The sequence below is a fragment of the Streptomyces sp. NPDC088147 genome (assembly GCF_044741565.1).
Classification (GTDB): Bacteria; Actinomycetota; Actinomycetes; order Streptomycetales; family Streptomycetaceae; genus Streptomyces.
This window is the reverse complement of sequence record NZ_JBIUSY010000011.1, coordinates 286751-342668: the sequence shown is the minus strand read 5'-3', so window position 1 is coordinate 342668 and position 55918 is coordinate 286751. Positions and strand designations below refer to the sequence as shown.

Below are 55918 nucleotides of genomic sequence, written 5' to 3'. Positions count from 1 at the left end.
CTCAAGCGCATCGTCGCCGCCAGCCTCATCGGCACGACCATCGAGTGGTACGACTTCTTCCTCTACGGATCCGCCGCCGCGCTGGTGTTCAACAAGCTCTTCTTTCCCGACTCCGATCCGCTCGTCGGGACGCTGCTGTCCTTTCTCACCTACGCCGTGGGGTTCGCCGCGCGGCCGCTCGGCGCGTTGGTGTTCGGGCATTACGGCGACCGGATCGGGCGCAAGAAGCTGCTGGTGCTGAGTCTGCTGATGATGGGCGGGGCGACGTTCGCCATTGGGCTGATGCCCACGCACGCCACCATCGGTACGGCGGCGCCCGTGCTGTTGACCGTGTTGCGGCTGATTCAGGGGTTCGCGCTCGGTGGGGAGTGGGGCGGGGCCGTGCTGCTGGTGTCCGAGCACGGGGACGCCGAGCGGCGCGGGTTCTGGGCCTCGTGGCCGCAGACCGGGGCGCCGGCCGGGCAGTTGCTCGCCACCGGGGTGCTGTCGGCGCTCACCGCGCTGCTCTCGGACGCGGCCTTCGGCTCGTGGGGATGGCGCATTCCCTTCCTGCTCTCCGGGGTGCTGGTGATCGTCGGCCTGTGGATCCGGCTCTCCGTCGATGAATCACCGGTCTTCAAGGAGGCGTTGGCCAAGGCCGAGGAGCGGAAGGCGGCGGCTGCCGGGGCCGGTACGGAGAAGATGCCGCTCGTCGCCGTCATGCGGCACCACTGGCGGGATGTGCTGGTCGCGATGGGCGCGCGGATGGCCGAGAACATCAGCTACTACGTGATCACCGCCTTCATCCTGGTGTACGCCACGACCTCGGCGGGGCTGAGCAAGCAGACGGCCCTCAACGCCGTACTCATCGCCTCCGCCGTCCACTTCGCGGTGATCCCCGCCTGGGGCGCGCTGTCGGACCGGATCGGGCGCCGGCCCGTCTATCTGATCGGCGCCATCGGCGTCGGTGCCTGGATGTTCCCGTTCTTCGCGCTGATCGACAGCGCGAGCTTCGTCAATCTGCTCGTGGCCGTCACGGTCGGGCTGGTGCTGCACGGTGCGATGTACGCGCCGCAGGCGGCCTTCTTCTCGGAGATGTTCGCGACCCGGATGCGCTACTCCGGTGCCTCGATCGGCGCGCAGTTCTCCTCGGTCGCGGCCGGTGCGCCGGCGCCGCTCATCGCCACCGCGCTGCTCGCCGACTACGACAGCTCGACGCCGATCGCCCTGTACGTCATCGCCGCCGCGCTGATCACCGTCGTCGCCATCGTGTGCGCCCGCGAGACCCGGCATCGCGATCTGGCCGATGTCGAGGCGGAGCCGGCCCGGCAGGGGGTGCCCGCGCCGCGCCGGGCCGATGACGCCGGTTCCCGTATCAGCGGAGTCTGAGGGGCGCTGTCGGAGGCCGTCGTACGGTGGAACTCCCCGTTCACCGTACGACGGCCTCCGACATGGCGTGCAGCCGCAGCGCCAGCTGGATCTCCAGGGCCCGCGCCGGTGACTGCCAGTCGGGGCCGAGCAGCCGGCCGACGCGTTCGAGACGCTGGGCCACGGTGTTGACGTGGACGTGCAGTTCGTCCTTCGTACGGACCGGGCTCATCCCGGACGCGAAGTAGGCGCCCAGGGTCCGCACGAGATCCGTGCCCCGGCGCAGGTCGTACGCGACGACCTCGCCGATGGTGCGGTGCACGAAGCCCTCGATGTCACGGGTGTCGGCGAGCAGCAGACCGAGGAAGCCGAGGTCCTGGGCGGCCGCGCCGTCGCCCGAGCGGCCGAGCAGCCGCAGGGCGTCGAGGCAGCGTCTGGCTTCCGCGTAGGCCTCGGCTATCGCGCCCGGACGCGCGGCGGGTGCCTCGATGACCGAGGACGCGCCTATGGTGACGGGCTCACGCAGGGCGCCGCCGAGCTGCCCGGCCGTACGTCGCGCCAGCTCGGCCGCGGTGTCGCCGGGGGCGAGCGGCAGCAGCAGGACCGTGCCGCCGTCGCGGGTGGCGGCCAGGCCCTGTCCTGTCGCCGCGAGATGGGACGCGGCGGACCACAGACGGCGCCGGTCGGCGGTCTCGCGTTCGGTGGCTCCCGAGGCGCCGGCCGTACCGGGGGCGGGACCGTCGATCCGGGCGGCCAGCACCACATGCGGGGCGGCGAGGTCGGCGCGCAGCCGCACGGCCCGTTCGCGCAGCAGGCGCGGATCGCGGTCGGGAGCGTCGAGGAGGTCGTCCAGCAGTTCGCCCCGTACCCGCTGTTCGGCCTCACCGGCGGAGCGCCGGGCGAGCAGCAGCAGGGAGGTGACCATGGCGGCCCGCTCCAGGGTGCGCTGGTCGACGGGGTCGAGGCCGGGGTGCCCGCGCAGGACGAGCGCGCCGAGCAGTTCGCCGCCGGCCGATACGGCCGCGCCCCAGACCTCGCCGTGGCGCTTGGCGCGGCCCGCGGTGCCGGTCAGTTCCAGCGCCGTCACCGAGGGGGAATCGGGGTGCGCGAACTCCACTGTGCCGTCGAGCACTTCGGAGAGCGCGCTCGCGACGTCGTGGACACCCCCGCCGCGCAGCACCAGTTCGGTCAGCCGGTCGTGCACGTCCGAGGCGCGTTCGATGACCGCGCTGTGCTCCTTGATGATCCCGTTGGCCTTCTCCAGCTCGGCGAGCGCCGTCCGGGTCTCCCCCAGCAGATTCGCGGTGTCGATCGCGACCGCCGCGTGCGCGGCGAACGAGCCGAGCAGGGCGATCTGTTCGCGCTCGAAGACCCGGGCATGGCGGTCCGCGGCGAAGAGCACACCGATGACCTGGCTGCCGAGCATCAGCGGCACGCCGAGGATGGCGACCAGCCCCTCGTCCCGTACACCGGAGTCGATGGTCGTGGTGTGCTCGAAGCGCGGGTCGTCGAAATAGCTGTCGGTGACGTAGGGGCGCGCGGTCTGCGCGACGAGTCCGCCGAGCCCCTCCCCCATGCCGAGGCGGAGCTGCTGGAAGCGTGCCGATACCGAGCCCTCGGTGACCCGCATGTACGTGTCGCCCGCCGCCGGGTCGTTGAGGCAGAGGTAGGCGACCTCCGTGCCGAGCAGCGAACGCGCGCGCTGGACGATCGCGCGGAGCACGGCGTCCAGATCGCGCAGCCCCGCCAGGTCGTGCGCGGTCTCGAAGAGCGCCGACAGCTCGGCCTCGCGGCGCCGCCGCTCCGCGAGCTCGGCCCGTACCCGCAGGGCGAGCCGTTTGGCGTGCTCCAGCGCGGCGAGCGCCTCCGGCCCGGCGCCCTCGGCACGGGCGAGCAGCGCGGGGCGGTCGTACGCCTCCGGCGCGGCGCCGCGTGCGAGGAGCTCCAGGTAGGAAGCCTGGTCGTGGGACATGGCATCGGACATGGACACAGGATTACCCGCCCTACGGCCGGCCGCGCCAGCCCTGTGGACAACGGATGCGATGTGGACAACTCGGCCCCCCTCCCGGGCCACCGCCAACCCCCGTCCGGGCCACCGCCAGCCACCTCCCGGGCGACCGCCAACCCCCGTCCGGGCCACGGCCAGCCATCTCCCGGGCGACCGCCAAGCCCCGTCCGGGCCACGGCCGATGCCCCCCGCCGGGACCCTACGGCAGCGCCCCGCCCGAGGTCAGTGCGCGGTCCAGCCGCCGTCGAGCGCGAGCGAGGTGCCCGTGATGAACGACGCCTGGGGAGTGCAGAGATAGGCCACCGCCTCGGCCACCTCGTCCGGTTCCAGCAGCCGCTTGAGCGCGGAGTCCTGCAGCAGGACATCGGCCACCACCCGCTCCCGGGGAATGCCATGTGTCTCCGCCTGGTCGGCGATCTGCTTCTCGACCAGTGGTGTGCGCACATACGCGGGATTGACGCAGTTGGAGGTGACCCCGTGCGAAGCACCTTCCAGAGCGGCGGTCTTGGAGAGCCCTTCGAGGCCGTGTTTGGCCGCCACATAAGCCGACTTGTAGGGGGAGGCGCGCAGCCCATGTACGGAGGAGATATTGACGATCCGGCCCCAGCCCTGGCCATACATATGCGGGAGCGCGCCCCTGATCAGCCGGAAGGGCGCCTCCAGCATGACCGTCAGGACGGTGTGGAACACGTCCGGCGGGAAGTCCTCGATCGGGCGGACCAGTTGCAGTCCCGCGTTGTTGACCAGGATGTCGGTCCCCCGCGCCACGCGCTCCGCCGCGTCGAGATCGGTCAGATCGAGGACCCGCGGTTCGACCGTCCCGGGCAGCCCGCCCGCCTCCCCGGCCAGCGAGTCGAGACCGTGAGCGTCCCGGTCCACGGCTCTGACCAGGGCTCCCGCCGCCGCGAGTCGCAGCGCGCAGGCCCGGCCGATACCGCTCGCGGCGCCGGTGACCAGCGCGGTGCGGCCCGTCAGATCAAGAAGGAGAGGGGCGGGGACAACGGCATCGGAGGCCACTGCGGGATGGTCGGCGGTGCGGGACCCCGGTGTGAGGGGGCCCGGACCCGGTACGGATTCGGGTGTGGTGGGCGCGGTCATGTTCCGCACCTTAAGGAGCGGCGTCGGCCCCGACCGATATGGTCAGCGCCCACACTTCACTCCGAAGTGGTGGGTTCGAACCATGTGGGTGCATCGGTGAGCGCCTGCTTGATCCGGAAGAGCGCGAACTCCTCCAGCGCCGGCAGCGCGTCCACGGCGAACCACGCCACGTCCAGCGACTCGTCGTCGTTGACCCGCGCCTCCCCGCCGACGGCGCGGCAGCGGATGGTGATGTCCATGTACTGGCACTGGTCACCATTGGGGTAGGTGACCGGCTTCAGCGCCTGGACGAGCACGACCCGTTCCGCCACACACCGCACGGCGGTCTCCTCGTACACCTCGCGCTCCGCCGTGACCGCGGGCTGCTCCCCCGGCTCCGGGATCCCGCCGATGATCGACCAGCGCCCGGTGTCGACGCGCCGGCCGAGCAGCACACGCCCCTCGTCGTCGAAGACGATCGCGCTGACGCCCGGCAGCAGAAGAAGCTGGTGTCCGGCGGTGGCCCGGATCTCTCGGATGAAGTCAGGTGTTGCCATGCTCCGACCCTAACCGCCCGGCGTATGAGGCCGGTTGCGTACGAAACCGCCCGCCGTGTGACGCCGGTCGCGCACGGAACGGACCGCCACCCATCCGAGCCCGGCCACCGCGACCGCCACCAGCACACCTTCCGGCAGGGTGCCCAGCCGGGTGGCGGGGGTGAGCGAGGAGCGCAGCGGCACCTCGGCGACCAGGGCGTCCGGGGTGAACATCCCGGTCTGCTGGGTGATCGTCCCGTCCGGCTGGATGATCGCGCTGACGCCGCTGGTGACCGGGACGATCACGGTCCTGCTGTGCTCGACCGCCCGTACCCGCGACATCGCCAGCTGCTGGTACGTCATCTCGCTGCGGTCGAAGGTGGCGTTGTTGCTGGGTACGGAGATCAGCTGGGCGCCGTGCGTGACGGTGTCCCGTACGGCCCAGTCGAAGGCCGCCTCGTAACAGGTCGCGAGCCCCACCTCGGTGCCCGCGAGGTCGAAGACCCCGGGCTTCGTGCCGCGGCCGAAGTCCCGGCGCACCATCTCGGCGTATCCGGGGCTGATCTTCTTCACCAGCGAGCGCATCGGCAGGAACTCGCCGAAGGGCTGGATCTGCCGCTTGTCGTACGTCTCGGTCGGGCCGCGCTCCGGGTCCCAGAGGATCTGGGTGTTGCGCAGCGGTCCGGTGTCGGGGGTGACGACGGCGCCGACGGAGATGGGAACCCCGATCGCCTCGGCGGCCCGGTCGATCACCTCGCGCGCGTCGGCGTTGCGGTACGGGTCGATGTCGGAGGAGTTCTCCGGCCACAGCACGAAGTCGGGCCGCGGCACCTTGCCGGCCTTCACATCGGCGGCGAGCTGGAGGGTCCTGCGTACGTGGTTGTCGAGGACCGCGCGGCGCTGGGCGTTGAACTCCAGACCGGCTCGCGGCACGTTGCCCTGTACGGCGGCGACGGTCGCGGTGCCGTCCTCGGCGGAGTCGTCGACCAGCGGCAGGGCGGCGAGCGCCGCGGCGACCGGGACGAACACGGTGGCCGCGGCGGCGGCCATGGCCCGGCGCGGGAGCGTTCCGGTCCGGCGGTACGCGAGGAGTCGGCGCAGCGTCTCGTACAGTCCGAAGCCGCACAGCACGACGGCGAAGCCGAGCACCGGCGTACCACCGAGCGCGGCGAGGGGAAGGAAGACGCTGTCGGCCTGACCGAAGGCGATCTTGCCCCAGGGGAATCCGCCGAACGGCACCCGGGCGCGGACCGCCTCACCGAGGATCCAGACGGCCGCGGCCCAGACCGGCCAGAGGGGCAGCCGGCTGACGACCGCGATCCCGAGTCCGGTGAGGCCGATGAAGAGGGCCTCGACCGCGACGAGCGCGAGCCAGGGCCCGGGGCCGACCTCGGCGCCCGTCCAGAACAGCAGCGGCAGCAGGAAGCCGAGGCCCGCGAGGTAGCCGAGGCCGAACCCGGCGCGCGCCCGCCGCCCGTACAGGCTCCAGGCGAGCAGGGCGAAGCCGGGCAGTACCAGCCACCACAGCGTGCGGGGCGGGAAGCTCGCGTAGAGCAGTACGCCGGACACCAGAGCGGCGCCGGGCCTGGCGAGCCCTCGCAGCAGGCGCTGCCCGCCGCCGGGCGCGGGGGCGGGAGAAGGGGGCTCAACGGTGGTCATGGTGGCGCTCACCCGGCGGAGTCTACGGTGATCCGCTGTGCGCCGGGGAGCACGGTGATCCGCGGGCCGGTCCGCCGGGCGCTCCGCCGGGCGGACCGTCGATCCGTCCGCCGAGCGCCCGCCGATCCGTCGGTGTCGAGTAGTCCGATCGAGTGATCCGGTCGGGAGATCGCCGGGTGACCCCGGCGGGTCGCCCGTCATCTGTGCGCAGTAACGTTCCTCCGCAAGGTCTCCACATATCCCCACGATTGCGGTTACCGTGTGCGCCAGCCCTGACCACCACCTGACGGCCGGATCCGGCCGTCATCGGACAGGGCCCGTCACAGCTCAGGGGGTCGACGGGATGACTGCGCCGGCGGAACACTCCCCGGTACGGGAAGCCGTACGGGAACACCTCCGCGCCCCCGGGGGAGAACGAGGCCGCGGACCCGATGTGCTGGGCGCCCTGGTCCTCGGCGGCTGCGCCGTATGGCCGCTGATCAGTGCGCCGGGGGGCGACGGCAGACCCGAGGGCGCCCTGCTCGCGGTGCTCGCCGTCACCGCGGGCTATGTGTTCGGCCGGATCAGCGGGTCGCTGGTGCCGGTCGCCACCGCGGCCGTCGTGTCGGCCGGCGCGCTCGTGGCGGCGCTCGTATCGAGCCGGAGGACGTTCGGCACGACGGTGGCCGTCGTCACGCAGTCGGGCGGCACCGGCGCGGTCACCGCGCTGCTCGTCCTGGCGGCGGGCGCGGCCTGCTGCGCGGCCACGGCGGCCCGGCGGCCGGCCGCGCGCACGGCACTGCGGCTACAGGCGCTGGCGGTCGCGGGCACCGCCCTGCTGCTCGGTTCCTTCGTCGGGTTCGTCGCGGCGCTCGGGGTACTGCTCTGCTCGCTGGCGGCGGCCAGGATGCGACGACGCCTGTTCGCCCTCGCCGGCCTCGGGCTGGCGACGGCCCTGGTCGTCGGCACGTCCTGGGCGGTGGCGGAGCGGGCGCTGCCCGAGGGGCTCTCGGTCTCGCTGGAGGGACAGCTCACCCAGTACCGGGTGGCGCTGTGGCACGACGCGGCCGAGCTGGCGAAGGCGCATCCGGTGCTCGGCGTGGGGCCGGACCGCTTCGGCGATCTCAGCCCGACCGTCTCGCAGTCACTGGACACCGACGGCACGCCGCACTCGGCACCGCTCCAGCAGGCCGCGGAACAGGGCGTGGTGGGCGTACTGCTGCTGGGAGCGGTCTTCGGCTGGCTGCTGTACGGACTGGGGCGCTCGCCCTGCTCCACCCCGGTGGTGCTGACGGCGGGCGCCACCCTGACGGCACTGGCCGTGCTGGCGAGCGTCGGCAACGCGCTGAGCTTCACACCGGTGACGGCGGGCGCGAGCCTGCTCGCGGGCCTCGCGACGGCGCGCAGGGCGGCCGGCCCGGCGTAGCCTCCACGGAACGGTCCCGGACGGTCTCCACGGAACGGGCCCGGACACCGGCGGGTGCGGCCCGGCCATCGACGGGTGCGGCCCGGACACCGGCGGAACGACGGCTCGGACCCCGGCTCAGACGCCTGCCGCGTTGGGCCTGGGAAGCAGCAGCAGCCGGCTGCGGATGATCCTCACCGCCGACTCGGCGTCGTCCACCGTCACCGTGAAGGTCCTGCCGTCGCCCAACTTGAGGACGAGTGCCTCTCCTCGGCGCACCACCACGGCGGTGCCCATCTCGGGGCGCCAGCGGTATCCCCAGCCGCCCCACTGGCGCGGGGTGACCCGGGGGACGAAGTCGGCGTCGACGACATGCGCCAGCTCGATACGCCGACGGGGCAGTCCCATGTGGCCGCAGCGCACTTCCAGGCAGTCGCCGTCGACTCTGACCGCCACATGGACGAAGGCCAGAGTGCCGAAGAGGATCAGCAGGCCCGCAGCCACACAGCCGATGACGGACATCAGCAGGGCGGTGACACCGGACGCCCAGTTGGAGTCCACGGCCAGCTGCACCCCGAGCGCGACGCACCCGGCGCCCGCGGCGGCGAGGAGCCACTGCACACGGTTGGTGGCGCGCCCGGTCCAGGTCTCGGGCAGGGGCTCGGCGCCTTGGCCCTCCTGCCGGGGGTACTCCCTCATGGCAAGCAGCGTACTCAGATTCCACCCAAGGAGGATTGTTCTGGCCGCCGAATGGAGGGCTACGTCACAGGGTCCGGCGGCCGCTCGTCCGCCGTTCGCCGTTCTCCGGTGAACTCCTCGACGGAACGGCGACTCGTCGGCACGCCCTCGGCAAGCCCTTCAGTGCACCTGGCTGACGGCGACGAGCAGCCGTCCCTCGGCGTACGCCAGCGCGGGTTCCGGCAGTGCGGACTCGCGCCCGCCGAGCAGTACGGTGAGGCGCCCGGTCACCGGAACCCCGGTCACCGGACCGTTCAAGGGAACGTTCACCCCGGTGGCCCCCTGATCCGCCGAAGCGGGGACCAAACCTTCCCCGCCGTCTTCCACCCCTGCCGCGACGGACCGCGCGCCGATACGGCGCAGCGCCTGCGCGGCGACCGCGCCCGCCGAGCCGTGCAGGACGACAGCCGGCAGACCGCGCAGCCGGAGGGCGGTACGGATACGCTCCGCGACGAGTTCGTAATGGGTGCAGCCCAGGACGACGGCCCTTACATCACGGGGGGTCAGCGCGGCGGCCGCGGCCACCGCGCGGTCGATGGCGTCCTCGTCGGCGTGCTCCACGGCGTCCGCGAGCCCTGGGCACGGCACTTCGGTGACCCCGGCGGACGCGGCGAAGTCCCGGATCAGACCGCGCTGGTAGGGGCTGCCCGTGGTGGCCGGGGTGGCCCAGATCGCGAAGGTCCCGCCGCCCGCCGCCGCGGGCTTGATCGCCGGGACCGTACCGATGACCGGCAGCCGCGGCTCCAGTTCGGCGCGGAGCGCGGGCAGGGCGTGTACGGACGCGGTGTTGCAGGCGACGATCAGCGCGTCGGGGCGGTGTTGGGCCGCGGCCCGTGCGACGACCAGCGCGCGTTCGGTGACGTCTCGGGGGGAGCGGGGACCCCAGGGCATCCCGTCGGGGTCCGAGGAGAGGACGAGGTCGGCCTCGGGGCACAGCCGGCGAACCGCACCGGCCGCCGCCAGCAGACCGATGCCGGAGTCCATGAGTGCGATCTTCACCCAGTCACCATAGTCGACAGCATGTGCGGTCCGGTCGATGTGGTGCAGACTGCGGCGAATGAGCACCGTTGCCTGGATCGCCGTGGGTTCGCTGGCCGCTTGGGGCTGGCTGTTGCTGGGTCAGGGGTTCTTCTGGCGGACCGACCAACGGCTCCCCGCGCGCGAGGACGGTGCGGCCGGTGAGGGTGCGCGGTACGACGGCGCCGGTCACGACCGCGGCCGGGACCGGCGGGGACGCCCGGAGGGAGCCGACCACGACGATCCGAAGCGGTGGCCGTCCGTCGCTCTCGTCGTACCCGCGCGGGACGAGGCCGCCGTACTGCCCGAGTCCCTGCCGTCCCTGCTGGCGCAGGTCTATCCGGGCCGGGCGGAGATATTCCTCATCGATGACGGCAGCGCGGACGGTACGGGCAGACTGGCCCGCGAACTGTCCGCGCGGTACGGCGGGCTGCCGCTGACGGTGGCCACGCCCGGTGAGCCGGAGCCCGGCTGGACCGGGAAGCTGTGGGCGCTGCGGCACGGCATCACGCTGGCCCGCGCCCGCGACCCCGAGTACCTGCTGCTGACGGACGCCGATATCGCCCATGAGCCGGACAGTCTGCGGGAGCTGGTCGTCGCGGCCAGGACGCACGAACTGGACCTGGTCTCGCAGATGGCGCGGCTCCGGGTCGCGAGCGGCTGGGAGAAGCTGGTCGTGCCGGCGTTCGTCTACTTCTTCTCGCAGCTCTATCCGTTCCGCTGGATCAACAGCCCCGGCGCGCGCACCACGGCGGCGGCCGGCGGTTGCGTACTGCTGCGCACGGAGGCCGCCGAGCGCGCGCGGGTGCCCGAGTCGATCCGGCAGGCCGTGATCGACGATGTGTCTCTGGCGCGGGCGGTCAGACACAGCGGGGGACGGATCTGGCTGGGGCTGGCGGAGCGGGTGGACAGCGTGCGCCCCTATCCGCGGCTGGCCGATCTCTGGCGGATGGTCTCGCGCAGCGCCTACGCACAGCTCCGGCACAACCCGCTGCTGCTCGTGCTGACCGTGGCGGGCCTCGCCGTGGTCTATCTGGCGCCGCCCGTCGCGCTCTGTGCCGGGGTGTTCGGCGGGGACACGGAGGCGGGGTGGCTGGGGTTCGCCGCGTGGGCCGTGATGACCGGGACGTATCTCCCGATACTGCGGTACTACCGGCTGTCGCCGTGGCTGGCCCCGCTGCTGCCGTTCACCGCACTGCTCTATCTGCTGATGACGGTCGACTCCGCGGTGCGGCACTACCGGGGCCGGGGCGCGGCCTGGAAGGGGCGTACGTACACCCGTCCCGAGACCGCGCCGGACCCCTGAACCCACCGTGTCTCGGGACCCTGACCGGCCGCGTCGCGGGGGACCGGACTTCGCGCGCGGTTCACTTCCTGCCCGGCGTCCAGTTCATGCCCCAGCCATAGGCGTAATCGATGGTGCGCTGCGGGCTCACTCCGCGTTCCGGTACGAGAAAACGTGCTTCGCGCTGGACGACGAGGTCGGAGCCGGTATTGGTGATCAGGGCCAGCGAGCAGACCGTCGAGGGCACCGTGCATTCCCCGAGCGCGAAGTCGATCGGGGCTCCGTGCTGCGGCTGGAGAGTGACGGTCGCGTCGAGATCCGCGAAACTGCGCGCGCCTTCGTAGATGGTCACGAAGATGACGATGCGACGCAGCCGGTCCTTGTGGTCGAGGTTGATCGTGAGGTTCTCGCCGCTGGAGACCGCTCCGGTCCTGTCGTCGCCGTCGAGATGGATGTACGGCGGCTGGTTGAGCGCGCCGAAGGCATTGCCGAGCGCCTGGACAACGCCTTTGCGTCCGTCGGTCAGTTCATAGAGCGCGCACAGGTCGAGATCGAGATCGCTGTGGTTGGCGACGGCCCGGCCGAGTTTGGCGCCCCAGCCGCGGAACTGTTTGCGCATCTGCCAGTTGAGGTTGACGCGCATCGCGCCCGAGGTGCCGCCCTGTTTGGCCAGGGAGACGGACGGGGCGTCCTTCGTCAGCGTCACCTTGCTCAGCCGTACGGGCGCGGGCGCCGGGGCCGGAGCGGCCGGAGGCGGGGGCGGAGCCGGAGCGGCGGGCCTCGTGGTGCGTACGGGCTCGGGGCGAACCGGCTCGGACCGTACGGGCGCCGGACGGACGGGCGCCGGGGCCGCCGGGGCGGTGCGCGGTGCCGGTTCGTCGACGGAGATACCGAAGTCCGTTGCCAGGCCCGCCAGTCCGCTGCCGTAGCCCTGCCCCACCGCCCGGAACTTCCAGCTCCCCTGGCGCCGGTACAGCTCACCGAGGAGGAACGCCGTCTCGACCGTCGCGTCCTGGCTCTCGTACCGCGCGATCTCGGTGCCGGAGGCGGCGTCCAGCACCCTCACCCGCAGACCGGGCACCCGGCCGAAACTGCCGCCGTCCGCCGAGGCCGCGACGACGATCCGCTCGACGGCGGGCTCGACCCGGGCGAGATCCACCGCGAGCGTGTCGGTGACGCCGTCCGGGCCGGTCTTCTTGCCCTCGTGGCGTACGGCCCCGGACGTGTGGGCCGGCTGGTTGTAGAAGACGAAGTCCGCGTCCGAGCGGACCTTTCCCGACACGAGGAGGAGTGCCGAGGCGTCGACGTCCGGCACCCCCGGTCCTGAACGCCATCCCAATTCGACGCGGACGGCCTGCGCCTGTACCGGAAGATTGGCTCCCTTAAGCATGGACATGCTCGCCCCCATCGCGAGTCGCGGTGTCCGAAGATTACCCGCGGCCAACCTAATCGCTGGAACACCCGCCGGACCCCGTCGGATCGCCGTAACCCCCCGCTAGCCTGCCCTTTACACGATCTGAACGCGATCGGACGACCGTTTTTCCCATGTTCGCTCGCATTGGGGATCCGAAGTCACCCACAGCTCCCGAAACAACCCCCTTATCGGACTCCCCAACCGGCACATGGTGGGCTTAACTTATGTCCTATGACCTCCCCCCGCGCCACCTACGGCGGCGGTTACTACACCGCGCCGTCGTTCCCGGACACCCCTATCTACGACTCCCTGGTCGCGGAGCGGGGCACGCCTCAGATCGCCCCGATCCGAGTGCCTTCCGCCTACGACACGGGCAACAGCTATCTGCCGGCTCTGCCCGCCGCGCTGCCCGCCCTCCCGGCGGCTCCTTCACCGTCGGCCTCCTCGTACTCCTCGTACGGCGGCGGCTACCAGCAGCAGGCGCCGCAGCCCATGCCGCTCCAGCACGCGCCCGCGCCGTACATCCCGCAGCAGGCGCCGCCCCGGGGCTACCCGGCCCAGCAGCCCCAGCAGCAGGCACAGCCGCAGCGCCCCATGCCCGGTACGGGCTACGAGGCGATGCGTCCGGCGGCCGCGCGTCCGGTGCCCGCCGCGCAGCCCACGCACACGCAGTACGACGATCCGTACAACCGGCCCTACCAGACGCGGGGGTACTGACAGCGCGTTGGCGGTTGGGCGGTGAGCCGTGGTGACGGCTCGGCCGTAGTGACAACGCGGGAGCGCCGATGGCAGGGACGTACCGACGGGGGGTACTGATCTGCCGGGGTCCCGGGTGGACGGCAGGACGTCGCCCGGCGCTCGCGCGCTCGACGCCCTCAACTCCTCGATCGCGCAAGGAGATCACTCGGACGAGAGCCCGCTTCCCATGGAACGGTTCCGGCCGAATTCCGTGGTGGCCGGGGCCGGACGAGTACGTCCCTGAAGGGCGGAAGGGCGGAGGACGGCCGGCGGCGCAGCGCCGGGGGGTGAGGTCACGCTTCCCGTCCCGAACCACGCGTCCCCAGACGCCCGTTCGTCCGGCGCGACACCTGTGCGAAACCCACGCGTCACAGGAACACCACCCGGTATCTCCCACATTACGTGCAGGGGGCATCGAGGTGAGCTTGCTCTCTCTTGCGGTCCTTCGCGCGTAAATCCCGTTCCCTACGGCTAAAAGGGACACGGGAAGGAGGTGCGGGACTGTGCGCATCATCGTGGGACTCTGGCGCTGGCGGCGCAATCCCCTGCGCCGAGGCACCGATCTCGTGGAGGCCTGGGTCGCGCTGACAGCGGTGCTGCTGTTCGCCCTCGCGACCCCCGCCGTTGGCTGGATCTGCCGCAACACCCTTGACTCGTCGCTGCGGAACACCGTGCGCGTCCAGCACGAGCAGCGGCATCGCACGACCGCCGTGGTCGTCGACCGCGCGGCCGACCAGCACCGCACCGCCTACGACGCGGAGTCGCTCTCGAAGCGCTCCTCGGGCACCCGCGTGACCGCCACCTGGTACGCGGCGGACGGCAGCGCGCGGACCGGCACGGTCTCCGCCCCGCTGCGCGATCCGCGCGCCGGCGACACGTTCAGCATGTGGACCGACCGGCGGACCGACAAGCAGGTACGGGGCCCGATGAACGCGACCAGCGCGCGCGTTCACGCGGTCCTGGCCGGATTCGGCGCGACGGCTCTCGCCGTCGGACTCGTCGAGGGCGCGCGGCGGCTGATCGTATGGCGGCTCGTACAGCGGCGCTACCGGCGGCTCGACCGCGCCTGGGCCGCGGCCGGTCCCGACTGGGGACGTACCGGCGCGGGCAGCTGAGGCGATGCCCGCCCGGCAGTCGAGGCCGTGCCTCCCGGCAGCTGAGACGAGGCCCGGTACTAGCCGTTCACGTCAACTCGGCGCCTCCACGCGCGCTACGGTGGTGCCGCCCGGTCCGCCTTCGCGGCCGGGGTCCGGGGCCGGTACCCGGGACGGCAGAGCACGCGCACACGCACGAGGTGGGGGCACAGCAGCGCCATGGCACAGGGCACGGTCCAGGTGACGCACACCGGAACATCGCGTTGGCGGCGCCGCACAGGCGAATACGCCTCCCTCGCCGCAGCCCTGGAGGCCGCCGGTGACGGCGACGTCCTCACCATCGCCCCGGGCACCTACCGGGAGAATCTCGTCGTCACGCGGGCGGTCACGCTGCGCGGCCCGGAGGGCTCGCTCGGCTCCGTACGCATCGCACCCGCCGACGGGGTACCGCTGACCGTGCGTGCCTCCGCCACCGTCCAGGACCTCCATGTGGAGGGACAGGACTCGGCGGCCCCCGCGCTGCTCGTCGAGGACGGCACACCGGAGCTGTCGGATCTGCGGATCGTGACGCGCTCCGCGGCCGGCCTGGAGGTGCGCGGCGCGGCCCGCCCGACCGTCCGCCGCTGCACCGTCGACAATCCGGCCGGGGTCGGCATCGGCGTACTCGACGGTGCCGGCGGGGTCTTCGAGGACTGCGAGATCGTCGCCGCGGGACAGGCCGGTGTCTCCGTGCGCGGCGGCGCGCATCCGCGGCTGGAGCGCTGCCGGATCCACCACGCCTCGGGCTCGGGACTGTCCGTCACCGGCGAGGGCAGCGGTCTGGAGGCGGTGGGCTGCGAGATCTACGAGATCAAGGGCACCGGCGTGCAGATCGCGTCCCGGGCCGCCGCCCATCTCACCGACTCCTCCGTGCACCGCACCTCGGCGGACGGGATAACCCTGGACACCGACGCCGTACTGACCCTCTCCGACTGCGATATCCACGACATCCCGGAGAACGCCGTCGATCTGCGCTCCCGCTCGGTGCTGACGCTGACCCGCTCGACGGTGCGCCGCTTCGGCCGCAACGGGCTCTCCGTCTGGGATCCGGGCACCCGCGTCGACGCCAACCAGTGCGAGATCCATGACAGTACGGGCGACTACCCGGCCGTCTGGGTCAGCGACGGCGCGACCGTCGTGCTGGACTCGTGCCGGGTGCACGACGTACCCGACGCGCTCTTCGTCCTCGACCGCGGCTCGCGCGCCGATGTCGTGGACACCGATATCTCGCAGGTGCGCAACACGGCGGTGTCCGTGAGCGACGGGGCCACCGCGCAGCTCGACGACTGCCGGATCAGGGAGGTGTCCACCGGGGCCTGGTTCCGTGACCACGGCAGCGGCGGCACGCTCAACTCCTGCACCATCGACGGCGTCCAGACCGGCGTCATCGTCACCAAGGGCGCCGACCCCACCATCGAGCGCTGCACGGTCACCTCGCCCGCCGAGGCCGGCTTCTATGTCTCGGCCGAGGGCCGGGGCACCTTCCACAGCTGCCGGGTGACGGGCAGCGGCGGCTACGGCTTCCATGTGATGGACGGCTGCCGTACGACGCTCACCCGGTGCCGTACGGAACGGTGCGCGCGCGGCGGGTACGACTTCGCGGAGGACGGGCCGACCGTCGAGGACTGCACCAGCGACGAGAGCGGTGTACTGGCCCCGCCGACACCGTCCCTGGAACCCTCGGCCGTACTGACCGCGACCCAGTCCACCGGGCTCCTCGGCGCGGTCCCGGCGCAGAGCACGCAGAGCGCCACCGCGCGGCTCTCGGACGCCGTCCCCGGGGCGACGACACCCGCCCGTGCCTCCGAGGCCGTCCTCGGCGAACTCGACTCGCTCGTCGGCCTCGACAGCGTCAAGCGCGAGGTCCGGGCGCTCACCGACATGATCGAGGTCGGCCGCCGCCGCAAGGAAGCGGGCCTCAAGGCGGCGTCCGTCCGCCGTCATCTCGTCTTCACCGGCTCCCCCGGCACCGGCAAGACGACCGTGGCCCGGCTGTACGGCGAGATCCTGCACTCCCTCGGAGTCCTGGAGCGCGGCCATCTCGTCGAGGTCTCCCGGGTCGATCTGGTCGGCGAGCACATCGGCTCGACCGCGATCCGTACGCAGGAGGCGTTCGACCGGGCGCGGGGCGGCGTGCTCTTCATCGACGAGGCCTATGCCCTCTCCCCCGAGGATTCGGGGCGGGACTTCGGCAAGGAAGCGATCGACACGCTGGTGAAGCTGATGGAGGACCACCGGGACGCGGTGGTGGTGATCGTCGCCGGGTACACCGCCGAGATGGAGCGGTTCCTGACGGTCAACCCCGGTGTCGCGTCCCGGTTCTCACGGACCATCACCTTCAGCGACTACGTGCCCGAGGAACTGCTGCGGATCGTGGAACAGCAGTCGGAGGAGCAGGAGTACCGGCTGGGCGAGGGCACGGCCGAGGCGCTGCTCAAGTACTTCACGGCGCTGCCCAAGGGGCCCGCCTTCGGCAACGGCCGCACCGCGCGCCAGACGTTCGAGTCGATGGTGGAGCGGCACGCGGGCCGGGTCGCCCAGCTGCCGGAGACCAGCACGGACGACCTGACCCTGCTCTACGCGGACGATCTGCCCGAACTGCCCTGACCCTCGGGCTCCCGTTCACCCCGCTGCGCGGGCAGCGCCGCCGGGGGCAGCCGGTCGAGCAGCGAGGCGCGTTCCTCCGCGAAGACCGGGTCCGCCTGGTAGTCGGAGTGGCCGAGGATCGGCTCGGGCAGCGGATGGAGCACCGTACGGCTGTAGGCGAGCGGGTCCCTCAGCGGCCCGCGGTCCACCTCCGGGCGGTCGCCGTCCGCGGGAACCCGCACCGGGCCGCCGATCGGGTCGGTGGACCGCCACAGATTGCGCCAGCAGTGCACCTCTTTGCTCAGCTGACCCAGCTGCTCGGCGCCGAAGTACGCGGGGAACCAGCGGCCGTACAGCCGCTCCAGCGGTGAGCCGTACGTCAGCAGCGCCACCCGGTGACGGGTCGCGGACCGCAGCTGCCAGACGGCCGCGGCGGCCAGCACACTGCCCTGGGAATGGCCGGACAGAACCAGCCGGCCACCGGTGCGGCCGGTCCAGGAGAGGATCCGCCAGGTGAGGTCGGGGACCGCGCGCTCGGCATAGCAGGGCGGCGCGAAGGGGTGGGCGGCGCGCGGCCAGAACGTACCCACGTCCCAGAGGATGCCGATGGTGCGCCGGGCGGAGGCGTCGCGGTAGGCACGCCGGCCCCAGGTGACGAAGAGCAGGAAGCCCAGGCCGACCAGCCAGGAGCCGATCGACTGCGCGGTGTCGGCCACGGACTCGACGAAGGAGTCGGTGCCTTCCGCGGCCTCTCCCGGCACCTGTCCGCTCAGCCAGGACCCGGCGACCGCGCCCGCGCCGAGCAGCAGGGAGGCCCCGGAGAGGACGCCGACGAGCCGGGGCGCGTAGTCGGTGAGCGCGGCCCTGGCCCGCGCGCCCGCCACCTGGCGGGTACGGAGGGGGTCCGCCGTCTCCTTCTCGTACTCCCGCTCGATCAGCGGGGCCAGCCCGCGGGCGGCCCGTACCGTACGGACACCGAGGACGGCGACCGGGATCAGCAGCAGCACGAGCAGTACGGGGATCACCGAGGCCTGCCAGCTCAGCAGCACCGGCGGGCCCACGATCGCGCCTTCGTCCATGCCGGGGGTGGCGTCCCCGTCGAGCCAGTCGGCCACGCGCTGGGCGACGCCGCCGGTCATCACCCCGCCCAGGGCGCAGGCGAGCATCGCGACGGCGGGCCCGCCGAGGCCGCGCATCGCGATCCGGGGATGCGGCGCGCGGCGGTGCAGGACCTGGGCCGTGACGACGAGCACGACGATCAGGGCGATCTGTGCCAGCGCGAGCACCAGGAAGGTCAGGTTGCCGGGGAGCCCGCCGGCGGAGACCCAGCCGGGCCTGGACCAGGCGGCGTGGACGACGGCCAGGACGAGCACGCCGAGCGCGGTGGCGGGCAGGGCGCTGATCAGCAGCTTGTCGAGGGAGCCGTCGCGCTTGCGCTCGCTGCGGCCCCGGCTGCACACGACCCAGAGCACAACGGCCGCGCATCCGGCCAGCGTTGCCTGGAGCAGCAGCCCGAGCGGGCCGAGCGCGCCGACGTCGGCGCTCCGGTCGTGGTCGGTGGCGGCGGCCGTGAGCGCGGCCGCGATGGTGAGGAAGCCCGCGGCGGTGTGGGCGGCACGGAGCCGGGCGACCAGCCTGCGTCCGTACCAGAAGCCGGGGCGGCCGAGGGCGGGCCGTACCGTCACCGGGTCGTCGCTCGCGGCCCGGCCTTCGTCCACGGCCGCGCTCTCCTCCGCGGCCCGGCCGTCGCCCGCGATCCGGCCCCCGTCCTCCCGGCCCCCGTCGGCGCCCGGCGCTCCTTCGGTGCCGGGCGCCTCGCGCGTGGCGGCGGGTGCGCCTGCGGGGGGCTCGTCCGTGGGCGGGCGCTGCGCCTCGTACGCGCTCCAGGTCCGGTTCGAGAGGTACCACAACAGCACCACCAGCGCGGTGGGCACCACGGCGGCGAGGGCCAGCCTGCGCCCCGGCTGCGACCACCAGCCGTGCTGCTCCGGCGACAGGAAGCCGAGCCAGGAGCGGTCCTCGACGCACCGCGCCGATCCGGCGCACTGCCACGCCGTCAGATCGAGCGCGACCTCGCAGGCCGCGGCCGTCAGCAGCACGGTGAGAGTGAGCGCCACCAGCCGTACCAGCACGCCGTACAGCCGCTGCGACCTGCCCAGGCCCTTCGTGGCCGGCCGCATCCAGTGCGCGAGGTTGACCACCATGAACGGGAGCAGCAGCAGCCACAGGGCGCGCGAGCCGTTGCCCGAGGTGAGGTTGGACCAGCAGTACGCCTCGGGGACGGGCCGGCCCCGGTAGCGCTCGGGGTGGAGCTCCGCGTCCACGTCGTCGGCGCGCCGATACACGGCGGCCGTCTCGTCTCCGGTGATCCTGACCGTACGCGGATCGTCGAGCATCTTCTGCGGGGTGGCCCCGCCGACGCCGTGGACCAGAAGTTCGAGCGCGGTTCCGCCACTTCGCGGATCCGGATCCGGTGATTCTGGGGACACTTCGGTGGCTCGCTCTCGGAATGACTCGGTACGACGTGGGGCCGCCCCGGCCCCCACTGAATCTCCCCTCCCGCCGTGTCCGCCAACCACCGGAGCGTGCGCCGGAACCGCGTGGGAGGATGAGGCCCCTGACGACCGAACACGACGACCTGGAAGGACCGGCCCCGCGGTGAGCGACAACCAGAATCTTCTCGCGGAGCAGCGCCGTGCCCTGATCCTGGACGAGGTGCGCCGCCGCGGCGGGGTCCGGGTCAACGAGCTGACGCGCAGGCTCAGCGTCTCCGACATGACCGTGCGCCGCGATCTGGACGCGCTGTCGCGCCAGGGTGTCATCGAGAAGGTGCACGGCGGCGCGGTGCCGGTGGTCGAGGCCAGCACGCACGAACCGGGCTTCGAGGCGAAGTCGGCGCTGGAGCTGAGCGCCAAGGAGGACATCGCGCGGGCAGCGGCGGCCATGGCGGTGCCCGGCAGCGCCATCGCGCTGTCCGGCGGTACGACCACCTACGCCCTGGCCCATCATCTGCTGGACGTACCGGATCTGACCGTGGTGACCAACTCGACGCGGGTCGCCGATGTGTTCCACACGGGCCAGCGGGCCGCCGGGGGCGCGGGCGGCCAGCGGCCGGGGGCGGCGATGGTGGTGCTCACCGGAGGGGTCCGTACGCCGTCCGACTCGCTGGTCGGCCCGGTGGCGGACCAGGCGATCCGCTCGCTCCACTTCGATGTGCTCTTCCTCGGGGTGCACGGCATCTCGGCCGAGGCCGGTCTGTCCACCCCGAACCTCGGCGAGGCGGAGACCAACCGGCACTTCGTACGGTCCGCGCGCCGGGTGGTGGTCGTCGCCGACCACACCAAGTGGGGGACGGTGGGGCTGAGTTCCTTCGCGACGCTGGACCAGGTCGACACGCTGGTGACGGACTCGGGACTGTCGGCCGCGGCCCGTGAGGAGATCGCGGAGTACCTGCCGGGGCTGGTGGTGGCGGGCGATCCGGAGGGGCCGGGAGAGCCGTCGGAGAGCGAGTCGACGGGCCGGGCCGTACCGGACGAGTAGCGCGTCCGCGCCCGGACGGTCCGGGTTCGCGTGGGACGTGCGGCTCCCGGCGGGACGTGCGGCTTACGATCGCCGGGTGAGCGCCTTCCGTATCGACCGCACGTCACCGCTGTCCGCCGACGAGGTCTGGCGCCGGCTCACCGACTGGCCGGCCCACGCGCACCAGGTGCCGCTGACGCGGATCTCGGTCCTGACCCCGGGCCCCACCCGCCTCGGAACCGTCTTCGTCGCCCGCACCGGACTCGGCCGCGCCGCGTTCGACGACCCGATGGAGGTCGTCCGCTGGCAGCCGCCCGCGCCGGGCGTCGCCGGCCTCTGCCGGCTGGAGAAGCGCGGCCGGGCCATGACGGGCTGGGCCGAGATCCACGTACGGGAAGCGGCCGGCGGGACGCTGGTGCGCTGGGAGGAGGAGCTGCGGATCGGTCTGCTGCCGAGGCCGCTCGCCCCGCTGACCGAACGTGCCGGAAGGGTGGTGTTCGGGCGCGCCGTTGACCGGCTGCTGCGTCACTGAGGGCGCGCCCACCCGCGTGGTGCGGGCCGAGGGCGCGTCAACTTCCGTCCTGGGGGCCGGACATGATCACTCCGCTGTGACCTTCGCCCCCCTCGCTCGTTTGGCCTGTCGAGCAGCGCCGAGCGACGACGCGTCAGCACATGCGGAAGGGCACCGTCCCCATGCCGACCCACCGACAGCCGACCGACAACGCCACCACGGGCCCGCGTCCCGGCGTCGATGACGCCGAGGCCGCCCTCGTCGAGCACTACCCGCGGCTGGTCCGGCTGGCCTATCTCACCCTCCCTCCCGCACTCGGCCGCCACCGACGCGTCCTCACCGCGCACGCCACCGTCCAGCATGTGCTGCCGGCCGCGCGCAAGGGCGCCCCGCGGGCGCGGGTGCCTGGACAGCGCACGCCGAGCGGCTCCGCCTACGGCTGGCTACGGGGTCAGGTGCTGCGTGCCGCGCTCACCCATGACCAGCCGTCGCCCTGGTGGCGGGTGCGGTCCGCCCGGCCGCGGGCCGGCCTGCCGCTCGTCGTGGGGCTGCGGCTCTTCCCCCGGGCCGGCGGCACCGACGAACTCGCCCTGGACCAGGCCCTGTCCACGGTCAGCGCGCCCGCGCGTGCCGCGCTCGCCCTGCGCGTGCTGGAGGGCCTGTCCGAGCAGGCGGTGCGCGCTCTGCTGGAGGACGCCGGGGTGGCGGACCCGGCCGCCGCCGTGCGTACGGCGGAACGGCTCGCCGCCCACCGGGACGGCCGGGCCGGAAAGCTGCTCGGTACCGCGGAGTTCGACCCCTGTACGGTGCAGACCCGGCCGACCGATCTGCTGCGGCGCAGGCAGCGGTCGAGGATCGCGGCGGCGGCCGTGGCGATCGCGCTGGCCGGGGCGGCGCTGGCGGTGTCCCTGCCCGAGGATGACGCCCCGGAGCGGTCCGTCGCGGGCGGCTCCCTCTACGGTCCGGCCGGTACGGCGGCGCTCGCCCGCGCCCTCGACCCGGCCCTGCTGGAACGCGCGCCGCGGGACGCGTGGGCCAACACCTCCCGGCTCGACTTCTCCGTCTGGCCTGCCAGGGGCGGCCGTACCGACGACACCGCACTGCTGAAGCGCGCGCTGCGCGTCTGGGGCGGCCCGGGGCCCGCCGTCAGGGTCTCCGCCACTCCCGGCACCGGTACGGCGCCGCCCACGCAGCCGCCGCGTCTGCTGTACGCGGGCGATCTGGACGGGGCGGCGGTGGTCCTGCTCCACGACGGCCAGCGGATCGTCCGGTACGCGGAGCCGGTCGCGCCGCGGGTGCCGGTACCGAAGCGGGGGCCGCTGCCGGAGCCGCTGCCCGGGTCGGACCCGCTGCCGGAGCCGCTGCCGGAATCGGGGAACCGAGGGGAGCCGGCGCCCGGCGCGGACGCGCCGTCCCTGGCCTTCGCCCGCGCCGACCAGGCGGATATGACGACGGCCGCCGCGCTCACGGTCGGCCGTACCCCGGACGGAGCCCGCTATCTGCTCGCCCCGTGGATCGCCGGGTCGGCCATCCGCGATCTGCTGGCGCCCGGCACCCCCGCCCGGGGCCTCGGCGTCTCCGCCGACGGCGTGACCGGCGCCGTACCGGCTCCGGCGTCCGGCGGCGACTGCGTGGCCTGGCCGGTGATGGAGCTGCGCTCCTCGGAACGGATCGCCGAACGGCACTCGTTCCTCGTCACGGACCTCGGCGAACCCTCCCCGGCGCATCTCACGTACACCCCGCTTCCCGGCGACGCGCCCGCGCGCGGCCCCCGGGAGGCGACGGGCGGTCCCGCGCTGCTCAGCTGGGCGCGTACCGCGTGCTCGCTGCGTACGCTGCGCGGCTCCGGCGTACGGGCCGTCAACAACTGGGCGTTCGCGGAGCAGGCGCTCCCGGAATCGGGCGGGCGGTCCACCTGGGTCTGCACGCGGGCCGACACCTGGCGCGGCCCCGGCCGGATCCTGGTGCAGTTCCAGCGGCCCGCGTCCGCGGCGAACGCGCCGGGCACGGTGGTGGCCGAGAAGGAGAACACCGCGTCCTGCGGCAGGTACGGGCAGCACATCCTGGCGGGGACACGCTGGAAGTCGCCCTCGGGGAAGTGGTTCCTGCTCGCCGCGGGCAGTCGCGATGTCACGCGGATCGAGGCCACCGGCAGCGTGCGGGCGGACGCGAAGGCGACGACGCTGGCGGTACGGGCGCCCCGGGAGGGTTCCGTACGGCTGTCGGCGCGGCTCACCGGCGGGGGCGGCCTCCGGGCGATCGGCTGAGAGGCCCGGAGCCTGTCCGCGCCGCCGGCCCCTCCGCCCGCCGGCCGTGCCGCCCGCCGAACCCTCCGCCCGCCGGCCGCGCCGCCCGCCGGCCCGTCAGTCCGGCCAGACGCCGTTCTCCAGGAAGCGGTCGAGCGTCTCCGTGTACGGCGCGATGTCCAGTCCCTGTCCGGCCAGCCAGGCGTCCGAGTAGTACTTGTCGAGATAGCGGTCGCCCGGATCGCAGAGGAGGGTCACCACACTGCCCTTGCGCCCCTCGGCCACCATCTCCGCGACGATCTTCAGCGCGCTCCACAGCCCGGTACCGGTGGAGCCGCCCGCCTTGCGTCCGATGGCCCGCTCCAGGGCGCGCACGGCGGCGACGCTCGCCGCGTCCGGCACCTTCATCATCCGGTCGATGGCGCCGGGCACGAAGCTCGGTTCCATCCGCGGCCGGCCGATGCCCTCGATCCGCGAGCCGCGCTCGCTGCACGCCTGTGCGTCGTGCCGGGTCCAGCCGTCGAAGAAACAGGAGTTCTCCGGGTCGGGGACGCAGATGCGGGTGTCGTACTGCATGTAGTGGACGTAGCGCGCGATGGTCGCGGAAGTGCCGCCGGTGCCGGCCGTGGCGACGACCCACGCGGGCACCGGATAGCGCTCCAGCCTCAGCTGCTGGTAGATCGATTCGGCGATGTTGTTGTTGCCGCGCCAGTCGGTCGCGCGCTCGGCGTAGGTGAACTGGTCCATGTAGTGGCCGCCGGTCGTGGCCGCCAACTGGGCCGATTCCTCGTACAGTTTCCGCGAGTCGTCCACGAAGTGGCAGCGCCCGCCGTGGAATTCGATGAGCCGGCACTTCTCCGCGCTGGTGGTACGGGGCATCACGGCGATGAAGGGCACCCCGATCAGCTTCGCGAAGTACGCCTCGGACACGGCCGTCGAGCCGCTGGACGCCTCGATCACCGGTGCGCCGGGCCTGATCCACCCGTTGCACAGCCCGTAGAGGAAGAGCGAGCGGGCGAGCCGGTGCTTGAGGCTGCCGGTCGGGTGGGTCGACTCGTCCTTCAGATACAGATCGATTCCCCACCGCTCGGGCAGCGGGAAGAGCAACAGGTGCGTGTCGGCGGAGCGGTTGGCGTCGGCCTGGACCTTCCGTACGGCTTCTTTGAGCCATGCGCGATAGGCGGGATCGCTGCGGTCCACGTCGATGGTCGCCATCGCCCGGCCGTCCGTGAGCGCCGTCCCACGGCTGTCCGTGAGCGCCGTCGCCCGGCCGTCCACGGGCTCCGCCGCCCCGCCCACGGCCGCCGCCGTCCCGTCCGTACCGGATCCGTCTCGTCCAGTCATGCGCGCCGTTCCTCGTCCGTCGAACCGGCCCCCGTCCCTTAACGGTACCGCCACCACCTGCGCAAACATTGACTTTGGGCAGCCATAGGAATCGCTTCTGGACCCCGCCGGAAACGCGCTCTGGTGCCTGCCCGCATACTTGTGCACACTGCCTTGAGGGGACTCTTGAGGGGACTTGAGGGGAACGGGCACGGGGAATGGGCACGGAGGGGGCTGAAGAGCCATGGCTGAGCCGGAGTTCAGCGCGCGCGGGGTACGGATCGAGCGATGGCCCCGCTCACTCACCAGGGCGGGCCAGGTCCTGATCCAGGACGGCAGGCTGGCCCTGCTGACCAGCTACGGCCGGGTGATCGACAGCGCGCCCCTGCGGGCCGTGCGTACGGCCAAGCCGTGGTTCGCGGGCAGCGGCAGTACGGTCGCCACCCTGAACGGGATCCGCTACCGGCTGACCATGGGCCAGCGCGGCCGGAGGCCCGACGCGACGGCGCTCGCCGGGCGCTTCATGGACACCGTCAGCAGGGCGAGCCACACCAAAACCTGAGCCGCGGGGCCGCCGCACCGACCCGCCCGAAATATGTCCGGAATTCTTCCGGAATTCACCGGAAACCTGCCACGAACGGCGGTCCGGTCTGCCCGAGTTGCGAAGCCGAGCCCCCGGGTTCACTCTGATCTCACATCACTCAGGGTTAACCGGCGGTGACGTTGTGATCCAGCCCCGCCGGGCGGGATCGGCAACGCGCCCGTTGCTGGATCCGATCGTCGTCTTCTTCCGGACCTCTTTTCGGGGAGTCGTGGCCGTGATCAGCCAGCCCAGCAGGCACTGCACGGTGGAGCTCCACGCCCTGCCGTCGCGGATCGGACAGGTCCGCAGAATAATCTCGGCGCAATTGCGCTATTGGCATCTCGATCCCTTGATCGACTACGCGGCGCTCGGTGTCACCGAGCTGCTCACCAACGTCCACCGGCACGCACAGCCGGACAAACGGTGCACTGTCGATATCGAGCTTCTTCTCGAACGGCTCATGGTCTCGGTCAGCGACCATGATCCGCGCCTCCCCACGGTCCGCGACGCAAGTCTTTTCGATACCGGCGGCCGTGGTCTCGCCCTGATCGCGGCGGTGAGCGAGAGCTGGGGCATACGGGCCCGGGGGGACACGGGGAAGAGCATCTGGTTCACCCTCACCGCACCGCCCGCGGCGTTCGCCCTGCCTCTGCGCCCGGTGTACGGCGCGACGACCGACGGCCCCTTTCCCGGCGCCGAGTTCGGCGCCATGACCAGGGAGCACGGGCACGCCTGGGCCAGGTCGGCCGTGATCAGCTGACCGTGACCGGCCACCGGCGGCGTTCCGGCGAGGGCGCCGCTTCCCGAACCACCCGAACGGCCTACGGTCAGCGTCAGGGGGCCAGCGCGCCGAGCGGATCGTCCAGTACCGGCTGCCACGCCACCTCGGCCGCGCCCACCAGGCTGTTGTGGTCGAGAGTGCAGTGCAGGATGGGTACGCCGCCGCTGCGGCCCCACAGGCTGCGGTCCGCGACGACGGCGCGCAGCCGTTCCGGGTCGGCGTCGAGCAGTTCCCGGTGGAGGCCGCCCAGGATGATGCGGTCGGGGTTGAGGATATTGACCAGCCCCGCGAGCCCGAGCCCCAGCCGGTCGATCAGTTCCTCGGTGGCTCGTCGTACGGCGGGGTCCGCGTGCTCCGTGCGGAGCAGGTCGCGGGCCTGCTGGAGCAGTGAGACCTCCGGGCCGGGGGCGCGGCCGGCCGCGGTCAGGAAGGCGAGCGGGTCGGCCTCGACATCGAGACAGCCCTTGCTGCCGCAATAGCAGGGGCGGCCCTCGGGGTTGACCGTGAGATGGCCGACTTCCAGGGCGAGGCCCGCACTGCCGGTGTGCAGCCTGCCGTCGAGCACCAGCGCGCCGCCCACCCCCCGGTGTCCGGTCGCGACACAGAGCAGATGCTGGGCGCCGCGCCCCGCGCCGTGCCGGTGCTCGGCGAGCGCGGCGAGATTGACGTCGTTGCCGGTGAACGCGGGGCCCTCGATGCCCGCCGCGCGTACCCGCTCGGCGAAGATCTCCCGCACCGGCGCCCCGGCGGGCCAGGCGAGATGCAGGGGGTTGAGCGCCGTGCCCTCCGGCTCGGCGACGGCCGACGGTACGGCGAGGCCCGCGCCGACGCAGCGCAGCCCGGTGGTCCGCAGCAGCCCCGCCCCGGCCTCGACGACCTCGCCGAGGATCTGCGCCGGATCCGCGGTGACCGTACCGCGCACGGGAGCGGTGGCGACGATCCGGCCGCCGAGCCCGACCAACGCGGCCCGGAAGCCGTCCGCGTGGACCTGCGCGGCGAACGCGACGGGCCCCGTGTCGTCGACGGACAGCCGGTGCGAGGGCCTGCCCTGGGAACCGGCGCCGGCGCCGGGACGTGAGTCGACCCGGATCAGACCGAGGGCCTCCAGCTCCGCGGCGACCGCGCCCGCGGTGGCGCGGGTGACCCCCAGCTCCGCGGTCAGCACCGCGCGGGTGGGCGCACGGCCGGTGTGCACCAGTTCCAGTGCCGGACCGAGTGCGCCGCGGCCTCTCTCCAGCCTCGTCCGGGCGGTCGTCCCCTTGCCGTTCATGGGGGCGAGTCTCCCATGATCCGCGCCCCGTGCCGACGGTCCGTCGAGCACTGCCGACGGCTCGCGGGGCGCCACCGGCGGCTTGTGAGCACGGGCCACGGCCCCTATGCTCACTTTGTGCCGCACCTAAACAAAGTAAGGACGGTCCTCTCGGGAGGGCGCGACGGAGAACCCGGTTCCCGGTCCTCGCTGTCCCGCCTCCGCATCGCACTGACCGTGTTCTTCGCCCTCGACGGTTTCATGTTCGCCGGCTGGGTGGTCCGCATCCCGGCCATCAAGGAGCAGACCGGGGCCTCGGCGAGCGCCCTCGGACTCGCGCTGCTCGGCGTCTCCGCGGGCGCCGTCGTGACGATGGTGTTCACCGGCCGGCTCTGCCGGCGCTTCGGCGGCCATCCGGTGACGGTGGTGTGTGCCGTACTGCTCTCGCTGAGTATCGTGCTGCCGCCGCAGACGCACTCGGCCCTGACGCTCGGGCTGGTGCTGCTGGTCTTCGGCGCCGCGTACGGCGGGCTGAACGTCGCGATGAACAGCGCGGCCGTCGATCTCGTGGCCGCCCTGCGGCGCCCGGTCATCTCCAGCTTCCACGCCGCGTTCAGCCTCGGCGGCATGATCGGGGCGGGTCTGGGCGGGCTGGTCGCGGGCGGCCTCTCCCCCGCGGTCCATCTCTCGCTCCTGACCGGCACCGGTCTGCTCGTCACCGCCGTCACCGGCCCCGCCCTGCTCCGGCACCCCGCGCCCGTCCCCGAGGGCACGGAGCGGGAGCGCGAGCCGGAGGAGACCGTGAAGCGGACGGCGGCCGTACCGCGGCGGCCCGACGGACGCACCCGGCGCCTGGTCCTCCTCTTCGGTGTGATCGCCCTGTGCACGGCCTACGGCGAGGGCGCGATGGCCGACTGGAGCGCGCTCCATCTCACCCAGGACCTGGGCGCCACCCCCGGTCTGGCGGCGGCCGGTTACTCGCTCTTCGCCCTCGCCATGACGGCGGGTCGGCTGTCCGGTACGGCTCTGCTGGAGCGCCTCGGCCAGACCCGCGCCCTGGTCGCGGGCGGCGTCACGGCCGCGCTCGGCATGCTGGTCGGCGCTCTCGCGCCGAGCGCCTCGCTGGCTCTGGCCGGGTTCGCCGTGGCCGGTCTCGGCCTCGCCAACATCTTCCCCGTGGCCATCGGCCGCGCGGGGGCGCTGGCGGGGCCCGGCGGGGTCGCCGCCGCCTCGACGCTGGGGTACGGCGGGATGCTGCTGGGGCCGCCCGCGATCGGTTTTCTCGCCGACTGGTTCACGCTGCCTCTCGCGCTGACCACGGTGGCCCTGCTGGCGGGCGCCGCCGCGCTCATCGGCTACTCCGCGCGGAACGCGTCGGCGGACCCCGCGGAGTCCGCGCGGCCGGCCTGAGTGGGCACGACCGACGGATGAGTAGCCGTACTCAGGCACATCCGTTCGGACCGAACCACCCTGGAGGGACCACCACTTCAGGGGAGACAGAGCAATGAACTCAGGACGGCTGACCGGACTCGCGCGGCTGACCTTCGGCAATCGCGCGTCGCAGGTCTATCTCGGCCTGGTCGCCGCGGTGACGGTGTTCGTCGCGGTCGACACCCTCTTCGTACAGCACCAGGACGCCTCGTTCGCCGGGGTGTGGCTGTTCTTCCTCGCCGCGCCGGCCATCTTCGCGTTCTTCGTCGGCGGCGGGCTGATCGGCGACGCGGTCGCGGAGTCCGCCGGCTTCCTCTATCCGGCGCTGGTGCTCTCGGTGCTGATCCAGGCGGCGGCCATCGGGGCGTTCGTACGGCTGCTCCGTCACACGCAGGGGTCGGCGCACCCCCACGGGGCCTGACGCCGACTGGCACAATGCGGGGCGTGGAGACCGCCGAACACCTCATCTGCCTCGCCCGCGACGGCCGTTCACTGGCCGACGCGGCGGCCGAGGCCGGTACGGACGCGCCGGTGCCGACCTGCCCCGACTGGCGGATCCGCGATCTGCTGCGGCACGCGGGCACCGTCCACCGCTGGGCGACGGGCTTCGTGGCCAACGGGCAGCTCACCCCCCGACGCCCCGACGCCGAGCCCGATCTCGACGGGGACGCGCTCGTCGCGTGGTACCGGGAAGCACACGCTCTGCTGGTCGCCGCGCTGGCCGAAGCGCCCGCCGGACTGACCTGCTGGACCTTCCTGCCCGCGCCCGCACCGCTCGCGTTCTGGGCCCGGCGGCAGGCGCACGAGACGGCGGTCCACCGCGTGGACGCGCACTCCGCGCTCGGGCCTGTCCGGGACACGGTGGCCCCTCCGCTGGGCACCGGCCTGGCGGCGGACGGCATCGACGAGCTGCTCACCGGCTTCCACGGCCGCGAACGCAGCCGGGTACGGTCCGACGCACCGCGGGTGCTGCGCGTACGGACGACGGACACGGACGACGTCTGGACGGTACGGATCTCCGCCGGGCCTCCGCGTACCGAACGCACCGCGGAGGGCCCCGCGGACTGCGAAATGGCCGGTCCCGCCGAGCGGCTCTATCTGGCGCTCTGGAACCGGCTGCCGCTGGACGCCGTCACCCTCACCGGCGATCCGGGAACCGCCCGGCTCTGGCGCGAGAGATCCGCCGTCTGACCGCGCCCCGTCCCCGGGTGGCGTCTTGCCCCGTGCCCCGGGTGGCGTCTTGCCCCGTGCCCCGGGTGGCGCCTTGCCCCGTGCCATGGGCGAGGTCAGACTCGGACCATGGGGAAGCGGATCGCGGGGACCACGCGCAGTGACGCCGAACGGGACGCCATCACGGTCGAGATCGGCTTCGCCGTACTGACGGGTGCGTTCGCGGCGGCGCTGGTGTACGGCGTCATCGCGGGACCCGCGTGGTACTTCGACCTGCCCGACGCGCTCCGGAGCGTCGCCGCCGTCGCCGCGTGTCTCGCGTTCGTGGCGCGCGTCGTCCAGGTCCTGTGGCGGTTCCCGCGTCCCGGCCGGGGTCTGACGGGGCACCTCCCGGGACGGCGACCGGAGACGCCGGCCGGTCAGCCGAGCCAGCCCGGCCGTACCAGCCCCGACTCATAGGCGAGGACGACCAGTTGGGCCCGGTCGCGGGCGCCCAGCTTCACCATCGTCCTGCTGACATGCGTCTTGGCCGTGAGCGGGCTGACGACCAGCCTGCGGGCGATCTCCTCGTTGGAGAGTCCGATCCCGACCAGGGCCATCACCTCCCGCTCCCGCTCGGTGAGCACCGCCAGTTCCGCGAGGCCCGTCGGCGCCTTGGAGCGGGACGCGAACTCCGCGATGAGCCGACGGGTGACCCCGGGGGACAGCAGCGCGTCCCCCTCCACCACCGCCCGCACCGCGCGCAGCAGTTCCTCCGGTTCGGTGTCCTTGACGAGAAAGCCGGAGGCGCCGGAGCGGATCGCCTCGAAGACGTACTCGTCGAGTTCGAAGGTGGTGAGCATGACCACCTTCACCTGGTCGAGCCGGCCGTCCTCGGTGATCCCTCGGGTCGCGGCGAGCCCGTCGAGCAGCGGCATCCTGATGTCCATCAGCACCACGTCGGGGCTCAGTTCACGCACCCGGCGCAGCGCCTCCTCGCCGTCCGCCGCCTCGCCCGCGACCTCGATGTCCGGCTGGGCGGCGAGCAGCGCGCGGAAGCCGGCGCGTACGAGCGACTGGTCGTCGGCGAGCAGTACACGGATCACGGTGTCTCCTTGGCGTTCGGGCCCTGCTCAGGCCCTGGGTGTGCAAGCCCGGCTCAGGCCCTGGGTGTGCAAGCCGGGATCAGGTCCTGGGTGTTCCGGCCCTGGCGTGTGCGGGCCGTTTCCGGACTCCGGGTGTTCAGTCTCCGGGGCGCAGCGGGAGCGTGGCCCGTACGCGGAAACCGCCGTCCGGACGCGGGCCGGCCTCGATCGTGCCACCGAGCGCGGCGGCGCGCTCGCGCATGCCGACCAGACCGTTGCCGCCGCCCCCCGTGTCGCCGCCGGTGGCCGGGCCCGCGTCGTCGATACGCAGCTCCAGCAGCTCGGGAGCGTAACCGAGGCCGATCTCGGCCGTACGGGACCCGGAGTGGCGCACCACGTTGGTCAGCGCCTCCTGGATGATCCGGAAGGCGGCCAGATCGATTCCGGGCGGCAGCGCGGCCCGTTCCCCGTCCCGTCGGATGTCGACGGCCAGTCCGGCGCTCGCGGCCTGTTCGACCAGCTCGGGCAGCCGGTCGAGGCCCGGGGCGGGGGCGCGCGGGGCGTCGCCGGGTGTTCTGAGGGTGTCGAGGACCTGCCGTACCTCGCCGAGCGCCTCCTTGCTCGCCGCCTTGATCGTGGTGAGCGCGGTGCGGGCCTGCTCGGGGTCGGAGTCGAGCAGGGCCAGCCCCACTCCCGCCTGGACGTTGATGACCGAGACGGAGTGGGCCAGTACGTCGTGCAGCTCTCGGGCGATCCGCAGCCGCTCCTCGTTCTCGCGGCGCTTCTTGGCCACCGCACGCTCGGCGCCCTCCCTGGCCCACTGCTCACGGCGTACCCGTACGAGTTCGGAGGCCGCGCAGAGGGCGAGCACGAAGGCCGCGATGACGAGTTGTTCTCCCCAGGGCGCGGGCCGGTCGTGGGCCGGGGGCAGCCAGCGGTAGAGCCAGTGCACGATCAGCAGATGTCCCGCCCAGAGCGTGCCGACCGCCCACCAGGCCGCCTGCCGGTGACCCGTGACGATCGCGGCGAAGCAGGCGAGCGCGACGGTGACGAGGACAGGGCCGTACGGATAGCCGGCGGCGAAGTAGACGAGCGCGGTCGCCCAGACGCCGAAGACAACGACGACGGGGTGTTTCCGGCGGAACAGCAGCAGCGCGGGACCGGCGAGCAGCAGCAGCCGCGCGTAGACGTCCAGGGGCTGCCGATCGGGCTGGTCGGCGGCGGCGAAGGCGGTCCCCACCAGGACGAAGGCGGCCAGGAACAGGGTGGACCGCCAGGGCAGCCGGCCTCTCCTTCCGCCGGGGCGGCGGCCGGGGCGGCGTGCCCCGGGCAGCCGGGACGGCGGTCCGTCCTGCCCCCGGGGAGGCCCGTCGTACGGCCAGTGGCCGATGCCGCGCGCCCAGGGAGGACCGGCGCGCCGGCAGTGGGGGCCGTCGGCGTCCTGGCCCCCGGCCCGGCCCCCGTCCCGCCACCGGCCCCGGCGGCTGTGCTGCTCTTCCATAGCGGTCACGCTAAACCGGCGGCGCGCTCCGGGCGTCAGCCGGGCGAGGTGATCACGCGTACTCCCGGAGGAGTACGGGACGCCTCGGCGGACCGGCCCTTCAGGGCGTACCGCCGCGCTCCATCAGCCCGACCTCGTGCGCGAGGCGCCGGGCGGCGTGGGTGAACAGTTCGCCGCGGGCCTCGACCACGCCGTTGAACTGGCCGAAGACCTCGAAGGAGACCAGCCCGAAGAGCTGGGCCCAGGCCGCGATGAGCGCGGCCGCCACCTCCGGGGGAAGGCCGGGCGCCAGTTGGGCCGCGAGCCGCCGGGCCTCCGGGCGCAGCTCGTCCGAGAGCGGCGGAAGGGCGATGCCGTCCGCGCGGTGGGCGTCGGCGGCGATGGAGATCAGCGCCAGCCCGACCCGGGACGCGGGCTCGACCGTCAGCTGGGGTGCCTGATAACCGGGCACGGGCGACCCGTAGATCAGTGCGTACTCATGCGGATGGGCCAGGGCCCAGGCACGTACCGCCACGCAGACGGCGGTCCAGCGCGCGGGAGGATCGGCGGGGCCCGCGTCGGCGAGGGCCCGTTCGGCGGCGGAACCGACCGCGTTGTAGGCGTCGATGATCAGCGCGGTCAGCAGCTCGTCGCGGCTGGGGAAGTACCGGTAGAGGGCGGACGAGACCATGCCCAGTTCGCGGGCGACGGCGCGCAGTGAGAGCTTCGCCGCGCCCTCGGCCGCGAGCTGTCTGCGCGCCTCGTCCTTGATGGCCGCCGTGACTTCGGTGCGGGCCCGTTCCCTGGCTCCCCGGATGGTCGTCATTCGGAGCAGTGTAATGCGTTCGGAGCACCGACCAAAAGAGAGAGCACTGCTCTTGCTTCAGAGCACCAAGCCGGTGCACACTGCTCTCAAGCGAGAGCAGTGCTCTCTCAACGCTCTCGCGCTCTCAACGCCCTCGTCCCACACCCTGGAGATTCACCGTGTCGCAGTCGCAGTCGCACTACCTCAAGGCCAGCCCGTTCACCGTCCGGATGAACGGGCTCATCGGCCGGCTCGCCCGGCACGGCGTGAGCCTCCTCGGCTCGGCCGAACTGTCCGTACGCGGTCGCACGAGCGGCCGGACGCAGCGCATCCCCGTCAACCCGCACACCTACCGGGGCGAGCAGTACCTGGTCTCCGCCCGCGGCCACTCGCAGTGGGTACGCAACATGCGCGCCGCGGGCACCGGTGAGCTGCGCGTCGGCCGCAAGGTCCGGGCGTTCACCGCGACGGAGATCCCCGACAGCGAGAAGCTCCCGATCCTGCGCTCCTATCTGGAGCGCTGGGGCTGGGAGGTCAACCAGTACTTCCAGGGGGTCACCGCGAAGTCCTCCGACGCGGAGATCATCGCGGCGGCCCCCGACCACCCGGTCTTCCTGATCAGCACGGATTCCTGATCAGGACGCCCCCGGGCCCAAGCGCTCAGGCCCAGACGCTCAGGGCCAGACGCTCAGCGCCCGTCACTCAGGGCCAGACGCGTAGGGCCCGTCACTCAGGGCCAGACGCGTTGTGCCAGTCACTCAGGGCCAGACGCGCAGGGCCCGTCGCTCACTCCCGGGCGCCCGCCTCCGGCGCACCCGTCACGCCCGCCGCACCGGGCTCCGGCGTCTCGGCGTCCGGCGTCCCGGCCTCACTCGGCTGCTGCCTGCGGTCCAGCAGATCCAGCGCGCGGCGGGCCAGCGGATGGGTCCGTACGGCACCGGCCAGTGTGGTCGAACCGCGGGTGATGTCCGCGAACATGTTCCACGCCGGGCGCAGCCCCGTGATCGCCGCGTGCAGCAGTCCCGGCCTGCGCTCGAAGATGGCCAGCATCCGCCGGCCGACGCCCATCTCCACACCGAGCCCGGCCTTGATGGCGAACGCGTAGTTCAGCGCCTGGCGGCGGGCGTCCACGGCGTCGTGCGACTCCGAGATCCGTACCGCCCACTCCCCCGCGAGCCGCCCGGAACGCAGGGCGAAGGAAATCCCCTCCCTGGTCCACGGTTCGAGGAGGCCCGCCGCGTCCCCGCACACCAGCACCCGGCCGCGCGACAGCGGCGAGTCCTCGCTGCGGCACCGGGTCAGATGCCCGGACGAGACCGCCGGTTCGAAGCCGGCGAGCCCGAGCCGGGCGATGAAGTCCTCCAGGTAGCGCTTGGTCGCGGCGCCCTCACCACGCGCCGAGATCACGCCGACGGTGAGCGTGTCGCCCTTGGGGAACACCCATCCGTAACTCCCGGGCAGCGGGCCCCAGTCGATGAGCACCCGCCCCGCCCAGTCCTCGGCGACCGTCGGCGGTACCGGGATCTCGGCCTCGAGCCCCAGATCCACCTGGTCCAGCTTCACCCCGACATGGGCGCCTATCCGGCTGGCACTGCCGTCCGCGCCGACCACGGCCCGCGCCAGCACCGTCTCGCCGTCAGCCAGGACGACGGCGACCGTACGCCGGTCGGGCACGGCCGGGCCGTGCTGCTCGACGCGCGAGACCGTCACGCCGGTACGGAGCACCGCGCCCGCCTTCTGCGCGTGCTCCACCAGACTCGCGTCGAACTCCGGGCGGTTGATGAGCCCGAAGAGCATGCGCTTGGAGCGGCGGGTACGGGCGAGCTTGCCGTTCAGGGAGAAGGTCACCGCGTGCACGCGGTCCCGGAACGGCAACTCGAAGCCCGGGGGCAGTGAGTCGCGCGAGGGCCCGATGATCCCGCCCCCACAGGTCTTGTAGCGGGGCAACTCGGCTTTCTCCACCAGCAGCACCTGACGGCCCGCGACCGCCGCCGCGTATGCCGCGGAGGCCCCCGCCGGCCCTGCGCCGACCACGACGACATCCCACACCCGCTCGTCGTGCTCGCTTCCGGCATCTGCGTTCTCGCTGCTCACGATGTGCTTCTGCTCCTGATCCGACCGGTGGCCCCTGCTGTCGAACGGCATCCTACGGCGCTGGCTCGGTGAACCCGCTGTGGGAGGATCGGCAGAGACTTCGACGTAACACCCGACTGAGACAACGTCGTACCCACCAGGAGCGTGCCCATGACCGCGAATCCGATCGCCGAGACCGTAGCGTCGCTGATGCCCCGTGCCCGCACGGAGCTCGCGGAGCTGGTGTCCTTCCGGTCGGTGGCGGATCCCGCGGTGTTCCCCAGGAGCGAGTGCGAGGCCGCCGCGCGCTGGGTCGCCGACGCGCTGCGGACGGAGGGGTTCCAGGATGTCTCGACACTCGACACTCCTGACGGCACCCAGTCCGTCTACGGCCTGCTGGCGGGCCCCGAGGGCGCGCCCACGGTGCTGCTCTACGCCCACTACGACGTGCAGCCGCCGCTGGACGAGGACGCCTGGGTGTCACCGCCCTTCGAGCTGACCGAGCGCGACGGCCGCTGGTACGGACGCGGGGCCGCCGACTGCAAGGGCGGCTTCCTGATGCATCTGCTGGCCCTGCGGGCGCTCAAGGCGAACGGCGGGGTGCCGGTGAACGTCAAGGTGATCGTGGAGGGTTCGGAGGAGCAGGGCACCGGCGGTCTCGAACGGTACGCGGAGGCCCACCCCGAGCTGCTGGCCGCCGACGCCGTCGTCGTCGGCGACACCGGTAACTTCCAGCTGGGCCTGCCGACGGTCACGGCCACACTGCGCGGGATGACGATGGTCCGCGTCTCCGTCGACACCCTCGAAGGCAACCTGCACTCGGGACAGTTCGGCGGGGCGGCCCCCGACGCGCTCGCCGCCCTCATCAGGGTGCTCGACTCGCTGCGCGCCGAGGACGGCTCCACCACCGTGGACGGGCTGCCCTCGGACGCCGTCTGGGACGGACTGGCCTACGGCGAGGCAGACTTCCGCAAGGACGCCAAGGTGCTCGACGGTGTCGGTCTGATCGGCGAGGGCACGGTCGCCGACCGCATCTGGGCCCGCCCGGCCGTGACCGTCCTGGGCATCGACTGCCCGCCCGTGGTGGGCGCCACCCCGTCGATCCAGGCGAGCGCGCGGGCGACGGTCAGTCTGCGGGTGCCGCCGGGCCAGGACGCCGCCGAGGCGACCGAACTGCTCGTCTCCCACATCGAGAAGCACACGCCGTGGGGTGCGCGGGTCGCGGTGGAACAGATCGGCCAGGGCCAGCCGTTCCGCGCGGACACCTCCAGCCCCGCGTACACCGCGATGGCCGACGCGATGCGCGTGGCGTACCCCGGCCAGGAGATGCAGGCCTCCGGAATGGGCGGCTCCATCCCGCTCTGCAACACCCTGGCCGAGCTGTATCCGAAGGCGGAGATCCTGCTGATCGGACTGAGCGAGCCGGAGGCGCAGATCCACGCGGTGAACGAGAGCGTGTCCCCCGAGGAGTTGGAGCGCCTGTCGGTCTCCGAGGCCCTGTTCCTGGTCAACTACGCGCGGTCCAAGAAGGGCTGACGGCGCTTGAGGGGGCCAGGGGCCGGGACCCGTTCCGGAGCGGACCCGGAACGCCCGCTGCGCCGCCCCGGAACGGACCCCGGAGCGGCCTGAGGGCCCTGTGGGCGCGTCGTCAGCCCACGGGGATCCCGTCCTCCAGGTTGAGTACGGTCCCGCGCTCCCTGGCCCGCAGAGCCCAGCGCAGCCGGGCGTAACGGGCGGGCGGCAGCAGCCGCCCGGCCTCCTCCTCGCCGACGAAGCGCCAGCCCCGCAGCTCGGGCCCCGGCAGCAGCAGTTGTCCCGCGAGGTGCGCGGGGAGCAGACCGCCGTCGAAGAGCAGCCGCAGTCCGCCGTACCCCGGCGGTCTCGGCGGTTCCCAGTCGACGACCAGCAGTCCGGGCACATCGGTGAGTTCGATGCCTATCTCCTCGGCGACCTCGCGCATCCCGGCGCGGGCGGGCGCCTCACCGGCCTCCACCACGCCGCCGGGGAACTCCCAGCCGGGCTTGTACGTGGGATCGACGAGAAGGACGCGGTCCTGCTCGTCGAAGAGCAGGACGCCCGCCGCGACGGTCTCGGCGGTCGGCTCGGGTGTCTGCACGATCTCGCAGAGGCCCGCCGTGCCGGTCCGTACCGCTTCCGCGACGCAGACGGCGGTCTCGCGCGCCGTGAGACCGGTGTTGTCGATCACCAGGGCGTCGCCGGTGAGCCAGCCGAGCGCCGCGCGGTAGGGCTCGATGTACGCGTCGCCCCCGCGCCGGAGGCGCTCGCCCACTCCATGCCCGCCCGGGTCGTCCGCGCGCGGCTCGCCCGACTCACGGGCCTCGTGGGCCACATGGGCCTCGCGAGCCTCACGGGCCGCGATCCTTCCGCGCAGGATCGTTTCATCTGTGGTGAGCAATACGTGCCGTACGGGGATACGACGCGAGGCGAGCCCGCCGAAGATCTCGTCCCGGTACTCCTGGCGCAGCAGCGTCATCGGCACGACGAGCGCCCCGCCCACCTCGGCCAGCAGCGCGGCGGCCGTATCGACCACCAGGCGCCGCCAGATCGGCAGGTCCTGGAAGTCGGTCACCTCGGCGAGCCGCTTCTGCGGCAGCAGTTCGGCCAGCGTCCCGCCGATCAGCTCGGGTTCGTACAGCGTGCAGTTCGGGATCAGGTCGATCAGTTCGCGTGCGGTGCTGGACTTGCCCGCTCCGAACGCACCGTTGATCCAGACGACGATCACGGTTCCCCCTCTTCCGTAGCCCTCAGTGGACTGCCCGCAACACCCTGCCCCGGAAACCCCTGGGCAGACCGGCGAGCCCGCACCGGCCGACCGGTCGTGTCCGAGCTGTGTCCGGATCGAGGTCGTCCCGAGGCCCCGCGCGCGTCTCCTGTACGGACCGATGTCCCCGCCGGGCCGTAACACAACCCCGAGGCACGTCGTTGAGAGCTCGACAGAGCAAGGGGGTAACCAATGCGCCGGACGGTGCTGGAGAAGTTTCCCGCGGGAGGACCGCGCGGCAGTTGGCCCGCGGAGGAGTTCGCGCGGGCACGGCGGGACGAGGGCACACCGGCCGAGGTCGTGATGGATCTCGACTCGGACGTCTTCCTCGTCGTCGTACCGCACCAGGCGACCGACTCGGGCTCCTGCGGCGCCAAGTGACGCGTACGCGCCGGAGAACCGGCATGACCGGAGCCCTGCCCGCGCCCGCCCCGCCTCCGCCCGCCCCCGGACCGTCCGCGTCCGCGCCGCCCGCGCCCACCCCGCTTCCGCACGCCCCGCTTCCGCACGCGCCACTTCCGCACGCCCCGCGGCCGTGTGCCCGGCGGTGGGCGCTGACTCTCGCGCTCGCGGGCCTCGCCGTATCGCTGAGCGCCACTCCCGCGGCGGCCGACAGCAGCGCCTGCACCCACCACTTCTCGGGACCGCAGATCTGTATCAGGCTGGAGGGGCAGGGCGGCAGGAACGCGGTCACCGGGATCTGGACCAATCCGCCGAGGGCGGTCACGTCCCGCACCGTGTTCCTGTTCAGGAACGGACAGCTCATCGATCGGGCGACGGCCATCCGTTCCGGCAAGGCGCTGACGCACAGTTGGCCCGCCGAGGACGCGGGTAACGACACCGAGTTGTGTGTGAAGTTCCGGGGCAGCCAGCGCATGGCCTGCCAGACGACCCGCTGAGCGCTCTCCCTGGGCCCGTCGTCGAAGGAGCGTCGCCGGAACAGGCGGGACGTCGAAGACCGGCCCGGGAGCCCGGCGTTCAGCCGCCGACCGCGGCGGCCGTCCCGTCCCGTCCGCCGAGCGCGGCGGCGGCCGCCGCGCCCACCAGCCCCGCGTCCCGCCCGGTCAGCGCCGGGGCGATCTTGATGCCCTGGACGAAGGAGAGCGAGGCGTAGTCCTGGAGCGCGCGGCGCAGCGGTGCGAAGAGCACCTCTCCGGCGTTCGCCACTCCGCCGCCGATGACCGCGATACGGATCTCGACCAGTGTGGCGGTCGCGGCGATCCCGGCGGCCAGTGCCTGGGCGGCCCGCTCGAAGGAGGCGATCGCCACCGGATGCCCGGCCCGTGCCGCGGCGGCCACGGCGGCGGCGGAGGTGTCACCGTCGGGTCCCGGCTCCCAGCCGCCCTCCAGCGCCCTGCGGGCGATATTGGGGCCGCTGGCGATACGTTCCACACAGCCCCGGCCGCCGCACGGGCACAGATCACCGTCCAGCTCCACACTGATGTGGCCGATGTGTCCGGCGTTGCCGGTGGGCCCCGGGTGGAGCTTCCCGTTCAGGACGAGACCGCCGCCGACCCCCGTGGAGACGACCATGCACAGCGCGTTGTCATAGCCGCGGGCGGCGCCCTGCCAGTGTTCCGCGGCGGTGATGGCGACACCGTCCCCGACGAGCGTCACCGGCAGCCCGCCGGTGACCAGCCGCACCCGTTCCACCAGGGGAAAGCCGCGCCAGCCCGCGACGTTCACCGGGCTGACCGTGCCGGCCGAGGCGTCCACGGGGCCGGCGCTGCCGATACCCATCGCCGTGGCCGACGCCCAGAGCGGGGACGCGGACACCTCGGCCAGGACCGCCTCGACGGCGCGCATCACCGTCTCGCCGTCCTCCCGCGCGGGTGTGGGCCGTTGTGCCCGTACGAGGATCCTGCCGTTGCCGTCCACCAGCGCGCCGGCGATCTTGGTGCCGCCGATGTCGAGTGAGGCAACGGGGTCGGTATGCATCGGTGTGGGATCTCCCGGCGATGAGGTATCCCCGCGTAGACCGGGGACGGACGGAACAGCGGCTTCGATGAACAGTCTCCATTCCCCTGACAACGTTGTCCAGGGCCTATGCTCGACGCCACAGCCGTGGCAGGCAAACCCACGGCAAAGCGACCGGCGAATGAACGCCGGAACACCGACGGAACGACGACAGGACAGCGCACTGTGGCCGACAACACCCGCCGCCCCGAGCCCCGTTACGGCAACAGGCCCACGATGAAGGATGTGGCCGCGCGTGCCGGAGTAGGACTCAAGACGGTCTCCCGGGTGGTCAACGGGGAGCCGGGTGTCACGCCCGACACCGAGCGCCGGGTCCAGGAGTCCATCGACGCGCTGGGATTCCGCCGCAACGACTCGGCGCGCGTGCTGCGCAAGGGGCGTACCGCCAGCATCGGCCTCGTCCTGGAGGATCTCGCGGACCCGTTCTACGGGCCGCTGAACCGCGCCGTGGAGGAGGTCGCCCGCGCCCATGGCGCGCTGCTGATCAACGGATCGAGCGCCGAGGACCCGGACCGCGAGCAGGAACTGGTGCTGGCCCTGTGCGCGCGCCGGGTGGACGGGCTGATCGTGATCCCCGCCGGGCACGACCACCGCTATCTGGAACCGGAGATCCAGGCCGGGGTCGCGACGGTCTTCGTGGACCGGCCCGCCGGGCGGATCGACGCGGACGCCGTGCTCTCCGACAGCTTCGGCGGTGCCCGCTCGGGCGTCGCCCATCTGATCGCGCACGGTCATCGCCGGATCGGCTTCATCGGCGACCAGCCCCGGATCCACACGGCGAGCGAACGTCTGCGCGGCTATCGCACGGCGATGGCGGACGCGGGGCTGGCGATACACGACGACTGGGTCTCGCTCGGCACGACGGCCCCGAAGCGGGTGCACGACGCCGTCGTCGCGATGCTCGCGGGTCCCGAGCCGGTCACCGCGATCTTCACGGGCAACAACCGCGTGACGGTGACGGTGGTACGGGTACTGGCCGCGCACGACCAGCCGGTCGCGCTGGTCGGTTTCGACGACATCGAGCTCGCCGATCTGCTGGACCCCGGCGTCACGGTCATCGCGCAGGACGCGGCGACCCTGGGCCGTACGGCGGCGGAGCGGCTCTTCCACCGGCTCGACGGGGCGGCCGACGCCCCGTCACAGGTGGTGCTGCCGACGCGGCTGATCGCCCGCGGTTCGGGAGAGATCCCGCCGCCGGCCGGGAAGTAGGAGCGGAGGAGCGGGAGCGAGGGCGCGGCGGCGACGGTCCGGCTCGTCACCGCTCCCCTTCCCCGGCGGGCGCGGGGAGGCCCGGGGAGCGGCGGCGACGGTCCGGCGGGTGTCCGTCCCGACGAGGCCCCGGCCGGACAGGACCTACGGAGCGGCGACCGTCAGGTCCGCGCGGCGCGGGATCGCGAAGGTCTCCAGATCGGCGCGGGTCAGGCCGGTGAGCCCGGTGACCTCGTCGCTGTCGAGGGCGCCGCAGTCGAGTCCGCGCAGCAGATAGCCGCTGAGCGCCTTGGCCGTGGCGGGTTCGTCCATCACATCGCCGGCCGCTTTGGCGGCATAGGCGGCCAGCCGGGCCGCGGCCGGCTCCAGGCCCTCGCGGTAGAAGGCGTACACGGCGGCGTAGCGGGTCGGCAGATGGCCGGGGTGCATGTCCCAGCCCTGGTAGTAGGCACGGGCGAGCGCGCGCCGCGTGAGGCCGTAGTGCAGCCTCCACGCCTCGTGGACCTGTGCGGTGGGTCCGACCGGCAGGACGTTGGTGGAGCCGTCGCAGACGCGTACGCCCGTTCCGGCGGCGGCGACCTGCATGACGGCCTTGGCGTGGTCGGCGGCCGGGTGGTCGCTCGACTGGTACGCGGCGCTGACCCCGACGCAGGCGCTGTAGTCGAAGGTGCCGTAGTGCAGACCGGTGGCCCGGCCGCCGGCCGCGTCGATCATCCGGGCCACGGTGGCGGTGCCGTCCGCGGCGAGGATCGACTGACTGGTCTCGATCTGGATCTCGAACCCGATCCGGCCCGGTTCCAGGCCGCGTGCCTTCTCGAACTCCGCGGCCAGCCGTGCCATCGCGGCGACCTGCTCGGCGTAGGTGACCTTGGGGAGGGTCAGGACCAGCCCCTGGGGAAGGCCGCCCGCCTCCATCAGTCCGCTGAGGAAGATGTCGAGGGTCCTGATCGCCCGGTCGCGTACGGCGGCTTCCAGGCACTTCATCCGGATGCCCATGTACGGGGCGGCGGTGCCGTTCCGGTACGCCTCGTGGACGAGCCGGGCGGCGCGGGCGGCGTCCTCGTCCTCCTCGTGGCCGGGGCGGGGGCCGTAGCCGTCCTCGAAGTCGATGCGCAGGTCCTCGACGGGTTCACGGCTCAGCTTGTCCCGTACGCGCTCGTACACCGGTCCCGCCAGCTCGTCGGAGAGGCCGAGCACCCGCGCGAGCGTGGCCGCGTCGGGGGCGTGTTCGTCGAGGGCGGCGAGCGCCCGGCCGCCCCAGGAGCGGAGGGTGTCCGCGGCGAAGGCGTCGCCGGGTACGTAGACGGTGTGGACGGGCTGGCGGGTGCCCGGGTCGCCGGGGTAGCGGCGGGCCAGCTCCGCGTCGACCGACGCGAGGGAGACGCCGACGGCCGCGCCGACCGCGTCCGGGAGACTCGTGGCCACCTTCTCCTGCTGCCCCATTCCCACACCCTCCAATTTTCCGCTCTGCGGAATCAACAATCCGTTGAATGAAGTTAATCGGCGGGCTCGCGCCGCGTCAACGACGCGGGGCCGCGCGGTGATGATCACCACGCGGCCCCGGGCCCGTACAACGCCGGCGGATCAGCCCTTGCGGATCTTGATCTCGTCGGTGAGCTGCGGGACGACCTCGAAGAGGTCGCCGACGACGCCGTAGTCGACGAGGTCGAAGATCGGCGCCTCGGAGTCCTTGTTGATCGCCACGATCGTCTTCGAGGTCTGCATGCCGGCGCGGTGCTGGATGGCGCCGGAGATGCCGGAGGCGATGTACAGCTGCGGGGAGACCGACTTGCCGGTCTGGCCGACCTGGCTGGAGTGCGGGTACCAGCCGGCGTCGACGGCGGCGCGGGAGGCGCCGACGGCCGCGCCGAGGGAGTCGGCGAGCGCCTCGATGACCGCGAAGTTCTCGGCTCCGTTGACGCCCCGGCCGCCGGAGACGACGATCGCGGCCTCCGTCAGCTCCGGGCGTCCCGTCGACTCGCGCGGGGTGCGGGCGACGACCTTCGTACCGGTGGCCTTCTCGGAGAAGGAGACCGTCAGCGCCTCGACGGCGCCCGCGGCCGGAGCGGCCTCGACCGGGGCCGAGTTGGGCTTGACGGTGATGACGGGCGTGCCCTTGGAGACCCGGGTCCTGGTGCTGAACGCGGCGGCGAACACCGACTGCGTCGCCACCGGGCCCTCTTCACCGGCCTCCAGGTCGACGGCGTCGGTGATGATCCCGGAGCCGATACGGACCGCGAGGCGCGCGGCGATCTCCTTGGCCTCGGCGGAGGACGGGAGCAGCACGGCGGCCGGCGAGACGGCCTCGTAGGCGGCCTGGAGCGCGTCGACCTTCGGGACGACGAGATAGTCGGCGAACTCGGCGGCGTCGGCGGTGAGCACCTTCACCGCGCCGTGCTCGGCGAGCGCGGGGGCGGTGTTCCCGGCGCCGGGGCCGAGCGCGACGGCGACGGGCTCGCCGAGCCGGCGGGCCAGCGTCAGCAGTTCCAGGGTGGGCTTGCGGACGGCACCGTCCACGTGGTCGACATAGACGAGAACTTCAGCCATGGGACTTCTTCTCTCCTGCTTGCGAAAGATGAGGGGGGCGGTCGGCGAGTGGGACTCGGACGGGGCTCGGACGGGCTTGGGGCCCGCGAGACCGCGTCAGACGAATTTCCGCTCCGCGAGGAAGGCGGCGAGCTGCTTGCCGCCCTCGCCCTCGTCCTTGACGATCGTGCCCGCCGTACGGGCCGGGCGCTCCGTCGCCGAGTCGACCGCGGTCCAGGCGCCTTCGAGGCCGACCTCGTCCGCGTCGATCTCCAGGTCTTCCAGGTCCCAGGACTGCACCGGCTTCTTCTTCGCGGCCATGATGCCCTTGAAGGACGGGTAGCGCGCCTCGCCCGACTGGTCCGTCACCGACACGACCGCCGGCAGGGACGCCTCCAGCTGCTCGCTCGCGGTGTCGCCGTCCCGGCGGCCCTTGACGAGTCCGTCCGCCACCGCGACTTCGGAGAGCAGCGTGACCTGCGGAACGCCGAGCCGCTCGGCGAGGATCGCGGGCAGCACGCCCATCGTGCCGTCGGTGGAGGCCATACCGCAGATGACGAGGTCGTAGCCGGTCTTCTCGATGGCCTTGGCCAGCACCAGGGACGTGCCGATGACGTCCGTGCCGTGGAGATCGTCGTCCTCGACGTGGACGGCCTTGTCGGCGCCCATGGAGAGCGCCTTGCGCAGCGCGTCCTTGGCGTCCTCGGGGCCGACGGTCAGCACGGTGATCTCGGCGTCGCCGTCCCCGTCGAAGTCCCCGGCGATCTGCAGGGCCTGCTCGACCGCGTACTCGTCGAGCTCCGACAGCAGACCGTCCACGTCGTCCCGGTCGACGGTCAGGTCATCGGCGAAGTGCCGGTCGCCGGTGGCGTCGGGCACGTACTTCACACAGACAACGATCCTCAAGCTCACGCCGGCTCTCCTACTGCATCGTCATTTCTGGGCTGCCTTGTTGCACGCAGCATAGGCGCCTTATGGGGCGGTTTCCGGTCGGGGAGACCGGCGCACCGGAGTAAATATTACTCGCCAGTACACCCAGAGTATTCCCGCTGAGCAAGCGCTTGGAACTGTGACCTTGCCAACGCGGCGGGAGAGCCGGAGCGAGAACGCTCAGTCGCGCAGCGCGTTGAACCGTCCCTGGTGGTAGAGGAGCGGCCGGCCACCGCCCGCGGGGTCGCCGACGACGGCCTGGGCGATCACCAGCCGGTGGTCACCGGCGGGGACCCGGGCGATCACCCGGCAGACCAGCCAGGCCAGTACGCCGTCGAGCACCGGCACCCCCTCGGGCCCGGTCCGCCAGGACGTGGGCGGCGCGAACCGGTCGGCGCCGCTGCGCGCGAACGTGGCCGCCAGATCCTTCTGGTGCTCGCCGAGTATGTGCACCCCGACATGGTCGGTCTCGGCGAGGACCGGCCAGCTGGAGGAGGAGGTGCCCACGCCGAAGGAGATCAACGGGGGCTCGGCGGCTGCCGAGTTGAGGGAGGTGGCGGTGAATCCGACCGGGCCCTCCCCCTGGGCCGTGATGACCGCGACGCCCGCGGCGTGCTGCCGGAACACGGAGCGGAGCAGATCGGGAGTGGCCAGTCGGGGAGCGGAGAGATCGGGTGTGGCCGTCATGGAGTTGTCCTTCTTCGGGAGTGGCGAACAGGGCCGTGGCTGCTCAGACAGCCGGACAGCGCGCGCTCGCGTTGCGGGCCAGGTCGACATGGGCCCGCCCGTAGAGAAGGAGTTCTTGGGGCACCAGATCAGCGTGACGATAGGTGGCGGGCGCAGTCAAGTGCGTAACGCCCGTCCCCGCGTCGGACCCCGGCGTCACAGCGCCTCGCCCAGCGCGGCGATCACATCCGCTGTGCGGGGCTGACCGGCCGCTCTCCGTACGACGCTGCCCCCGGCGTCCAGTACCAGCACCGTGGGGGTCCTGAGGATGCCCAGCGCACGCACCAGTTCCAGCCGTTCCTCGGCGTCCAGCTCCACATGGGAGACGCCGTCGACCATGCCCGCCACGTCGGCGAGGACACGCCGGGTGGCCCGGCAGGGCTGACAGAACGCGCTGGAGAACTGGACGAGCGTGGCCCGCTCCCCCAGCTCGGCGCCCAGCTCGGCCGCGCCGAGCCGCTCACCGCCGTCGTTCCCCCGCACCATCGGCCTCCCGTCCCCGCGCGGCACTCGCCGGGCGTCCGCCCGCCGCGAGCGCCGCCGTACGCGCATGAGTCCTGTCGTACTCATCGCCGGGTGCAGCGTTCACACCACCGCGGAATATTCCGCGACCGCCTCCACGGCCCTCCAGGGCGGGGACCGGCGGCCACCGGCCGCGCGCTCGCCGCCGCCTTCCTCGACGCGGTCCCCGGCCGCCGCCCGGGGTGCGAGATGTACCTGTTGGTCCGGCGCGCTACGGCTGCGCTGCGGCGATATGACGCCGACGTGACGAGAATCTCGCCGGACGCACAGACCAGGACTGGCCACGAGGCCGCGTATGGGGCACCATCGGCCCAATGCCGAAAACCTACGGCTGCGTAACTTCCGCCGGGAGAACCCTCCCCGGAACAGAAGGGTCCTCACCTGATGGCAGAGCTCGTCTATCGGCCGGTCATCGGCGCCGCCCGCACGATGTTCAAGGCGCTGGACCTGAAGATCGACACTCAGGGTTCCGAGCACATCCCGCGCACCGGTGGCGCCGTGCTCGTCAGTAACCACATCAGCTACCTGGACTTCATCTTCACGGGCCTCGCGGCGCTTCCGCAGAAGCGCCTGGTGCGCTTCATGGCGAAGGAGTCGGTCTTCCGGCACAAGGTCTCCGGCCCGCTCATGCGCGGCATGAAGCACATTCCGGTGGACCGCCAGCAGGGCGAGCAGGCGTACTCCCACGCGCTGGACTCGCTGCGCTCCGGCGAGATCGTCGGGGTCTTCCCCGAGGCGACCATCTCGCCGTCCTTCACGCTCAAGAGCTTCAAGTCGGGCGCGGCCCGGCTGGCGCAGGAGGCCGGGGTACCGCTGATCCCGATGGCGCTGTGGGGGACCCAGCGGGTGTGGACGAAGGGCCGGCCGCGCAACTTCAAGCGCAGCCACATCCCGGTGACGATCCGGGTCGGTGAGCAGATCGAGGCGGCGGCGGACCAGTACGCGGGGGCGATCACACGACGCCTGCGCGAACGCGTACAGGAGCTGCTGGAGGCGGCGCAGCGCGCCTATCCGGTACGCCCGAGGGACGCGGCCGACACCTGGTGGGTGCCCGCGCACCTCGGCGGCACCGCGCCCACCCCGGCGCAGGTCCGTACGGCCGAGACCGGCTGAAACGTCTCTCCTCCGTCCTCCCCGGAGGGCGGCGGGAAAGAGGCGGCGGGTAGCGCCCGCCAGACGTGGGACCGGCCGGAAACCGATGGGTTTCCGGCCGGTCGCCTGTTCACGCCCTAGCGCGCCATCTCTTCCTTGAGCGCCTGCACGAAGGCGTCGACGTCGTCCTCCGTCGTGTCGAAGGAGCACATCCAGCGGACGTCCCCCGCCTTCTCGTCCCAGAAGTAGAACCGGAACCGGCGCTGGAGTCGCACACCGACCTCGTGCGGCAGCCGCGCGAAGACGGCGTTGGCCTGGACGGGGTGGAGGATCTCCACTCCGTCCACCGCGCGTACGCCCTCCGCGAGCCGCTGGGCCATCGCGTTGCCGTGCCGGGCGTTGCGCAGCCACAGGTCGCCCGCGAGGAGCGCCTCCAACTGCACCGATACGAAGCGCATCTTGGACGCGAGCTGCATGGACAGCTTCCGCAGATGCTTCATGGCCCGCGCGGCGTCCGGGTCGAGGACGACGACGGCCTCGCCGAAGAGCATGCCGTTCTTCGTGCCGCCGTAGGAGAGGACATCGACGCCGACGGTGTTGGTGAACGTCCGCATCGGGACGTCCAGCGACGCGGCGGCGTTGGATATCCGCGCCCCGTCGAGATGGACCTTCATGCCCCGCTCATGGGCGTGCGTGCAGATGGCGCGGATCTCGTCGGGCGTGTAGACCGTGCCCAGTTCGGTGTTCTGGGCGATCGACACGACCTGTGGCATGGCCCGGTGCTCGTCGTCCCAGCCGTACGCCTGCCGGTCGATCAGCTCGGGCGTGAGCTTGCCGTCCGGGGTCGGTACGGTCAGCAGCTTGAGGCCGGCGACCCGCTCGGGGGCGCCGCCCTCGTCCACGTTGATATGCGCGGTCTCGGCGCAGATGACCGCGCCCCACCGGTCGGTGAGCGCCTGGAGCGCGACCACGTTGGCGCCGGTGCCGTTGAAGACCGGGAAGGCCTCCGCCGTCGGGCCGAAGTGGCTGTGCATGACGCGCTGGAGGTGACCGGTGTAGTCGTCCTCTCCATAGGCGATCTGATGGCCGCCGTTGGCGACGGCGAGCGCGGCCAGGACCTCGGGGTGGGCGCCCGCGTAGTTGTCGCTGGCGAAGCCGCGTACGTCGGGGTCGTGGTGCCGGCGCGCGTCCGTCGTACGGGACCTCACGGCTCGGGGGTCAGCCACAGGCGGTGTCCATTCACTTCCCGGGCGGGCCGGTCCCAGACTCCGGCGATGGCCTCCGCCAGGTCCGTGACATCCGTGAAGCCCGCGAATTTCGCATTCGGGCGCTCGGCGCGCATCGCGTCGTGCACCAGTGCCTTGACCACCAGAATGGCAGCCGCGGCCCGGGGGCCCTCCTCGCCCCCCGCCTTGCGGAAGGCGTCGCCGAGGGCCAGCGTCCATGCCTCGGCGGCGGCCTTGGCGGCGGAGTAGGCGGCGTTGCCCGCGGTGGGCTTCGTCGCGCCCGCCGCGCTGACCAGCAGGAAACGTCCGCGATCGCCGCGCAGCAGGCCGTCGTGGAAGGCGAGGGAGGTGTGCTGGACGGTGCGGATCAGCAGCTTCTCCAGCAGGTCCCAGTCGGCGAGATCGGTCTCGGCGAAGGAGGCGCTGCCGCGCCAGCCGCCGACGAGATGGACCAGTCCGTCGATCCGGCCGAACTCCTTCTCGGTCTTGTCCGCCCACGCGCGGGTGGCGGCGAGGTCGAGCAGATCGACGGTGTCGCCGGTGATCGTGGCGCCGCCCTGCGACCGTGCGGCGTCGACCGCCTCGGCCAGCCGGGTGGCGTCCGCGTCCGCGCCGACGACCGTGGCGCCCGCCGCCGCGAGCCGCAGCAGCACGGCCCGTCCGGCGGGACCCGCCGCTCCGGCCACCGCGATCACGGCGCCGTCCAGTGCGCCGTTCCCGGCACCGTTCCCGTTCATGGCCGTGGCCTCTCGCTCGCGAGGGCTCACGCGGCCGCTCGCCCGGTGTCGTTGGCGCGGATCCCCTTGGTCGAGGCGATCACGTTCTTGAGCTTCTTGGAGAGCGCCTCGTAGAACATGCTGAGCGGAAACTCGTCCGGAAGCACGTCGTCGACCAGCTTACGAGGCGGCTGGGTGAGGTCGAGGGCGTCGGGGCCCTTGGCCCAGCGGGAGCCGGGGTGCGGGGCGAGATACGTCGAGACCAGTTCGTACGCGGCGAACCAGTGGACGAGCTTGGGGCGGTCGATGCCGGCCCGGTACAGCTCCTCGATCTCCGCGCAGAGCTGGTTGGTGACCTGCGGGGCCCGCTCCCAGTCGATGCGCAGGGTGTTGTCCGTCCAGCGCACCACATCGTGCTGGTGGAGATAGGCGAAGAGCAGCTGGCCGCCGAGTCCGTCGTAGTTGCGCACCCGCGCGCCGGTGACCGGGAAGCGGAACATCCGGTCGAAGAGGACGGCGTACTGGACGTCGCGGCCCTGCGCGACACCGTCCGCCTCCAGCCGTACGGCCTCCCGGAACGCGGTGAGGTCACAGCGCAGCTCCTCGAGGCCGTACATCCAGAACGGCTGGCGCTGCTTGATCATGAAGGGGTCGAACGGCAGGTCGCCATGGCTGTGCGTGCGGTCGTGGATCATGTCCCAGAGCACGAACGCCTGCTGGCAGCGGTCCTGGTCGGCGACCATCGCGCTGATGTCGTCGGGCAGTTCGACGCCGAGCGTACGGACGGCCGCGTCGATGACCCGGCGGAAGCGGGCGGCCTCGCGGTCACAGAAGATCCCGCCCCAGCTGAACCGCTCCGGGGCCTCGCGTACGGCGATGGTCTCCGGGAAGAACACCGCGGAGTTGGTGTCGTAGCCGGAGGTGAAGTCCTCGAAGGTGATGCCGCAGAAGAGCGGGTTGTCGTAGCGCGTGCGCTCCAGTTCGGCGAGCCACTCGGGCCAGACCATGCGCAGCACGACCGCTTCGAGATTGCGGTCGGGGTTGCCGTTCTGCGTGTACATGGGGAAGACGGCGAGGTGCTGGAGGCCGTCCACCCGGTCGGCGGCGGGCTGGAACGCCAGCAGCGAGTCCAGGAAGTCCGGGACATCGAAGGCACTATCGGCCCATTTGCGCAAGTCGGCGACGAGCGCCGTGTGGTAGGCGGAGTCGTGCGGGAGGAGCGGGGAGAGCTGCTCGACCGCGCTGATCACCCGGTCGACCGTCACCTCGACGAGCGCGCGCGCCGGGGCGCCCTCGGCGTCGAAGTCGATCGAGCCGTCCTTGGACTGCCAGGGGCGGATCTCCTCGACGGCATCCTTGAGCTCCCGCCAGGCCGGGTGTTCGATCACCCGGGCAGCCCTCGATATACCGGTTACGGCGGCGTCCTGCGCAAGAATTTCCGTCATGTCACTTCCTCCACGGGAGAACTTGGCGTCAAGACACCGTATAGGGCTTCGCTTCTCCCTTACAAGCAGGGCTGACACAAATTATCCTGCGCACCCCCTTGGTCACCGTAGTTTTTCCCGTGATCCAGGGGCAGGACACTCGTAACCAGCGTAGCGCCGCGGGCTCCAACCGGCCTCCGGACTCCCTGGTGCGCGGCCGGGTCCCAGGAAGGGACCTGGCCATTAGGCTGCGCGCGGGAGCCGCCGTCGACGGAAGCGAGGATCGTCTTGACTTTCCAGACCATCGGTCATCGTGGAGTGATGGGTGTCGAACCGGAGAACACCCTGCGCTCCTTTCTGCATGCCGAGCGCGCGGGTATGGACGCCATCGAACTGGACCTCCATCTGACCAAGGACGGCGCCCTCGCCGTCATGCACGACACGGACGTGGACCGAACGACCGACGGAACGGGCGCGATCGCCGACCACACGCTCGCCGGGCTGCGGGAGCTGGACGCGGGGCGGGGCGAGCGCGTCCCGGTCTTCGAGGAGGTGCTGGACGCCGTACGGTCGCCGCTCCAGGCCGAGATCAAGGACAGGGCCGCGGCCCGCGCGCTGGCGGAGGTGATGCTCCGGCGCGGGCTCGTGGAACGCGTCGAGGTGTCGTCGTTCCATGACGAGGCGGTCGCCGAGATCGCCTCACTGGTGCCGGGCGTACGTACGGTACTGGTCGCCAGCCGCTGGGGCGCCGACATCGTGGACCGGGCCAGGGCGGTGGGCGCCGCCCGGCTGGCCCTGAACATCCGGAGACTGACCCTGGAGGTCGTGGAGCGCGCGCACGCGGAGGGGCTGGGGATCATCGGCTGGGTGGTGAACACCCAGGACCAGCTGCGGCTGGCGCGGGCGTTCCAGCTGGGGGCGGTGACCACGGACTTCCCGGAGATCCGGCGCACCGGCCGGTTCACCGCCTGAATCCGCCGCACCGCCCGAGTCCGCGCGGGATCCGCGCGATCCCGCGCGGATCCCGACCGGAACCCCGCGTCCCGGCGCCGCGGCCGTTCAGCCGAGCGGCTTGACCAGCAGCTCGAACTCCAGGTCGGCACGCCGCGGGATGCCGAAGCGCTCGTCGCCGTACGGGAAGGGATGCAGCTTTCCCGTACGGCGGTAGCCGCGCCGCTCGTACCAGGCGATCAGTTCCTCCCTGACCGTGATCACGGTCATATGCATCTCCCGCACGTCCCAGGTCTCGCCCGCGATACGCTCCGCCGCCGCCAGAACCTGCTTGCCGAGGCCGGAGCCCTGCTCGCCCGGCCGTACGGCGAACATCCCGAAGTAGGCGGCATCCTCGCGGTGTTCGAGCTGGCAGCAGGCGACCAGTGCGCCGTCCCGCTCGACGGCCAGCAGCCGACTGCCGGGCGACTCGATCACGTCGAGCACCCCTCGCGGGTCGGTCCGCTGCCCCTCCAGGATGTCCGCCTCGGTGGTCCATCCCGTACGGCTGCTGTCGCCGCGGTACGCCGACTCTATGAGGGTGACGAGCGCGTCGGCGTCGGCCGCCGTGGCGTCCCGGTAGACGAGTGCGCCGGTCCGGTCCGGGAGGGTGGGGTGGCTGGGGACGTCCATGGTGCGCGCTCTCCTCTGTCCGGCCTGTCCGGTATGCCCGACCCGCCCTGGGTGCGGCCGGGACCTTCGCAGCCTAACGTGAGCGGCCCCGGCGGCCGGGCCCGCGTCAGCCCTTCACCGCCCCGACCAGCCCGTTGACGAAGTACCGCTGGAGGCTGAGGAAGAGCAGGATCACCGGAATGACCACGATGAGCGCGCCGGCCATCAGGTTGTTGTAGTGCGGCACGTTCTCCGTGGAGAGGTACTGGAGTCCCAGCGGCAGGGTGTACGTGGACGGATCGTTCAGGGAGACCCGGGTGAGCAGGAACTCGTTCCAGGTCGGGATCGCCGTCAGCAGCGCGACGGTGATCAACGCGGGTCTGGCCAGCGGCAGATAGACGCTGGTGAAGATGCGCAGCTCGCTCGCCCCGTCGACGCGCGCGGAGTCGCGCAGCTCGCCCGGGACGGCCAGGAAGGCGCCGGTCATCAGCAGCACCGAGAGCGGGGCGCCGCCGTTGACGAACGGCAGCACCAGCCCGAAGTGCGTACCGAGAATGCCGAGTGTGTTCTCCAGCAGCACGATCGGCAGCATCACCGTGATGCCGGGCACGAACAGCAGGGACACGAAGAGCTTCTGGAGGGCGCCCCGGCCGGGGAAGCGCAGCACGGCGAAGGCGTAGCCCGCCGCCGCGTAGATCACCAGCGTCAGCACCACCGTATAGACCGTGACCAGCAGGCTGTTCAGGAAGAAGTCGAAGAAGTGCAGCTTGTTCCAGGTGTCGACGAACGTGTCGAACGTCGGGTTGTCCGGGATCAGATGCCCGCCGCGTACGACCTCGATCTGGTCCTTGAAGGCGGCCGACACCATCCAGAGGAACGGGTAGACGCTGACGAGTCCGTAGAGACCGAGGAGTACGCCGACGACGGTACGGGCGACGAGCCGGCGGGTGCGGGCCCCGCTCTCGTCGGGCGCACCGGTACGGGCTTTCATGGAGAGCGAGGTCATGTTCTGCTCCGCAGCGCTCGCAGGTTGACCAGGGCGAGGACGAGCGCGACGGCGAACAGGATCCAGCCGAGCGCACTGGCGAGCCCCAGGGTGGGCGCGAGATTCTTGAGGAACGCGAGGCGGTACGCCTCCAGGCCCAGCACATTGGTGTGATCGCCGGGGCCGCCGTTCGTCATCACCAGGAAGGTCTGGAAGCCCTGGAGCGACTCACGCAGATTGAGCAGGACGACGATGGCGGTGATGGGCCGCACCAGCGGCCAGACCACCGAGGCGTTGGTGCGCCACCAGCCCGCGCCGTCCAGTTCGGCGGCTTCCAGCACACTGCGGTCGATCCCCTGGAGACCGGTCAGATACAGCAGCATCGCGACCGGCACATGGCCCCAGACCGTCACCACGATCATGGTGGGCATGGCGGTGGACGGATTACCCAGCCAGCCCTGCGGCTGCTGGAGCGAGCCGAGCCCCAGACCGTCGAGGAGGAAGTTGACCGCGCCGTCCGGCTGGAGGATGTACTGCCAGGCGAAGAAGACCGCGACCCCGCTGGTCACATAGGGCAGGAAGTACACCGAGCGCAGCACCGACTGGAACCGCTTGACCCGGTTGAGCAGCACGGCCAGCGGAAAGGCGACCGCGACGGTGAGGGCGGGCGCGGCGATCATCACCCAGAGGGTGTTGACCGCCGCGTGCCGTACCCGTGGGGCGTAGACGGGGCTGCGCCACAGCAGATCGGCGTAGTTGTCCAGCCCGACCCAGGTCCAGTTCGGTGAGAAGCCGTTCCAGGTCGCGAAGCTGAGCGCGAAGCCGTACCCGACGGTGTACAGGCCCATCACACAGAACAGGACCACCGCCGGGCCGACGAAGAGGTATCCGGTGAGCGTCTCGTACGGACGGACGCGCCGGCGGGGAGCGGTCGTCACCGCGCCGCCGCCCAGTAGGAGGCGTTGAGGTCGCGCAGTTTCTTCGCCGTCTGTGCGACGGACTGCGTCCCGAGCGGGGTGAGGTCGGCGAGGATGGCGCCCGCGTCGTCCTGCTCGTAGCCCGGCGCGCGGAACTCGTTGCCCCGGCTGGGGTCGTAGGTGTTCTGCGGAGTGCCCTTGAAGCTGTCGACCATGGCGGAGAGCGCCGGGCCGAGTACGGCGGCGGAGCCGGAGCCGAGTTCGGTGGCCGGGACGTCGGAGGCGTCCTTGGCGAAGCGCTCGGCGATGTCCTTGGTGGAGAGGAATTCCAGCCACTTCTTGGCGTTGTCGGGCTGTTCGCTGGTGGCGGCGACGCTCAGGCCGGTCAGCGCGAGCGGGCCGAGCGCGCGGTCGGGGACGGCGCCGTCCTTCGGGGAGGGCAGTCCGAACGCGAATACGTCGTCGGGGTTCATCCCGTTCTGCTTGAGGAAGGCGAGGGTGAAGGTGCCGCCGATGTTGAAGGCCGACTTGCCCTGCGCGAAGGCCTGGTCGGCCTGGTCGATGGTGAGGGACTGGGTGCCCGGCATCCAGTACGGGGTGAGCTGGTCGTACATGCTCAGGACTTTGATGCCGTTGGGCGAGCCGAAGTCGGCGCCCGGGTCCTTGCCGAAGAGGCTCTCGTATTCCCGCTGTCCGAGCTGGCTGAAGGCCAGCGGCTGGAGCACCCAGGTGAGGCCGGTGGCCTGGACCTTGAGGCCGAGGGACATGCCACCGGTCTTCGGGTTCTTGGCGGTGGTCGCCTTCAGCGCGTCCAGGAAGCCGGCCCAGTCCGCCGGGGGCTCCGTGATGCCCGCCTCGGCGAGCAGCTTCTTGTTGGCGTAGACGATGCCGAAGGTGCCCACGGTCAGCGGCACGCTGTAGCGGGCGCCCTTCTCGATGCCGTTGTCCTTGGCGGTCGCCGGCAGCGAGTCCTTGTAGCGCTGGTCGGTGACGAGTCCGGACTCCCGTACGGGCTCCTGGATACGGCCGGCCCAGTCGCCCGTGAAGTCGTCGCCGAGGTCGGAGACGATCCCCGCCGCGCCGAAGACGCGGTCCTCGCCGTCGGAGTGCACTTCCAGCACATCCGGCAGATCGCCGGTCTTCGCCGCGGACTGCACCTTGGTGGTGTAGGCCTCGTCGGGGGTGTAGGCCTCGATCGTGACCGAGATGCCCGTCTGCTTCTTGAACTCGGCGGCGGCGTTGCGCAACGCGCCGGCGTGGGACTGCTTGAAGGTCCACATCTCCAGCGAGGTGGAGTTCCCTCCGGAGTCGGAGGACCCGCCGCAGGCGGAGAGTGTGGTGAGCGAGAGCGCCGTGGCGACGGCGACCGCCGCGAGCCGGACATTCCTCGACATAGGTATACGCATGGCCCCTACCTAAGGATCAACCGTTCAGAAGGCCGAATGGCGTTGGAGTGACTGAACTTATGGTTGGGGTGATATAGCGTCAAGACGCACGTCGAGATTCGTGCCGACCGGTTCGCCGAGGGGCACCGGTGCGAGAAGCGGAGGTTCCGTGGAATCGGTGGCAGCAGCAGCGCGGGGGCGCAAGCCCGAAGAGGTCAAGTCCGCGGCTCGGGTACTTGAGGTGCTCGAACTCCTGGGCGCGGAAGGCGCCCGGCTCTCGCTCGCCGAACTGGCCGGCACGATGGCCGTACCGAAGAGCAGCCTGCACGCGATCCTCCGCACGATGGAGGCGCGCCGCTGGGTGGATCTGGATCCGTCGGGCACCCGCTACAGCCTTGGCCTCAAAGCCCTGTTGACGGGGACGGCCTATCTGGAGGGCGACGATGTGGCGAGCCTCGCGGGACCGGTGCTCGACTCCCTGGCGGAGGAGACGGGCGAGTCGGTGCACCTGGGCAGGCTCGACGGTACGGACGTCGTCTACCTGGCCAAACGTGAGTCCCGGCATGCCCTGCGGATGTACTCGGCGGTGGGCCGCCGGCTGCCCGCGCACGCCACGGCGCTGGGCAAGGCGATGCTCTCCCTCTATGACGGGGCCGAGATCAGGATGCGGCTCAACTGGCCACTGGAGAGGCTCACTCCGGACACGGTGACCGACCCCGACGCGCTGCTGGACCAGCTGTCC

51 protein-coding genes and 2 pseudogenes (2 of these 53 cut by a window edge) are annotated in these 55918 nt (G+C 72.1%); 25 read left to right on the top strand and 28 right to left on the bottom strand.

Features of this window, described 5'->3' with window-relative positions; translation table 11 throughout:
• Window positions 1–1368, top strand: the 3' portion of a protein-coding gene (locus ACIOGX_RS34325; protein WP_384772498.1) for an MFS transporter. The gene continues 39 nt to the left of window position 1, outside the view; the window shows 1368 of its 1407 coding nt (coding positions 40–1407); its start codon lies beyond the left edge, outside the window; its stop codon occupies window positions 1366–1368.
• A gap of 40 nt (window positions 1369–1408) precedes the next feature.
• On the opposite strand, the gene ACIOGX_RS34320 is transcribed toward ACIOGX_RS34325, so the two are convergent.
• The 4 genes from ACIOGX_RS34320 to lnt all read right to left on the bottom strand — a co-directional run bounded on the left by ACIOGX_RS34320 (window position 1409) and on the right by lnt (window position 6639).
• Window positions 1409–3331, bottom strand: coding sequence for a helix-turn-helix domain-containing protein (locus tag ACIOGX_RS34320; protein WP_401918588.1), 1923 nt, complete (start codon window positions 3329–3331; stop codon window positions 1409–1411).
• A gap of 246 nt (window positions 3332–3577) precedes the next feature.
• Complete coding sequence (locus ACIOGX_RS34315; RefSeq protein ID WP_401918586.1) at window positions 3578–4453, bottom strand: 3-hydroxybutyrate dehydrogenase; 876 nt, start codon at window positions 4451–4453, stop codon at window positions 3578–3580.
• 56 nt (window positions 4454–4509) lie between these two features.
• Entirely contained in the window at window positions 4510–4989 is a 480-nt protein-coding gene (locus ACIOGX_RS34310) for an NUDIX domain-containing protein (protein WP_356516485.1), read from the bottom strand.
• A 9-nt stretch (window positions 4990–4998) separates the two neighbouring features.
• The gene (gene lnt / locus ACIOGX_RS34305; RefSeq protein WP_401762041.1) at window positions 4999–6639 is read right to left on the bottom strand and encodes an apolipoprotein N-acyltransferase; all 1641 of its coding nucleotides are present in this window, start codon (window positions 6637–6639) and stop codon (window positions 4999–5001) included.
• Window positions 6640–6970: 331 nt separating this feature from the next.
• Between lnt and ACIOGX_RS34300 the strand changes: the two genes are divergently transcribed.
• Complete coding sequence (locus ACIOGX_RS34300) at window positions 6971–8032, top strand: O-antigen ligase family protein (RefSeq protein ID WP_401918584.1); 1062 nt, start codon at window positions 6971–6973, stop codon at window positions 8030–8032.
• 117 nt (window positions 8033–8149) lie between these two features.
• On the opposite strand, the gene ACIOGX_RS34295 is transcribed toward ACIOGX_RS34300, so the two are convergent.
• Together ACIOGX_RS34295 and ACIOGX_RS34290 are read right to left on the bottom strand one after the other, a co-directional pair.
• Entirely contained in the window at window positions 8150–8710 is a 561-nt protein-coding gene (locus ACIOGX_RS34295; protein WP_356516479.1) for a hypothetical protein, read from the bottom strand.
• A 159-nt stretch (window positions 8711–8869) separates the two neighbouring features.
• On the bottom strand, window positions 8870–9748 hold the full coding sequence (locus ACIOGX_RS34290) for an aspartate/glutamate racemase family protein (RefSeq protein ID WP_356516477.1): 879 nt from the start codon (window positions 9746–9748) through the stop codon (window positions 8870–8872).
• A gap of 58 nt (window positions 9749–9806) precedes the next feature.
• Between ACIOGX_RS34290 and ACIOGX_RS34285 the strand changes: the two genes are divergently transcribed.
• Window positions 9807–11072 (top strand): glycosyltransferase, encoded by a 1266-nt coding sequence (locus ACIOGX_RS34285; protein ID WP_401918581.1) that lies wholly within the window; start codon window positions 9807–9809, stop codon window positions 11070–11072.
• 61 nt (window positions 11073–11133) lie between these two features.
• Here the strand turns inward: ACIOGX_RS34285 and ACIOGX_RS34280 are convergent, their stop codons facing one another.
• Window positions 11134–12447, bottom strand: coding sequence for a TerD family protein (locus ACIOGX_RS34280; protein WP_401918579.1), 1314 nt, complete (start codon window positions 12445–12447; stop codon window positions 11134–11136).
• 249 nt (window positions 12448–12696) lie between these two features.
• On the opposite strand from ACIOGX_RS34280, the gene ACIOGX_RS34275 reads away from it, so the two are divergent.
• The 4 genes and pseudogenes from ACIOGX_RS34275 to ACIOGX_RS34260 all read left to right on the top strand — a co-directional run bounded on the left by ACIOGX_RS34275 (window position 12697) and on the right by ACIOGX_RS34260 (window position 16943).
• Window positions 12697–13182, top strand: a complete 486-nt coding sequence (locus ACIOGX_RS34275; RefSeq protein ID WP_384772475.1) for a DUF6643 family protein — start codon at window positions 12697–12699, stop codon at window positions 13180–13182.
• Between the two features lie 145 nt (window positions 13183–13327).
• Window positions 13328–13426: pseudogene (locus ACIOGX_RS34270) on the top strand (MOSC domain-containing protein); the annotation flags it as partial.
• 280 nt (window positions 13427–13706) lie between these two features.
• Window positions 13707–14318, top strand: coding sequence for a hypothetical protein (locus ACIOGX_RS34265; RefSeq protein ID WP_356516469.1), 612 nt, complete (start codon window positions 13707–13709; stop codon window positions 14316–14318).
• A 198-nt stretch (window positions 14319–14516) separates the two neighbouring features.
• A complete protein-coding gene (locus ACIOGX_RS34260; protein WP_401918577.1) occupies window positions 14517–16943 on the top strand; it encodes a right-handed parallel beta-helix repeat-containing protein in 2427 nt (808 codons plus the stop codon).
• On the opposite strand, the gene ACIOGX_RS34255 is transcribed toward ACIOGX_RS34260, so the two are convergent.
• Window positions 16913–19411 carry a hypothetical protein gene (locus tag ACIOGX_RS34255; protein ID WP_401918575.1) on the bottom strand — a complete coding sequence of 833 codons (2499 nt, stop codon included), beginning with the start codon at window positions 19409–19411 and terminating at the stop codon, window positions 16913–16915. The two genes, ACIOGX_RS34260 and ACIOGX_RS34255, sit on opposite strands and share 31 nt — an antisense overlap.
• A gap of 169 nt (window positions 19412–19580) precedes the next feature.
• Here ACIOGX_RS34255 and ACIOGX_RS34250 point away from each other — a divergent pair, with 169 nt between their 5' ends.
• The 3 genes from ACIOGX_RS34250 to ACIOGX_RS34240 all read left to right on the top strand — a co-directional run bounded on the left by ACIOGX_RS34250 (window position 19581) and on the right by ACIOGX_RS34240 (window position 23219).
• Entirely contained in the window at window positions 19581–20462 is an 882-nt protein-coding gene (locus tag ACIOGX_RS34250) for a DeoR/GlpR family DNA-binding transcription regulator (protein WP_356516463.1), read from the top strand.
• Between the two features lie 76 nt (window positions 20463–20538).
• Complete coding sequence (locus ACIOGX_RS34245; protein WP_356516461.1) at window positions 20539–20973, top strand: SRPBCC family protein; 435 nt, start codon at window positions 20539–20541, stop codon at window positions 20971–20973.
• Between the two features lie 161 nt (window positions 20974–21134).
• The gene (locus ACIOGX_RS34240; protein ID WP_401918572.1) at window positions 21135–23219 is read left to right on the top strand and encodes a hypothetical protein; all 2085 of its coding nucleotides are present in this window, start codon (window positions 21135–21137) and stop codon (window positions 23217–23219) included.
• 96 nt (window positions 23220–23315) lie between these two features.
• Here the strand turns inward: ACIOGX_RS34240 and ACIOGX_RS34235 are convergent, their stop codons facing one another.
• A complete protein-coding gene (locus ACIOGX_RS34235; RefSeq protein WP_401918635.1) occupies window positions 23316–24413 on the bottom strand; it encodes a PLP-dependent cysteine synthase family protein in 1098 nt (365 codons plus the stop codon).
• A 352-nt stretch (window positions 24414–24765) separates the two neighbouring features.
• Between ACIOGX_RS34235 and ACIOGX_RS34230 the strand changes: the two genes are divergently transcribed.
• Together ACIOGX_RS34230 and ACIOGX_RS34225 are read left to right on the top strand one after the other, a co-directional pair.
• Window positions 24766–25083, top strand: a complete 318-nt coding sequence (locus ACIOGX_RS34230) for a hypothetical protein (RefSeq protein WP_129768277.1) — start codon at window positions 24766–24768, stop codon at window positions 25081–25083.
• A 256-nt stretch (window positions 25084–25339) separates the two neighbouring features.
• Window positions 25340–25864, top strand: coding sequence for an ATP-binding protein (locus ACIOGX_RS34225; RefSeq protein ID WP_356516457.1), 525 nt, complete (start codon window positions 25340–25342; stop codon window positions 25862–25864).
• Window positions 25865–25937: 73 nt separating this feature from the next.
• On the opposite strand, the gene ACIOGX_RS34220 is transcribed toward ACIOGX_RS34225, so the two are convergent.
• Window positions 25938–27155, bottom strand: coding sequence for an ROK family protein (locus tag ACIOGX_RS34220; protein WP_401918570.1), 1218 nt, complete (start codon window positions 27153–27155; stop codon window positions 25938–25940).
• A 117-nt stretch (window positions 27156–27272) separates the two neighbouring features.
• On the opposite strand from ACIOGX_RS34220, the gene ACIOGX_RS34215 reads away from it, so the two are divergent.
• From ACIOGX_RS34215 to ACIOGX_RS34200, 4 genes are all read left to right on the top strand, one after another.
• Entirely contained in the window at window positions 27273–28544 is a 1272-nt protein-coding gene (locus tag ACIOGX_RS34215) for an MFS transporter (protein WP_401918568.1), read from the top strand.
• 94 nt (window positions 28545–28638) lie between these two features.
• Window positions 28639–28986 carry an SCO4225 family membrane protein gene (locus tag ACIOGX_RS34210; protein ID WP_356516451.1) on the top strand — a complete coding sequence of 116 codons (348 nt, stop codon included), beginning with the start codon at window positions 28639–28641 and terminating at the stop codon, window positions 28984–28986.
• A gap of 23 nt (window positions 28987–29009) precedes the next feature.
• Window positions 29010–29756, top strand: coding sequence for a maleylpyruvate isomerase family mycothiol-dependent enzyme (locus ACIOGX_RS34205; protein WP_356516449.1), 747 nt, complete (start codon window positions 29010–29012; stop codon window positions 29754–29756).
• Between the two features lie 108 nt (window positions 29757–29864).
• A complete protein-coding gene (locus ACIOGX_RS34200; RefSeq protein WP_356516447.1) occupies window positions 29865–30194 on the top strand; it encodes a DUF6332 family protein in 330 nt (109 codons plus the stop codon).
• Here ACIOGX_RS34200 and ACIOGX_RS34195 read toward each other — a convergent pair.
• The 3 genes from ACIOGX_RS34195 to ACIOGX_RS34185 all read right to left on the bottom strand — a co-directional run bounded on the left by ACIOGX_RS34195 (window position 30155) and on the right by ACIOGX_RS34185 (window position 33105).
• Entirely contained in the window at window positions 30155–30820 is a 666-nt protein-coding gene (locus tag ACIOGX_RS34195) for a response regulator transcription factor (RefSeq protein WP_129768271.1), read from the bottom strand. The two genes, ACIOGX_RS34200 and ACIOGX_RS34195, sit on opposite strands and share 40 nt — an antisense overlap.
• Window positions 30821–30956: 136 nt before the next feature.
• Entirely contained in the window at window positions 30957–32300 is a 1344-nt protein-coding gene (locus ACIOGX_RS34190; protein ID WP_401918564.1) for a sensor histidine kinase, read from the bottom strand.
• A gap of 100 nt (window positions 32301–32400) precedes the next feature.
• Window positions 32401–33105 (bottom strand): TetR/AcrR family transcriptional regulator, encoded by a 705-nt coding sequence (locus ACIOGX_RS34185; protein WP_356516443.1) that lies wholly within the window; start codon window positions 33103–33105, stop codon window positions 32401–32403.
• A 209-nt stretch (window positions 33106–33314) separates the two neighbouring features.
• Here ACIOGX_RS34185 and ACIOGX_RS34180 point away from each other — a divergent pair, with 209 nt between their 5' ends.
• Window positions 33315–33719 carry a nitroreductase/quinone reductase family protein gene (locus tag ACIOGX_RS34180; RefSeq protein WP_401918633.1) on the top strand — a complete coding sequence of 135 codons (405 nt, stop codon included), beginning with the start codon at window positions 33315–33317 and terminating at the stop codon, window positions 33717–33719.
• Between the two features lie 151 nt (window positions 33720–33870).
• Here the strand turns inward: ACIOGX_RS34180 and ACIOGX_RS34175 are convergent, their stop codons facing one another.
• Complete coding sequence (locus tag ACIOGX_RS34175; protein ID WP_401918562.1) at window positions 33871–35178, bottom strand: geranylgeranyl reductase family protein; 1308 nt, start codon at window positions 35176–35178, stop codon at window positions 33871–33873.
• Between the two features lie 150 nt (window positions 35179–35328).
• Here ACIOGX_RS34175 and ACIOGX_RS34170 point away from each other — a divergent pair, with 150 nt between their 5' ends.
• On the top strand, window positions 35329–36693 hold the full coding sequence (locus ACIOGX_RS34170) for a dipeptidase (RefSeq protein WP_356516439.1): 1365 nt from the start codon (window positions 35329–35331) through the stop codon (window positions 36691–36693).
• 112 nt (window positions 36694–36805) lie between these two features.
• Here the strand turns inward: ACIOGX_RS34170 and ACIOGX_RS34165 are convergent, their stop codons facing one another.
• Complete coding sequence (locus tag ACIOGX_RS34165) at window positions 36806–37897, bottom strand: NUDIX domain-containing protein (RefSeq protein ID WP_401918631.1); 1092 nt, start codon at window positions 37895–37897, stop codon at window positions 36806–36808.
• A gap of 234 nt (window positions 37898–38131) precedes the next feature.
• Between ACIOGX_RS34165 and ACIOGX_RS34160 the strand changes: the two genes are divergently transcribed.
• Together ACIOGX_RS34160 and ACIOGX_RS34155 are read left to right on the top strand one after the other, a co-directional pair.
• On the top strand, window positions 38132–38320 hold the full coding sequence (locus tag ACIOGX_RS34160; protein WP_356516437.1) for a hypothetical protein: 189 nt from the start codon (window positions 38132–38134) through the stop codon (window positions 38318–38320).
• Between the two features lie 23 nt (window positions 38321–38343).
• Window positions 38344–38838 (top strand): hypothetical protein, encoded by a 495-nt coding sequence (locus tag ACIOGX_RS34155; protein WP_401918559.1) that lies wholly within the window; start codon window positions 38344–38346, stop codon window positions 38836–38838.
• 79 nt (window positions 38839–38917) lie between these two features.
• On the opposite strand, the gene ACIOGX_RS34150 is transcribed toward ACIOGX_RS34155, so the two are convergent.
• Entirely contained in the window at window positions 38918–39877 is a 960-nt protein-coding gene (locus ACIOGX_RS34150) for an ROK family protein (RefSeq protein WP_356516433.1), read from the bottom strand.
• Window positions 39878–40132: 255 nt separating this feature from the next.
• On the opposite strand from ACIOGX_RS34150, the gene ACIOGX_RS34145 reads away from it, so the two are divergent.
• A complete protein-coding gene (locus tag ACIOGX_RS34145; RefSeq protein WP_401918629.1) occupies window positions 40133–41125 on the top strand; it encodes a LacI family DNA-binding transcriptional regulator in 993 nt (330 codons plus the stop codon).
• Between the two features lie 144 nt (window positions 41126–41269).
• Here ACIOGX_RS34145 and ACIOGX_RS34140 read toward each other — a convergent pair whose 3' ends face one another.
• The 5 genes from ACIOGX_RS34140 to ACIOGX_RS34120 all read right to left on the bottom strand — a co-directional run bounded on the left by ACIOGX_RS34140 (window position 41270) and on the right by ACIOGX_RS34120 (window position 45793).
• Window positions 41270–42568, bottom strand: a complete 1299-nt coding sequence (locus ACIOGX_RS34140; protein ID WP_401918557.1) for a DUF6986 family protein — start codon at window positions 42566–42568, stop codon at window positions 41270–41272.
• A 141-nt stretch (window positions 42569–42709) separates the two neighbouring features.
• Window positions 42710–43672, bottom strand: coding sequence for an electron transfer flavoprotein subunit alpha/FixB family protein (locus ACIOGX_RS34135; protein ID WP_356516427.1), 963 nt, complete (start codon window positions 43670–43672; stop codon window positions 42710–42712).
• A gap of 96 nt (window positions 43673–43768) precedes the next feature.
• Complete coding sequence (locus ACIOGX_RS34130; protein ID WP_356516425.1) at window positions 43769–44563, bottom strand: electron transfer flavoprotein subunit beta/FixA family protein; 795 nt, start codon at window positions 44561–44563, stop codon at window positions 43769–43771.
• Window positions 44564–44761: 198 nt separating this feature from the next.
• On the bottom strand, window positions 44762–45268 hold the full coding sequence (locus ACIOGX_RS34125) for a flavin reductase family protein (protein WP_356516423.1): 507 nt from the start codon (window positions 45266–45268) through the stop codon (window positions 44762–44764).
• Between the two features lie 195 nt (window positions 45269–45463).
• A complete protein-coding gene (locus ACIOGX_RS34120; protein WP_356516604.1) occupies window positions 45464–45793 on the bottom strand; it encodes a thioredoxin family protein in 330 nt (109 codons plus the stop codon).
• A gap of 135 nt (window positions 45794–45928) precedes the next feature.
• Between ACIOGX_RS34120 and ACIOGX_RS34115 the strand changes: the two are divergent.
• Window positions 45929–46045: pseudogene (locus tag ACIOGX_RS34115) on the top strand (DUF4395 domain-containing protein); the annotation flags it as partial.
• Between the two features lie 168 nt (window positions 46046–46213).
• On the top strand, window positions 46214–46942 hold the full coding sequence (locus ACIOGX_RS34110; RefSeq protein ID WP_356516421.1) for a lysophospholipid acyltransferase family protein: 729 nt from the start codon (window positions 46214–46216) through the stop codon (window positions 46940–46942).
• A gap of 116 nt (window positions 46943–47058) precedes the next feature.
• On the opposite strand, the gene ACIOGX_RS34105 is transcribed toward ACIOGX_RS34110, so the two are convergent.
• From ACIOGX_RS34105 to ACIOGX_RS34095, 3 genes are read right to left on the bottom strand one after another with little or no spacing between them, the layout of a single operon-like run.
• The gene (locus ACIOGX_RS34105; RefSeq protein WP_356516419.1) at window positions 47059–48147 is read right to left on the bottom strand and encodes a low specificity L-threonine aldolase; all 1089 of its coding nucleotides are present in this window, start codon (window positions 48145–48147) and stop codon (window positions 47059–47061) included.
• The gene (locus ACIOGX_RS34100; RefSeq protein ID WP_356516417.1) at window positions 48126–48884 is read right to left on the bottom strand and encodes an SDR family NAD(P)-dependent oxidoreductase; all 759 of its coding nucleotides are present in this window, start codon (window positions 48882–48884) and stop codon (window positions 48126–48128) included. The genes ACIOGX_RS34105 and ACIOGX_RS34100 overlap by 22 nt, the downstream gene beginning before the upstream one ends.
• A 26-nt stretch (window positions 48885–48910) precedes the next feature.
• Entirely contained in the window at window positions 48911–50308 is a 1398-nt protein-coding gene (locus tag ACIOGX_RS34095; RefSeq protein WP_401918553.1) for a DUF6421 family protein, read from the bottom strand.
• A 300-nt stretch (window positions 50309–50608) separates the two neighbouring features.
• On the opposite strand from ACIOGX_RS34095, the gene ACIOGX_RS34090 reads away from it, so the two are divergent.
• Entirely contained in the window at window positions 50609–51259 is a 651-nt protein-coding gene (locus tag ACIOGX_RS34090; RefSeq protein WP_356516413.1) for a glycerophosphodiester phosphodiesterase family protein, read from the top strand.
• 87 nt (window positions 51260–51346) lie between these two features.
• Here ACIOGX_RS34090 and ACIOGX_RS34085 read toward each other — a convergent pair whose 3' ends face one another.
• The 4 genes from ACIOGX_RS34085 to ACIOGX_RS34070 form a co-directional block, all read right to left on the bottom strand.
• On the bottom strand, window positions 51347–51910 hold the full coding sequence (locus tag ACIOGX_RS34085; protein ID WP_401918551.1) for a GNAT family N-acetyltransferase: 564 nt from the start codon (window positions 51908–51910) through the stop codon (window positions 51347–51349).
• A 106-nt stretch (window positions 51911–52016) separates the two neighbouring features.
• The gene (locus ACIOGX_RS34080) at window positions 52017–52895 is read right to left on the bottom strand and encodes a carbohydrate ABC transporter permease (RefSeq protein WP_356516409.1); all 879 of its coding nucleotides are present in this window, start codon (window positions 52893–52895) and stop codon (window positions 52017–52019) included.
• Window positions 52892–53812, bottom strand: coding sequence for a sugar ABC transporter permease (locus ACIOGX_RS34075; RefSeq protein WP_356516407.1), 921 nt, complete (start codon window positions 53810–53812; stop codon window positions 52892–52894). The genes ACIOGX_RS34080 and ACIOGX_RS34075 overlap by 4 nt, the downstream gene beginning before the upstream one ends.
• Entirely contained in the window at window positions 53809–55185 is a 1377-nt protein-coding gene (locus tag ACIOGX_RS34070; protein ID WP_401918549.1) for an ABC transporter substrate-binding protein, read from the bottom strand. Before ACIOGX_RS34070 ends, ACIOGX_RS34075 begins: the two co-directional genes overlap by 4 nt.
• Before the next feature lie 169 nt (window positions 55186–55354).
• On the opposite strand from ACIOGX_RS34070, the gene ACIOGX_RS34065 reads away from it, so the two are divergent.
• Window positions 55355–55918, top strand: the 5' portion of a protein-coding gene (locus tag ACIOGX_RS34065; protein WP_356516403.1) for an IclR family transcriptional regulator. The gene runs 222 nt beyond the window's last position; only the first 564 of its 786 coding nucleotides appear in the window; the start codon lies at window positions 55355–55357; the stop codon falls past the right edge of the window.

What these genes read in the sequence shown, in the direction of transcription:
- ACIOGX_RS34320 (WP_401918588.1), bottom strand. Translation starts at nt 3,331, where the DNA reads ATGTCCGATGCCATGTCCCACGACCAGGCTTCCTACCTGGAGCTCCTC.
- ACIOGX_RS34315 (WP_401918586.1), bottom strand. Translation starts at nt 4,453, where the DNA reads ATGACCGCGCCCACCACACCCGAATCCGTACCGGGTCCGGGCCCCCTC.
- ACIOGX_RS34310 (WP_356516485.1), bottom strand. Translation starts at nt 4,989, where the DNA reads ATGGCAACACCTGACTTCATCCGAGAGATCCGGGCCACCGCCGGACAC.
- ACIOGX_RS34300 (WP_401918584.1), top strand. Translation starts at nt 6,971, where the DNA reads ATGACTGCGCCGGCGGAACACTCCCCGGTACGGGAAGCCGTACGGGAA.
- ACIOGX_RS34295 (WP_356516479.1), bottom strand. Translation starts at nt 8,710, where the DNA reads ATGAGGGAGTACCCCCGGCAGGAGGGCCAAGGCGCCGAGCCCCTGCCC.
- ACIOGX_RS34285 (WP_401918581.1), top strand. Translation starts at nt 9,807, where the DNA reads ATGAGCACCGTTGCCTGGATCGCCGTGGGTTCGCTGGCCGCTTGGGGC.
- ACIOGX_RS34280 (WP_401918579.1), bottom strand. Translation starts at nt 12,447, where the DNA reads ATGTCCATGCTTAAGGGAGCCAATCTTCCGGTACAGGCGCAGGCCGTC.
- ACIOGX_RS34275 (WP_384772475.1), top strand. Translation starts at nt 12,697, where the DNA reads ATGACCTCCCCCCGCGCCACCTACGGCGGCGGTTACTACACCGCGCCG.
- ACIOGX_RS34260 (WP_401918577.1), top strand. Translation starts at nt 14,517, where the DNA reads ATGGCACAGGGCACGGTCCAGGTGACGCACACCGGAACATCGCGTTGG.
- ACIOGX_RS34240 (WP_401918572.1), top strand. Translation starts at nt 21,135, where the DNA reads ATGCCGACCCACCGACAGCCGACCGACAACGCCACCACGGGCCCGCGT.
- ACIOGX_RS34235 (WP_401918635.1), bottom strand. Translation starts at nt 24,413, where the DNA reads ATGGCGACCATCGACGTGGACCGCAGCGATCCCGCCTATCGCGCATGG.
- ACIOGX_RS34230 (WP_129768277.1), top strand. Translation starts at nt 24,766, where the DNA reads ATGGCTGAGCCGGAGTTCAGCGCGCGCGGGGTACGGATCGAGCGATGG.
- ACIOGX_RS34220 (WP_401918570.1), bottom strand. Translation starts at nt 27,155, where the DNA reads ATGAACGGCAAGGGGACGACCGCCCGGACGAGGCTGGAGAGAGGCCGC.
- ACIOGX_RS34210 (WP_356516451.1), top strand. Translation starts at nt 28,639, where the DNA reads ATGAACTCAGGACGGCTGACCGGACTCGCGCGGCTGACCTTCGGCAAT.
- ACIOGX_RS34200 (WP_356516447.1), top strand. Translation starts at nt 29,865, where the DNA reads ATGGGGAAGCGGATCGCGGGGACCACGCGCAGTGACGCCGAACGGGAC.
- ACIOGX_RS34190 (WP_401918564.1), bottom strand. Translation starts at nt 32,300, where the DNA reads ATGGAAGAGCAGCACAGCCGCCGGGGCCGGTGGCGGGACGGGGGCCGG.
- ACIOGX_RS34185 (WP_356516443.1), bottom strand. Translation starts at nt 33,105, where the DNA reads ATGACGACCATCCGGGGAGCCAGGGAACGGGCCCGCACCGAAGTCACG.
- ACIOGX_RS34180 (WP_401918633.1), top strand. Translation starts at nt 33,315, where the DNA reads ATGAACGGGCTCATCGGCCGGCTCGCCCGGCACGGCGTGAGCCTCCTC.
- ACIOGX_RS34170 (WP_356516439.1), top strand. Translation starts at nt 35,329, where the DNA reads ATGACCGCGAATCCGATCGCCGAGACCGTAGCGTCGCTGATGCCCCGT.
- ACIOGX_RS34160 (WP_356516437.1), top strand. Translation starts at nt 38,132, where the DNA reads ATGCGCCGGACGGTGCTGGAGAAGTTTCCCGCGGGAGGACCGCGCGGC.
- ACIOGX_RS34155 (WP_401918559.1), top strand. Translation starts at nt 38,344, where the DNA reads ATGACCGGAGCCCTGCCCGCGCCCGCCCCGCCTCCGCCCGCCCCCGGA.
- ACIOGX_RS34150 (WP_356516433.1), bottom strand. Translation starts at nt 39,877, where the DNA reads ATGCATACCGACCCCGTTGCCTCACTCGACATCGGCGGCACCAAGATC.
- ACIOGX_RS34145 (WP_401918629.1), top strand. Translation starts at nt 40,133, where the DNA reads ATGAAGGATGTGGCCGCGCGTGCCGGAGTAGGACTCAAGACGGTCTCC.
- ACIOGX_RS34140 (WP_401918557.1), bottom strand. Translation starts at nt 42,568, where the DNA reads ATGGGGCAGCAGGAGAAGGTGGCCACGAGTCTCCCGGACGCGGTCGGC.
- ACIOGX_RS34135 (WP_356516427.1), bottom strand. Translation starts at nt 43,672, where the DNA reads ATGGCTGAAGTTCTCGTCTATGTCGACCACGTGGACGGTGCCGTCCGC.
- ACIOGX_RS34125 (WP_356516423.1), bottom strand. Translation starts at nt 45,268, where the DNA reads ATGACGGCCACACCCGATCTCTCCGCTCCCCGACTGGCCACTCCCGAT.
- ACIOGX_RS34120 (WP_356516604.1), bottom strand. Translation starts at nt 45,793, where the DNA reads ATGGTGCGGGGGAACGACGGCGGTGAGCGGCTCGGCGCGGCCGAGCTG.
- ACIOGX_RS34110 (WP_356516421.1), top strand. Translation starts at nt 46,214, where the DNA reads ATGGCAGAGCTCGTCTATCGGCCGGTCATCGGCGCCGCCCGCACGATG.
- ACIOGX_RS34100 (WP_356516417.1), bottom strand. Translation starts at nt 48,884, where the DNA reads ATGAACGGGAACGGTGCCGGGAACGGCGCACTGGACGGCGCCGTGATC.
- ACIOGX_RS34095 (WP_401918553.1), bottom strand. Translation starts at nt 50,308, where the DNA reads ATGACGGAAATTCTTGCGCAGGACGCCGCCGTAACCGGTATATCGAGG.
- ACIOGX_RS34090 (WP_356516413.1), top strand. Translation starts at nt 50,609, where the DNA reads ATGGGTGTCGAACCGGAGAACACCCTGCGCTCCTTTCTGCATGCCGAG.
- ACIOGX_RS34085 (WP_401918551.1), bottom strand. Translation starts at nt 51,910, where the DNA reads ATGGACGTCCCCAGCCACCCCACCCTCCCGGACCGGACCGGCGCACTC.
- ACIOGX_RS34080 (WP_356516409.1), bottom strand. Translation starts at nt 52,895, where the DNA reads ATGACCTCGCTCTCCATGAAAGCCCGTACCGGTGCGCCCGACGAGAGC.
- ACIOGX_RS34070 (WP_401918549.1), bottom strand. Translation starts at nt 55,185, where the DNA reads ATGTCGAGGAATGTCCGGCTCGCGGCGGTCGCCGTCGCCACGGCGCTC.